Genomic DNA, 57,188 nt, shown 5'->3' on the forward strand with positions numbered 1-57,188 from the left:
GCCTACTTTGCCTACAAAGACCAGGACCGCTGGTTCGTGACGGCGGTAAAAAACGCCGCTGTGTTCGTCGGCGTCATGTTGCTGACCAAATTTGGCTTCAGCTACCTGGTCGCCGGCAAGGCAGGCCTGACGCTGTTCGGCAACTTCTACGCCACCACCCTTGAGTCCAGCGCCTCCAGCCTCGACCGGTACCTGGCCATCCTTAAAGCGGCGCCGACCATTGCGGCCGGGCACCTGCTGGGCAATGCCGTGATGTTCGGCTGCGCCTTGGCGATCATCATCACCACCAGCATCGCCACAGTGCGAACTCGCGCCATCGGCGAGGACGGGAAGTTTGCCTTCTTCACCCTGTTCCTGCTGCTGAACCTGATCGCCGTGGTGGCGTTGTTCTCGGCATCCGTGGCCGGCACCAACGCCGTCGAAACCGCGTTGCGCCTGCACATGCGCTACTACGACTTCCTGTTCCCGTTGCTGTTCATCGCCGCCGGTGCCGAACTGGCGGGGGCCAGGCTCACGGCGCACCGTTACGTGCGCTGGGGCGTGGCGATCGTGGTGATGGGCGCTGTGGTGTATGCCGGCATCACGCGCATGTACCCGTTTACCCTGAGCTTTATCGATAACCCTGAGCTGCGCGGCTTTACCGCTGGCAATCGGGCTTTCTTCGTACTCGCAGGGCTCTCGCTGATCAGCTTGATGCTGTGGTGTGCAAAACCGCGCAAGGGCTTGCAGCTGTTCGTATTCGTCTTCCTGCCGCTTTCCATTCTGGTCAGTACGGTATACGCCAGCATGTCGCTGCTCGAACGCAGGCATGCAGATGTGTATGACAAGGCCGGGATGTTCGCGCGTCAATACCTGCCCGTCAGCGAGCGTCCACATCTGCTGGTGGTAGGGGATAACCCGGCCTCGATTCTGCGGGCACTGTACTGGGTGGAAGATTTGAACGCAGGCCCGGACTTGTCGTATAAGCCAGGCGAAATCTACACCGCCGACCAGTCGCCGGCTGACAAGAGATGGATCCTGGTAGTAGGGGATGTCGAGTTTGCCAAAGGCGACTTCAAGGTCCTCAAGCTCAATGGCTTCTCGTTGGCCAGAAAGCTGCCCAAGGACAACCCGCTGCTGCTCGATTTCCGCTCAAACATCCACACCGAGTCGGTAGACACGTTGCGCGGCCTGTCCCATGCCGAAAGCTGGGGCGCCTGGTCCGAAGGTGACACCGTGACGTTGCAGTTCTCACGGCCGCTGCCCAAAACCTTCACGCTGGAAATCAACGCCAAGGCGTTTGGCCCCAACCAGGGCCGCACCTTTGAAGTGAAGGTAGATGATCGCCGCTATCCGCTGAAGCTGAGCGGTGAAGTGGAACCGTATAGCTTGAAGATCGACAACCCCGACGAAGTCAGCAAGCTGACCATCAAGGTACCCCAGGCCACTTCGCCCGAGCAGCTGGGTATCAGTGGCGACAAGCGCATGTTGGGGATTGGGCTTCGGCAGATTGTGATTCGGGAAGACAAATAGCAGTGCTGTGACGGTACCTATGCGCCTGAATCGATAGGTACCGTCAGGGCAGGGCAGTGAGCACCTTGCCGAATCAACAACCCGCCGCTCAGTTCGCCATGCCAGCGTCAGCATCGTCCATCAACGTCTTGGCCAGTGCACCCAGGTAGTACGCGGCCCATACCAATTTCGGGTTTTCGTCCATCAAGCCGCTGATGGTCAGCTTCGACGAGGCCGACACCTAGTGCTGTCAAACAAATGGGTGGCAGCTGTACGTGGGTTGACAGACCGGTCGACAGAGGAACTTACCCGGCGCACGCGAACGTGCCCCACGCACAGCCACCATAAGGGTGACACTACCTTTTTGTCGAACAGCCTGCCAAAGCCGGTCGTTGATGAGCAACGACGGGGTGAGACTAGGGCTGCGCCTGAACAACGGCAATCGAAAAAAGGCGATGGGATTGTGTTTGGGAAATGGGCTACAGGAAAGGCGTAAATTCCGATCAATAGGCCGGCTGCGGCGGTACCCACTCCCTCGGAAAAATACAAAACCGGCAGTTAAGCGTGGTGCAGGCGAATCGAACGGTGCGATGAAACGCTGATCTGCTCCAGAAGGGGACCGGTTGGGTTAGTTAGGTGTTAATGCAGAAACCTGCCGCTCTCGCTGTCGCAGCCAAGCTTGGGCGGGGCGCTCCAAGTACCGATGGGTGGCAAGGCTCAGGGGTATGAGTACAGCAAAGAACAGCACCATCACCCACCCTTGATAGAACACTGCTCGTGAAAGCGCCAATGCGTCGAAGGCCATGGCGAATATGATCTGCAATGGGAAATGAGTGAGGTAGGACGAGTAACTAATGTCGCCCAGCCACGCCCAGCGCCGCGCCAGACCGGGCCAGCGCGAGCCCGCGGCCGCCAGTGCGGCAATAAGTAATGGGTAGCACACGTAAAGCAGCAACGGGTTGTTCAGCCCGGCAGGTGTTTTCAAAAGCCAGATCCAGGCCACCAGACACAGTGGGCCTGTGATGAGCAGCGCACCCCCATCGCCCAGATACCGGCGCACCCACGTCAGCACGCCATAGGTCATGCCACCGACGAAAAAGCACACCAGACCACTACCCAGTTTGTAGATGTCTGGATAAAGGAAGCTGCCAATCGCGATGGCCGCCAGGGTCAATGGCCATTTCCAGCGCTTGGTCAGGCAGATGATGAAGAAGATCGCGTAGAGCAACACTTCCACCGACACCGACCACACAGGCGCGTTGAAGGACCAACCCTTTTCCAAGCCCCAGGCCGGCACCATCAAAATATTCAGCACCGCGTGATAGACGTCATTGAACGGATAGACGAAATAGGTGCCGTGGCTGCTGAGATAGGCCCATTGCAGGGCCACGACAGCCATGAACGTGACGATGTGCAAAGGGTAGAGCCTGCTAAACCTGTCCTGGGCAAAACGTGACACCGTCAACGAGCGACAGCTGATGCCGTTTGCGAACAACCAGTAGAAAACGAACCCCGATAATGTGAAGAACAGCTGCACAGCCAAGTTGCCATGCCGATACAGCAGTTCAAACGTGCTGAAGAACGGTTGCTGTGCCGGGTCGAAGTCATGGGCTGCGCTACCCACATAGAAGAAGTGCTGCCAATGCCAGAACACGACACACAGGGCAGCAACGCCACGCAGCACATCCAACGTATAGAGCCGATTACTGGGGTTAGGAAGAGTCATGTGTGCTGCTTGATAAAGGAGGTAAGGAAGGTAAATGTTGATCCAGCCAAAAATGAGTCCGGCATTGCGGTCACTGGCGCTTTCAAATTGTGTACTAACGCTGAACGCTGCCACCTGGGCCTATGACCATGATCATGAGCCCTCCCTGCCGGGGGCGGAGTATACGCTGGCTTGGGATACAGCACCCACTGAGCTTGTGTGCGGAGATGTCCCACACAGCGCGATTGGGTGCTGCGGTTATAGCCTGTGTCAGGGTTCGTGAGCAGGTCTTTTCGATGGCTTAGGAATCTCCAAAACTTACTGCCGCATGAACCCGCCGCTCAGCTCCCCATGCCAGCCTCAGCATCGTCCATCAGCGTTTTAGCCAGCGCACCCAGATAGTATGCAGCCCACACCAACTTCGGGTTTTCCTCCATCAAGCCACTGATGGTCAGCTCCTGCGCGTACCCCATCAGTTCAGAGGCTTGAGCACGGGCGTGCTCACACGGTATGCCGGGTTCGATGCAGAACAGCGGCTCGGTTTGCTGTTTGCCTTGGTAGAACTTGGTTTTGCCGGCGGTAACGCCGGTGTGATGTGCGGTCATTGATTGATCTCCCTGCCTGTTTGCTGCCAGGGCTGCAATGCGGGCGACCTTGCTTGGCAATGGTCAGCCCACCACAGCCCCAGCTGACTTCAATGCATTGCTCGAGGTTCTCTGGGCCTTTGCACCTGCAGAAGCGCTGACTCCAGCAATGCCCGCAGCGCCTCGAGTTCGTGCAGAGACGTCATGATCAGAATCGATGTCGGGGATTTGGGCTGTAGCAGCAAGGCCTGATGGGCGACGGTTGCGGCGCATAGCGCGTGATCCGAGGCTTGAATCAGGGTGTCTTCCAGGGAGTGGATGTGGTGCGGTGGGTCGGGGACGATCTTGAGCATCGCGTATGTCCTTTGATCAGTGCGGCCGCCTCTTGCTGTCAAACAAGTGGGTGGCAGCTGTACGTGGGTTGACAGACCGGCGGACATAGCAAGTTCCGGCGCACGCAAGCGTGCCCGCACGTACAGCCGCCATCAAGGACGAGCTGATTTCTATGTACCGTGACGGCCTGTCAAAGCCGTGCCGTTGATAGCCAACGACAGGGCGAGACTAGGTCGCTTCCAGAATGGCCGCAACGGAAAATAGGGAGGAAGAGTATCTTTGGGAAATGGACTACAAGGAAGGGGTAGATTCTGATCTTTTTACTTTTTGAAGACTAGGCCTGCGTGCTCAACACCAGACTCAGTCGTTTACCGGGAAAAGCGGCACCGCTCTAATCGTCGAAGCGGGTAAAGCGCTCGCAAGCGTTTCTTATTATGGCTAGCCCAGGTGCCGGGCAATCAGAACTGCTTAGGCTGCAGGTGCTGACAAGGCCAAGCCTTACGCGGCTTGGCCCCGTTGCAGGATTACTCGAACACTTCAGCGTTAGCCAACGCCACGCCGAGTTGATCCTTGCCAGACAAGCTCGGGCTGAAATCAATCGGCCACTCGATAGCGATTTCCGGGTCATCCCACGCGATGCACCGCTCACTGGCAGGCGAGTAGAAATCGGTGGTCTTGTACAAGAATTCAGCGGTTTCACTCAGGGTGACAAAACCGTGCGCGAACCCTGGCGGGACCCACAGCTGATTCTTGTTTTCCGCAGAAAGCACCGCACCGACCCATTTGCCGAAAGTGGGGGAGGAGCGACGGATATCAACGGCTAGGTCAAAGACTTCGCCTTGGACCACGCGAACAAGCTTGCCTTGAGCGTGAGGCGCAAGCTGGTAGTGCAAACCCCGAAGCACCCCCTTGACCGATTTCGAGTGGTTATCTTGGACGAAGTCAGGCTGTAGTCCGGTGACTTCCTTGAAGACGTTAGCGTTGAAGCTCTCATAGAAGAAGCCACGCTCGTCGCCGAACACCTTCGGGGTAAACAGGAAGACTTCCGGAATTGCCAAGGATGTAGCGTGCATCAGAACACCTTTTCGTTAAGCAGGTTGCGCAAGTATTGGCCGTAACCGTTTTTTAGCAACGGCTGAGCCAGGCGCTCGAGTTGCTCGGCGTTGATCCAGCCAGCGCGGAAGCAGATCTCTTCTGGGCAAGCAACCTTGAGACCCTGACGGCGTTCCATGGTCGCGATGTACTGGCTGGCATCAAGCAAGCTGTCATGCGTGCCGGTGTCCAGCCATGCATAGCCGCGGCCCATGATCTCTACATGCAGCTGTTCTTGCTGGAGGTAAAGGTTGTTGAGGTCGGTGATTTCAAGCTCGCCTCGGGGTGAAGGCTTCAGGTTGCGCGCCAAGTCCACTACCTGATTGTCGTAGAAATAGAGGCCAGTTACTGCATAGCTGGACTTCGGTGCGGACGGCTTTTCCTCTAATGAGAGCACGCGACCGGTATCATCAAATTCGGCTACACCGTAACGCTCAGGATCGTGCACATGATAGGCGAAGACGGATGCGCCAGCATCGCGAGTGTTTGCGTTGAGTAGCAGCGACTGGAAGTCATGACCGTAAAAAATATTGTCGCCAAGTACCAGTGCAGAGGGGTTATCACCGATGAAATCGGCACCAATGGTAAATGCCTGAGCTAAACCGTCTGGGCTCGGTTGCACTGCGTAGCTTAAGTTGATACCCCATTGGCTACCATCTCCGAGGAGCTGCTCGAAGCGCGGCGTGTCCTGAGGAGTGGAGATGACCAGTATGTCTTGGATGCCGGCCAGCAATAACGTCCCCAGCGGGTAGTAGATCATCGGCTTATCATAAACAGGCAGTAGCTGTTTGGAGACAGAAAGCGTTGCTGGGTGGAGGCGCGTTCCGGAACCACCAGCCAGAATGATCCCTTTGCGATTGGTTTTGTTCATTTATTAATAGCTTCCATGAGCATGCGAGCGACACCACTCTGCCAATCAGGCAGATGCAGCTTGAAGGAGTTGCGAATCTTGGCTGTATCTAAGCGTGAATTCAACGGACGGCGTGCCGGTGTCGGATACTCGGTTGTGGCGATCGGGTTGATACATTCGACAGCCAAGCACTCGCCTTGACTCCGTGCAAATTCAATAACAAAGCTTGCGTAGGCATGCCACGTGGTTTCGCCGGACGGAGCTAGGTGGTAGATACCACCCAGCTCCGGTCTACGCCAAGCTTGCTGTATTGCAGCGACTGCTACATCGGCAAGCAGGTCCGCACCGGTGGGTACACCAACCTGGTCAGCGATGACGTGGAGTGTAGAGCGATCCTTAGCTAGCCGCAGCATAGTTTTGGCGAAGTTATTGCCACGTGCAGCATACACCCAACTGGTACGGAAAATCAGATGGTTGCAACCCGTCGCCCGTATAAAACGCTCGGCCTGGAGCTTAGTCTCGCCATAGTAATTGACAGGTGCAACACTATCGGTTTCTTTCCAAAGGGTATTGCCGGAGCCGTCGAAAACATAATCAGTAGAGTAATGCACCAACCATGCATTCATGCGTTTGACTTCTTCGGCGATGACCTGGCTGGCAAGAGCATTGACGGTGTAAGCTAGATCGCGATCACTTTCGGCCATGTCAACGGCTGTGTAGGCGGCTGCGTTGACGATGAGCTGTGGCGCGACTCTTCTGATAGCCTCGCGCAAGCTTGACAAATCAGACAGGTCGCCCTTTAGATCGCCATAATTCGTTTTTGCCAAATGTCGGTCAAGAGCGGTAACTTCGCCCAAAATGCCAAGAGCTCTCTGTAATTCCCAGCCCACCTGACCGTTTTTTCCTAACAATAGGATTTTCATGTTTTACTCGTGCGGACAGAGTAGTTTTTTTCGATCCATTGCTGGTAACTGCCGCTTTTGACGTGCTCAACCCAACTAGGATTTTCAAGGTACCACATTACTGTTTTCCGAATACCAGACTCAAATGTTTCTTGCGGCTGCCAGCCTAATTCGCGTTGGATTTTACTAGCATCAATTGCATACCGAAGATCGTGACCCGGGCGGTCGTGTACATAAGTGATGAGGTCGGCATGAGGACAGTGCCCGGATTCTGGGCGCAACTCATCGAGCAGTGCGCAAACAGTTCGGACTACCTCAATGTTTTGTTTTTCATTGTGGCCGCCGATATTATAAGTCTCTCCGACTTCACCCTCGGTGACAACCTTATAAAGAGCTCGAGCATGATCCTCCACATATAACCAGTCGCGGATTTGATCGCCTTTGCCATAGATTGGCAGAGGTTTGCCTTCAAGCGCGTTCAGGATGACTAACGGAATGAGTTTTTCCGGAAAATGGTAAGGCCCATAATTGTTAGAACAGTTAGTAACAAGTGTGGGAAGGCCAAATGTGCGAGCCCAGGCACGGACCAAATGGTCTGAGCTCGCTTTGCTGGCCGAATACGGAGAGCTAGGCTGATAAGGCGTCGTTTCTGTGAAAAGATCCTCTGGCCTTTCTAGATCTCCGTAAACTTCATCGGTAGAAATATGATGGAAGCGGAAATTCGCTTTTTTTGCGCCATCTAGTTCAGACCAATATGTTCGAGAAGCTTCTAATAGGTTGTATGTGCCGAGTATATTGGTGTGAATGAATTCTGATGGTCCGGTAATCGATCGGTCGACGTGGGACTCTGCGGCTAAATGCATCACTGCATCCGGTTGATGATCGCGGAATACTCGGTCTAGCTCGCCACGATTACAAATATCAACATGCTCGAACTCGTATCGCGAATTCGCAGCAACAGGTTCTAAAGATTCAAGGTTTCCAGCGTACGTAAGCTTGTCGAGATTGACTACTGAGTCTTTACTGTTGCTGATAATATGCCGAATCACTGCAGAACCGATGAAGCCTGCTCCACCAGTGACCAACAGCTTCCTACGAGTAACGGGCATATCAGTATCAGTCATTTTATCTTCTCGATCGGATATGGAAGTCACACCAGCGGTCCTTATTCTGGGAAAAGTGTATTTCTGAGCTTCATGCTGGCAGTCTCCCAGCAATAGGCTTTAGCAGTGGTCTCGGCTGCACGTACCATCTTAGCAGCGCGAGCGGAATTCTGATTTGCTCTGATGAATTTCAGATGCTCTACTAAGGTATCTAGGTCGTCTGGTGCGTAGATCAATGAATTCGCATTCGTTAAATACTCTGTCGGGGCGGTATTATAGCTATGGATGACGGGAATTCTCAGCGACATAGCCTCCATTGTAGGCATACTCCATCCCTCAACTGAGTTTTTTAAGAAGGCGTGGGAGGTCATATACAGCTGAACCATTTGACTTTCAGAAAGTTGAGGGTCGGCAATTATACGCATAGCGATTTTCGAAGAGGGCACGTAGCCCGGAGGTAGTTCATTGGTTTTGACTAACCATTCAACTGATGGATCGTGCTCAAACGCGATTTCCAAAGCTTGTTGCAACAATTTCCAGTTTTCTCTCGATGAGTTGTTGCCTAAGCCGTTAAACACGGATAAAAACGTGAACTTTGCACTCCGCTCAGAGGAACAGGTTTTGGAGTGTGTTAAAAGTTTATCACGATCGACGCCACATGGTGATACATAGATAGGGTTAGTAACCCCTCCTGCAATCCAAATAGACCTGTTCCACTGGGTCGGTGTGATTATGTTGAGGTTTGGTGAGTTAAGTTTCTCGAGCCAGTTCTTATTTGAGTATCTATCTGCCCAGTTATTTCTTTCGGTCATTGTGTAGAGGTACTCAATTCCTCCTACCGATTCGAATACATGAGGCACAGATATCTGTAAGCTCGTGATGATTGACAGATCATCGGGCTTAGAGCGAATTTCTTCCCATATGCTTGATTCTTCGGCGGTCAATTGTAAACCGGAGCGGGCTGCAAACCTGGAATAATCGGTATTAGGAATTCGAACATCAACTCCTAATCGAACTAGGCCTCCTATCAATCCCCGGGTAACAGCGCCATATCCATTGGCTTCAAAATATCGAAATGGAAAAGGTAGTCTTAAAGAATGATCAGCTTTCATGGATAGCCCTAGCTCCGCTGCTTAATAATAATGTCGCGATGCAGTGAAGCAGGTTCACTATCGCTAAAAGCTTTGTTCACTAGCGAATTATCAGCATAGCCTCCACTCGAAAGCTGATTGGTCAGCACCCACTCGCGGTTTCGGTTGCCGAGTACTTCTAGCTCAGTTCGCTTAGATATACATTCAGTTATGGCCTGCGCCCATGAGGCAGTGTCATTAGGGATCGTATAAATAGCCGGCGCCGTTCGGCTGATAGGTTCATAAATGCCGCATTGGGAGGCGATGACGGGGAGAGCCAGTGCAGCGTATTCTAACGCCTTAAGGTTAGACTTATATGCATTGAATGGTGTGTGCTCAAGTGGGGCGATCCCAATATCTGCAGTCTTGGCTATATCCTTTAGCCATTCGACAAAGTCTGGGTACTTTCTATTGGGTAAAGGGACTGTGAAGTTCTCGATCCAATCCGGTAAATCATACCCATCCTCAAGAATGTCGATTAATAAAACTTTCAGTTCAGGAAATGCGGACTTAACGTTCTTTAATGCAGGGTAGATCATCTCAAAATCTTGTTTGTGAGACTTTGTTCCAAAGTAAAGTACTGTGAAGTCAGTGCTTTTAGCTTTGATCAACGGTCGTCGCCATAGACGCCGGCTGAGAGTATTGGGGATAATTTCTACTGAGCTATGATGTTTTGATAGCTCATGCAGTAAAGGTGCGGTGGAAACGGTGACAACTGCCGCATTATTGATGACTTTATTTAGTGTGTTAGCATATTTTTTATACTTTCCGTTTCTATCAATATGGTCCGGAACGGCTAGCAAATTATCGTCTAAGTCAAACGTATAACTAAAATCACCAGATTTTACAAACGGTATCAATGCATTGATGTGTTTTTCGCTGAGCGCAGTCCTTTGAATAATCGCTTTAGAAACCTCCTTTGATTGCACCGCCACTACAAGTTGGTCCGGGGTCATTTTGCAATGAACGAAGGAACTGTCTGGAGTATTATGTGCGTGCTCCCAGATACGCACGTAAGTGGAGCCTGGGGCATCTGTTTGGGCCTGGTTACTAGGGCATACAACCGCGAGCATTCTTGTATTGGGTTTAGAACTATAAAGCGCCGGTGCTGAATCCGAATAGCGGGGTGTCGTATAAATATCGTGGTAACGCGCTGCCATCCAGCGAGTATTTCTGAATAAGCCTTCAGTTTTTTGCCAAGTGGAAACGTGGGATAGGACAGTTGCATACTCAGCGACGACATCGCTAACGATGTATTTGCAAGCGAAGGCCGCGTCGCCTCTAGGTAAAACCCAACCTGCTTGGGATTTCCTCACGCGCTCAGCAACTGTTGGGAAATCTAGCACCAAAGCGGGTATGCCTGAAGCCCATAGCTCAGTGAGAGTATGGCACCAAGTTTCGTCCCAAATTGAGAAGATGCCACCGACGTGTGGGGCTATTGAAGCCACATGCTTTGCAAAGTCATCCCGCTGATAGGCTCCGTGGCAAATTATCCTATCTTGCCAGTGAGTAGAGAATTGATTGGTCATTGCGCCGTCAACAGCGCCAAGGATATGGAATTCTATCTTTTGGTCTACGTCATGACGGAGAATTTCTTGAATGAAGTCCCCCCCCTTAGCGCTATTTATATTGCCAGGAATCAGGACTCGAATTTTATCCCCATCAGCGAGGGGTTTCAAAACCGGGCTCGCAAAACCATCAAAATTGCGCCCGTGATTGATCACGTGAAAACGAGAAGTTGGGACTGTTGGAAGATAATTTAAGATGGTATTCTTCGCGTGTTCAGATGTTGTAATAAATTGATCTACATCCGCTAAAGCGTTTTGGAATCGTTCTCTCCAAGTATTAATCCATCCAGACTTAAGTGCCGGTTGCTCTTGTTTCCAAAGAGGGTTAGAGCAATTACGTGTCGACGTCGATTTAGTGCAGTCGCCGCCGCAGTAGTAGTCGTCACCATCTAATAGTTTGACAGTAGGGCAGAGTGAATAAAAATCGTGGAACGAATTAATCACGCGTGCGCCAGATCGCTTCGCTAAACTGGGTAAAGAGAGTGAATGCCAAGCTAAATGTCTAATGTGAACAATCTCGAAGTCAGTTTCCAGCAGCCAACGACTTACTACTCTGTCATATTCAAAAGATGTGTGTGTGAGTAAATCTACAGGTTCGTTCAAATGATGACGGTACACTACCTCATCATCCTCATTTATGTGAACTCTATAAAGGGTAAGAGTATTGGAGTCGCAGTGTAGTAGCCAAGGCTCCCATGAGTCGTATAACGCAAGCATCAGGTCGCGATTTGTCTGCGGTGTTCCACCAGTACTGGTAGCTACAACGAATAGCGCACGAGGCTTGATACCATCAAAGGATAGGCAATCATTAACTGCTTGCCTGGCTGCAAAGCGAGCTAGTGCGATGAGTGGGCTCTCACTGAAGACCTTAATGGCATGTTTGTAATCGGGATATCGACGATCTACCTCTTTGCGTCCAGCTTGAATTAGTACTGTCTTCTCGCCGCCAAAGCTTTTGGATCTATCATGAAATACGTAAGTCGCATCATCGATGATGTTTATCCAGCCGCGCGATCTAGCGCGCATGCAAAAATCGTTCTCTTCTCCATAACCGCGCGGAAAAGCCGTTTCATCTAGGTTGCCAATTTCATCAATTGCTTCCCGACGAATGTACATACAGAACCCATTACCTGTTGGCACTACAGGGTAGATCCGCCGCGACCGTCTTCTAAATGCGACGGCATAATCGGATTCAGAAACCCCTTGGGGTAAGTCGTTTGAATTACCGATGTTGGGAGCCGAGAAGGCGCCTGCACGATCAGACATCGCTGTTACTGTTGCAATACGATGATCGCGGACTAATGCATACTGCAAACCTTGAATCCATCTTGGTGTAACGCGGGCATCTGAGTTCAACAGAATAACATCGTTGCTTTTAGCTAGCTCTATTCCTTTGTTTACAGTTCGAGTGAAACCAAGATTCTCATCGTTGTGCACCACTATGAATCGCTGTTGCACTAGTTTAGTGGACAAAAGATTGGAGATCTCGGGGTCCGAACTGAAGTCATTGATAAGAATGATATCAACAGACGGGTCCGTATAGGAAGTCAAACGCTCAATACACACCCTCACGTCATCGATAGCATTATATATAGGCACGATGACGGTAACGCGTCGCTTGCTAGGCGAGCCATGAATGTCATATGACAAGGTAGGCTGATTTATGTCAAACGATTTTATAGGGAAAACTTTACCGTTAGGCATCTTCGCCGTAAGCGAATGATGACCTTTATCAAATAAAGCAGGAGGGAATCGAAATGCGATCCCACCTTTTCCCGTTGATTTTTTGTGCCGCTTAAGATCAGGTCGGTTTCCGTCATTGCGAATGGTTATATAAGGTAGACCATTGATCAGAATATCAATATCAAAAATATCCTCAGCTACCTTGGTGTTTACTGCCCAACCCTTCAAACTACTCTCATCAACTGCTTCAACTCGGAATTGATATTCATAAACAGGTCGTGGCTTCTCACTAGACTTATCATTGGCCGGAGGGGTTGCCCTGAGCTTGATTATTTCACTAGGATCAATAAAGCGCTGAGCGTATGCGATATTGAAGTTAATGTGCTCAGCCAGCTTAGGATTAGCAGATTTGGCTAACTCGAAGAGTTCGATAGCATCAGCGTACCGCTTTTGCCGTAGCGCTTCGTTGCCTCGTGCTAAAACGGACGGTTTGGAGTCGATAGACGGCTTGGTCATGATTTATTCCGAAGTTTTAAATCTAGTACTCTAATGCTGCTAAGTGTTTCAGCTTTAGGTTCGTCATGGTTAGGCTGTTGGCATCTTTGAATCAGCATGCTCAGTATGCCTTCGGCACTCCACCTAGAGCGATCTATTATCGGTTCAGATCGTCCCAGTGGTTCTGGATCTATCAAGGCAAGTCTAGAGCTTTTATAATTGTAATCGGGAGATTCCAACGATAGGATTGCCATCCTATCCCCTGTCAAATCGCCTCTAAATATGACATGCGCATCGTTATTGTCACTTATTATAATGTCTGGTCTGCTGATGGGTATCTCAAGCGTTCCGCCTCCCTGTAAACTGAAGCTTTCGAGGCGACTAGATATTATCTGCGTATGCCAACTTATCCCGTCGAACCAAAGGTGTTGGTACTGCGGGATGTTATCTTTATCGTTAGCATAGAAAACGATGTGAGGGCGATTGTTGCTGTCGAGTGCCATACCGCATTGGTTGATTAAGTTAGAACCTGGGGATATCGCGCAAATTACTTCTGAATTAACGGGAGTAATAGGGGTTTGATATTGAATTCCTTTGCTCGTGAACCATGTTAAGCCATTATCCATTGACTTTGCATAACAAACATTGATGTTATTGATCAATTGATTCGGCGGTAGGCTGTGAGTGCGCCACACATATGAGACATGAAGTGAGCCGTCATGACCGACGCATGGATGGTTCCAGTAAGCATTGGCCGTCCAAGGACGTAAGTCTGCGCCCGACAGCACTGGCTCCTTTAAATCAGACCATGAATCTGTCTGTTCATCAAAGTATTTAAGACGAGCTTTGCCCTTGTTCCATGAGCCATCTCTATATAGAAATGTCAGAGGAAAATCCATTCTAGGGAGTATAAATGACGGGTAAGTTACATTCTCTTCATGTGCATCCGTCATAGACCGGCTTTCAGTCCAGTCATGAATGGTATGCGGCTCGCGAGAAATGCGATATTGGAGCCGGGATGCGTGATGATCGTACGTTATATGAATCCTGCCTTTTCTGTCGTGACCCAAGCTGATTCCATTATGGGCATCATGCAGGTTGAAAGTACCTGATATGTCGTGACTTTCTAGGCAGTCTGTCGCAAGGTCTCTCTTAATAATCCGTAGCGTGGTGGTATTTACATAGAAAGCTGTGTACTGCGCACCATTCATCGTGAGAATCGCATGATGCCGAAATATGGTCGTATTAATTGTGTTCGATGCCCATCCCTCGCCAATTTTCAATTCAGCGATACGTAATGCTGGCATTTCATGGTATGGCTTTTCTGTTTCCGTATCTTCTACGCTAGCCTGATTTGAAACTTTGCTTTTTCTGAGGAACTTCTTGAATGTGTTGAGCATTGTTTAATACTTGCATTCGGCTAGGATTTAGTGTTGATGCGCAGTAGTGACCATTGCATGATCTTAACTGTCTGCGTTTCGGAATCATCAAGTCCGGTGAACATTTCTTATTCGACTATGCAGGGTATAGTCTCCTAACGCTTTTCGCATAGTTCTTGCGACCTCGTGCCATGCTGCGGTGTCCAATTTGCTCAGTTCAGGCGTAATTTCAAGCTCGGACAGTTGCCGCTCTGCTCCACTGAGTATGGTTGCCAATAGGATTTGATCCCTCTGACTGAGTTTATGCCATACCTCGATATCCATAGCATTAGGATAAGCAAATCTAAGTTCGAGTCGAGCACCACGATCATCTTGTGTTTCAGCATACCAGTTCTCGATTAAGTGCTGACATAGTTCCGAAAACTCTAGCCGCGGATGCTCTTGGGTCAGCTCTTCGCTAGTATAGGTAGTAGCCATCGTGTATGGGAATCTTTCAATAACTTTGTCGCCTATCAATGCATTGTGCAAACAAATATTTAATGCGTTGTAGTTGTCGAAGTCAGTAGAGTCTTCAAGTGATACTTGATCATAACGCAATATCTTCGGCCAATTATCAAGAATAGTGTTAGTGTTCTTGAGCGCCCGCGATATTTGAATGGCAATTTCATCGCTGAATGGGATCGTGTCTAAGCTATTCTCGAAGAAGTATCCGAGTTTTTTGAATAGATCTTTAACCCTAAGCCAGTCAGTAGTGCCTAGACTCATTAACGTAGCGTTGGCATTTTCAAAGCTGGATCCTTGGGCCGGCATGCAACATAGCTCTTGCGCGCTTAGTTGCTCACGTGACCATTTTTTAATCATCGTAGGCTCGCCAGGCTTAGCGGCTTGGAAAATCAATCCGGCAGTGCCGTTGTCGATGACCAATCTAAATTTCGTTTCGTCGAATCGCTCGTCATTGATATACGTATCTTTAAGGTATATGTCGATTTCGAGCCTTGACTTGCTTGGAGCCAGCTCTACTGAGATTTTTTTGTAGAGCCAAAAATTTGAGTTCTTTGATAGTGTGTAGAAGAAAAGCTCTTTAAATTGATCGCGCTCACTATTTGCACGTTCATGCTCATTCCAAATAGCTTCAAGTTGCTCCTGCGTGCTATGTAATTGAGAGAGCAGAGAATGGCATATTTCGTCAAATTTTATGCGTTCTTCGACTGCAAGATGTTCCATTTTCTTCACTTGGAGCTTCAGCCGATGTACATCGGTTTCAAGTTTTGCTTCCTCGGTTATCGAAGATTCACTTGCTGTTGACTGCGTCGAAACCTGAGTGGTATTCGCAGTCTGGCTCGCAGAACGCTTTGTTGAATGCGGCTTAGGTTGCGTTTTCTTCGTGACTCTGGGCATGTCAGTTATCCGAAATCTTCATAAAGTTAATTGGTTTGAGGAAAGATTGAGATCCCATCTCATCGTCTTTAGTCGTTTCCAAAAAGATCTCGCGTGTAAACTTTTTCGAGCGCACCTTCAAGTCTACTGTCCAGTCTGTTGGCAAGTATTATTTCAGAGCGCAACTTGAATTCTTCCAGGTCCTTGATTACATGATTCCCTTCGAACTCGGCGTGGTTCAAGTTGGGTTCGTATATATAAAGTTTGATTCCGCTGGAAGCTAGTCTTTTCATTATCCCTTGAATCGAGGAAGAACGGAAATTGTCGGACCCTGATTTCATTATAAGACGATATATGCCAACAGCTGTCGGCTTTTTCTTGATTATCTCATCTGCAATTATATTTTTTCTTGTCCGGTTAGATGATACAATTGCTCCAATTAAATCATTTGGAACGCTGGAGAAATTTGCGAGCAACTGCTTGGTGTCCTTGGGTAAGCAATAGCCTCCGTAACCAAAAGACGGATTATTATAATGCTGCCCAATGCGCGGATCCAAGCTTACTCCATCAATGATCTGGCGGGCATTCAAATTGTGGTATATAGCATAGCTGTCCAGTTCGTTGAAATACGCAATGCGCATTGCCAAATATGTATTTGAAAAAAGCTTGATAGCTTCAGCTTCTGTAGAGTTGGTAAGTATTAACTTCGCATCGGGTTTGTGAGCGGCGTCTAAAAATAGCTGGCCGATTGATTTGCCCATTTCTGAGTCGTCGCCGATGATCACTCTTGACGGGTAGAGATTGTCATACAGTGCTCGGCCTTCTCGGAGAAATTCGGGAGAAAAAAAGATGTTGGGATGTTGGAATTTCTTTCTTGCCTCTGCGGTGAATCCTACGGGGATGGTGGACTTAATCAAAAAAACAGCATTGGAGTTTATTTCTAGTGCGTCCGCTATAACTGCTTCTACCGAGCCTGTGTCGAATTTATTTGTGTGGCTGTCATAATCGGTGGGCGTAGCGATGATGATTAGTTCAGCCTCTGAATAAGCCTCGCGCTTGTCAGTGGTCCCGCGAAGCCTGAGCTCCTCATTTGCCAGGAAATGCTCCAGCTCAACATCAGCTACCGTAGATAATTTCTTGTTAATCCTTTCGACTTTTTCAGGAAGGATGTCAATTGCCAGAACGTCATTATGCTGCGCTAATAGAACTGCGTTTGACAGCCCGACGTATCCAGTACCCGCCACAGTAATTTTCATAATTCTTTTACTCGTTCCCGTGAGTCAATGCTGTCAATTGGAGTATCGGGTCGCTACGTCTCTGGGGGGAAAGGCCAAGCCCCCGTATGGCCCAGATAGATAGTCAATACTCAGGTTTGGATGATAATAAGGATCAGACTTCTCAGGACTAGACCAAGTGCTCCTGAAGTGATTCTGCTCACGAGTAGCTCTTGCCATTTTTTCTGGGCTGAGATCTTTTCCTCGGCTTGCTGATTCTGCATGAATCAACCGGGCGGACGCACACCAGAGTACATGCAATCCTTGTTGCTGAATCTTCAAACATAAATCAACGTCATTGAACGCGACTGGATATGCACGTTCGTTCAACCCGCCTACGGAGTCGAACACCGATTTCCGTAACAGTAAACATGCCGCTGTGACCGCGCTTTGTCGACGTGTGATTTGATTAGTGCCCAAGTAACCAGCATCCCGCTGTTCTAATGAGTTGCCTGTATGGGCGGCAAGTCCATTAACTCCAACAACTACACCACCGTGTTGCACCATCATGTTCGGCCACAATAGCTTAGCGCCCACTGCGCCCACACCAGGTCGGAGAGCTTGAGCGACCATTTCGTTTAGCCAGTTGGGCTCTATGATTTCAATATCGTTATTTACTAGGCCAATCAACTCACCTGTCGCGAAGCTTGCAGCGCGATTGTTGATCGTCGCGTAGTTGAAAGGATAGGGATGGGATACCACTTTTACACCGCGTGTACTCAGTTTGCGGAGATAGTCTAGTGTTAATCGATCACTGGATTGGTTATCGACAACAATAATCTCTAGATTGGGGTAATCGGTTTCGTTAAGCAGTCCTTCGACACAAGCATGCAGCAGCTTGTAGTTATCTCTCGTTGGGACGATAAGACTCACGCGGGGCAGTTCCAATGGTAACGGCCAGTGTGCTCTGAGCAGTGCTGGGTAATCCACCAATTGGCTCACCGTCGCACCAGGTGCTAGATTCTCGCACAACCATCTCATTGCTTGCAGTCGCTGCGGACACGGCTGTGTCTGCTCTGGGCTTGCTGGTCTTTGAACAGAGCGGTGGTATAGCACACGGGGCAGATGAGCTACCCTAGCTCGGGCGTGTTGCGTAGCTAGTGCGACGCCAGCGGTAAGGTCATCGACGTTTACTTCAGCGTTATTTTTGTCGCTAATAAGCAGGGACAATGCGTTCTTAATGATGTTGGCGCTGTAAATCGCTCCAGGGGAAAAAATATCGGCGCCAATGAACAGGTCTAGATCCCACACTGGCTTCAACCAGGGCAGGCTGCGTTCGCCTTGTGGACCATCCCGGTCGCAGTCCGCGTATGCCCACGCGCTACCATCATCAAGTAATGCACTTAGGTGCGGTAGCGCCCTAGGGGCGAGGCGGTCTCCTGATGTAATCGGTAGAATCCGATCACAACCGGCTTCAAGCAGCTCAGCCAAAGCTGGCAACACGTTGCTAGGTGCTGCGATAGACACTGGATGTGCGGAAACATGGCTTCCCCCCAAACTGTTAAGGCTGATTTTTTCATGAAGGGTATTCCCGTCGCTCAGCATCAACACGCCCAGCTTACCTTGCAGTTGCGGTGTCTGCTGCTCATCCATCCGTTGGAACGCTTCGAACCAACGCGGGTAGTGCTCCCATCCAGCGCTTTTGGGCAAACGCAAACTTTGCTCTTTAGCAACTTCGGTCAATAAAGCTAATTCTGCTCCGTTGTGCGCAGAGTCCAGCTGCCGGAGCAGCCCTTCAATTCCCTCAGGCAGACAGCACAAACGAATAGGGCTGCCTGCCAAAGCTTGGCCTAGATCATTTACGATCTCTAGAACATGCAATTTGCCATCAGCCAATTCCCAAGGTAGATCAATACCAAACCCATGGTCACTTGTAGCGCGGTAGACCAATGCTTGATGGTGTTCATTACATGTGGTTTGCCCGATTATTCGGTCGCCTTCCCGTACCGTTACATCTACGTGTCGATTGGGTGCTTTCGGATCCCAACACCAACCCCCCACACGCAGGCCGCCCGTGTGCCAAACCTGGGACGCGACCGAAGCGCTCTCTTCACTGGATACAGTGGGTACTGTTGGGAGCGCCAATTGGCCGCCCAACACAAACGATTGATTAGCTATCCGAGCAGTGATCAACCGGGCCTCATCAAGCCAGCGCTGGCGTAATTGCACTGCAAAACCGTGAAACCGGTCGCCTGCAGGTACACTTGGCTCGTACTGGTCAGCCCTTACGATTGCCACGCTGGCGCCATCAATGAGTACTTCTACAACCGGACGGTATTCTTGCTGCGTGTTGTCCATTGCCCAGCCGTGCAGCACATCGCCTTGAAGACCGAGTATGGCCCCGCTGAAATTATGTTGAATGGCGGACACTTCCGTCTGCGGTTGTTCCATAACGTGTTCGGTCATTGGGCCAGGCTCAAGGTCAAAGGCAAATTGATAAGGTCGATTGCCCCTTTGTCGCTTCTCAGCGGGGTAGGGCGGGCAAACATTGGTACGCCCAGTTGGGTCGCCAAGCCATGCGCCATCCAGCCATTGCCAGAATTCTTGGTCAGGCTCAGCACACCCTCACAGCCAGCGGCTTGGGCACGCTCGGCCAGACTGAAGCCTTCCACTTCAGGTAAAAGCTGGACACTCCCGGTGGCCTGCAACTGATTCAGCCAAGGGCTATCGGTGTGCGCAAGCAAACGGATGGATAGCCCGGCCTGGCTTATGTGACGAGCGGCATCCAGCCAGGCAATGGCAGTTCCCTGATCGCGCAGGCTGTCACCGATCATCAGCGACTGCGGCGCATACTTGGGAGCCTCGTTATCAACCGGGGTTGCTTCGACCACTAGCTTGGTGTCTGGCAACGCTTCACTATAGATGGGCTTTAGCGCCGGCCACGGCAACACGACGTTTGCAGCCTCACGGGCAAACCGTTGCCAGTCGTAATCACCCTGTTGATCGAGCAAGCGGTCATCACGGCATTGGATGCTATACGGAATGTCCAGCATTGCCGGCAGGTCACATAAGCCCACCGGGCACCGTGCCAAGTGCTCATACGAGATTGCCTGCAATGGTAGATTGCGCAGGCACTCGACCAAACGGGCGAAATCGTTCGGCAGTTCGAATTCAAGATTCAGCGGTAGATGGCTCAATGGAGCAGTCAACAGCACCCAGGTGCTGTGGCTGCTCCGGTGATAACTCAAACCGAAGTCCGCTTCTGTCATGGAGCCATCGTGAATGCGGAGCGTATGGTCAGTACCCGATTGCCAGTATGCATTCCGCTGACTTACCGGCATACGTGCCAATTGGTCAAGGCGAGCTTGCTGCAGAGCCTGGCGTGCAGGTTTGATGGGGTCGCGCAGGCAAAATGCTTTATAGCGCGCCGATGCGTCGGGGTAGCGTTTGCGCAATATGGCGTTGTTCATCGCCACACGCAGTACCTTCTCGGCCCCGAACGAAATACCGCCCTGGTGCGCCACAAACACATTGGGCGCGCCCATATGGCGCCAACCATGGTTGCGGGCGCGCAGGCACCAGTCGGTTTCTTCACCATAACCGCGTGCCAGGTGCACCTCATCGAGGTAGCCCACCTCGTCGAGCGCCGCCCGCTTGATGTACAGGCAAAAGCCGCAGCCCGTCTCGATTTCCACCGGCGGGCTGGCGACTTGGCGGGCCAGGTCATCCAGTTCGGCCTGCGCCTTGGCGCTGGGCATGTCGTGGCAAATCTGGCTGCGTGGGAAGCTCATCAACTCGCCGTTGTTGGTGAACGGCGTCACCGATGCAATGCGTTCGTCGCTATAGGCCACTTCACGCAAGCGATCCAGCCAGGCACCGTGCACGCGGGTATCGGCATTTAGCCACACCACGTCCTTGTTCGGGCTCAGGGCCATGGCGCGGTTCATCGTGCGGATGAACCCAAGGTTCACGGCGTTTTGTATCAGCGTGATCTTGCCTTTGGCAGCCAGCACTTTAAGTGCCTTGGCCAGCGCTGGGACGGGCGTCTTGTCTTCGATGACCACCAGGCGATGCGCAGTGCGGTTCAATTTGCGGGCGTCCAGCGCGCTGTTGATGCACTCCAGTGTTTCTTCGAGCCCGTTATAAACCGGGATCAACACATCCACCGGGTTATTTTCGCTACCACCCGCACTAGCAGGGGGGACGAAGACTGGCATGGCGTAAACCGGGCTGCCGAGTAGGGGGGTGCCATTGGCGAACTGCAGCGTAACCGCAGGCGTTGGGTTAGGCACGCTCACCCGTAACCCGCCATGGCTTGCCGGCAGGCCTGCTGCGCTGAGCAGCGGATGGCTGACAGTTGCGGTCGCGTTGATTCGCCCGCCATTGGCTTCGATTTGAATAGAGGCGGGTACTTGCAGGTTCTGCAAATCGACTGCCCAGCCCTGGATTTCCTTCTGATCCGGCAGATAACGCACAACCCCGACAGTACCGGGAGCATCGCTTTGTGCGGCCAGCAGCTTCAGCACAACCGCCAGCTCTTTGCCTGTATGGATATCGGGCAGGTGGGCCAGAATCATCCGGCGCACGTCCGCAGGTGTTTCCGAAAGGCTGCGGGCCTCCCAGAGGGTCAGGCGCAGGCCAAGGTCATTGGGCTGAAGTTTCCAGGCGTCGGTCAGGTAGCGCGTGGCCAATGAGGGTTGGTCTTGCGCCAGCAAGCTACGCCCCACCAGGGCGTGGATATCTGCCCGCTCGGGCAGGGCCTTTGCGGCCTCGGCAAAAAATAAAAAAGCCAGCTTGGGCGTCTGCGGCAGGGCCGCGATGCCTTTCCATACGAGTGCTTCGGCCCGGTACTCGGGGATCTGCAACGCACGTTCGAGTGCAGTTGCCGCCGCGTCTTGCTCGTTGGCCTGACGGTGGCGGTGGAAGATGTCCATGAGCGTTTCTCGCCCATGGTCGAGTTGTCTGGACATAAGCTTGGCTTGGCTACAAAAAATAAAAAGAAGGGCGACTCGAAAGCCGCCCCCTTTGGCATACGCCCGGCCTTGCGGCCGGGTGTACGTTTCGCTACGACAGGGCTAGTTACACTTGGCCGTGCAGTACAACGACGTTGTCGATGTTTGCGATGGCTTCGTTGGAACCAACGATGCCCAGGGCCACGTCGGCGTGAGTGCCGCCGTTGTCCAGGACAGCTTCCCAAGCAGCTTTGCCAGTTGCATCGGCTTCGCGGCCCAGTGCGGACTGGTACAGGGAGTCGATGAAGTCGCTGTTGGACTTCTGAGCAGCTTCAGCCGAGCCAACGATGCCAGCGGCCACTTCGGCGCGGCTGGTGCCGTTGAACAGCTGGGATACCCAAGCGTCCAGGCCTTCTTGCTCAACTTCGCGGCCCAGTACGTTTTCGTACAGTTCGCGGACGAAGTCACCGTTCGACTGATCCAGCTGGATGGCTTCGTTCGACAGAGCGATACCAGCAGCTACGTCGTTCAGGTTGCCACCGTTGGCCAGCACGGCTTGCCATGCAGTCGAGCCTTCTTCATCAGCGGCGCGGCCCAGGATAGCCTGGTACAGCTCGTTGATGTCTTGGGCCGAAGCAGCGCCAGCGAACTCAGCCGAGTTCAGGAACTGGTTGGCGATGTCGGTCAGCGAAGTGCCTTCGCTTACCAGGGCGGTGAAGTCCTTGGCGCCGGATGCATCAGCGTCACGACCCAGGATGCCTTGGTACAGGCGCAGGGCAGCTGCTTCTTCGTCGCTGTGAGCCAGGGCTACAGTTTCGGTGGTGTCACCGTTAACGAAGGTCAGGAACTCAGCGTCAGTGATGGCGGCAGTTTGGTTGCCGGTCAGGTTGACGTTGAAGTTGTTGCCGACGGTGAAGGTGTAGTCGTCGCGCGAACCGTCCAGCTGAACGATGTCGAAGCCAGCGCCAGCGTTGACGATGTCAGCGTGGTCGCTGCCGCTCAGGATGATGGTGTCATCGCCCGAACCGGTGGTCACGTTGTTGTTGCCCAGGCCAGCGATAACGGTGTTATTGCCGTTGCCGGTCACGATGGTGTCGTTGCCGTCGCCAGCATCGATCAGGGTGTTCTGGTCGCCTTTGACAGTGATGACGTCGTCACCGTTGCCAGTTGCAACTACCAGCTCGATGGCCGAAGTATCAACGGCTGGAGCCAGGGCAGCAGCGAACAGTTGAACGTCGCCAGCAGCTGCTTGACCTTGCAGGTCAACAACCAGGTTGGCATCGCTTTGCAGCACGTAGGCGTTAACGCCAGCGGCTTCAGCAGCTGCCAGGTCGACAACAACTTGGTCGCCTTGGGCGCCTTCGACTTCGCCGAGAACGATGTCAGCTTGGCCGGAAGTTGGCAGCTGAACAACGTTGCCTTCGATGCCGGCGATGTTGACGTTTTCAACGGTGTCCAGGTTCAGCAGGCTGCTGATGGCAGCGATGGTGTTTTCGGACAGGTTGGCGCTATCGGCGTTCAGAGTGTCTTGCAGAGCGCTGCTCGACTGAGGGCTATCGTATTGCATGATGTATTCCTGTTACTTCAGGCCATGTGGCCCGCTGCAATCGTATTCTGCTCGGACGCAGAGTTTTCCCACGGAGACTTAAGGCGGGCAGCGTTCATCTTCGTTACGGGTGTTAAAGCGAGGTGCAAGGCCACCAGCGGCTCGTTGCCGGTGGGGCCGTGCATCATCTGATTCGCGACCAGGCGTTGTGGTTCCGTATCTTTGAAAACAACAAGGCCGGTTAATTCGTAATGCTTGCGCAGTGGGCCTACCAGGCTGAAACCAACACAGATCAGCGGCAGCCCCTGGCCACGGGCGCCGACTGTGGTGCCTGTCGAGACATTGCGGCATGGGCCGGAGCCGGCCACCATGCAGGTATAAAGAAGGTCGACACCGACAGGCTTCTCGGCCCAGTCGATGGCGAAAGAATCGATAAATTCATCGGCGCCCGGCTCGCCAACCCAGCCTTCACCGGACACGACTTCGCCGCTTTGGCTCAGGTGGGCGGTTAAGGTAATCGGCAGCGGCTTGGTGCTGGCGGCGATGGCTTGCGAAGGGTCGGTGCTCGCCACTACTGCGAAGGTACGCATGATGGCGGGGGAGGTGTCGATGCGATCAATCCGCAAATCCACAGGCTCGATCACTTCGTCGAACATGTGGTACTCGGTGATCAGCACGGTGGTGACACCGCCTTTGACCCTGGCGACGATGGTGTCGCCAAGCTTGGTCAGCATATTTTTGCTGACGCCTTCGGCGGGGAAGAAATCGATGGAGCCTTTACCTAGCGGCGCTTGTTGCAACGCGATGCAGACAGGCTTGTCTGCCGGAGGCTGTGAGGCGAATCTGAAGATATACATGCCCGGTTCGAGCAGGGTGACCCGGGAGCTGATTTTCAGGCCGTCCAGGGTTTGCGAAGGCATAGACATGGCGTTGTTAAGCTCCTTTTAAGCAATAACACTGGTAGCTAACGTGCTCAAACCCGTGCATACACTGAACTGCCATTGAAGGCTCCTTGCGAGTGGCGAAGATGCCGCCGGAGGGGCAAGATGTCAACCAAGAAATCTAAAAAAAAATTCATATCAGTGGGGAACTTAGCTATAAGAGGGACGATCTTTCGCCGCTTTTTGTTCATAACTGAGTACCAGGGTAGGACGTTACGGAATTCGAAAAATTCGCTTGAAATCAAAGATTTAGGATATTGAAATGCGCATATGACTACTTTCGATGGTTTTCTGGCGTCTAGTTTTCGTCGGTTTAAAGGTGTCTAGCCGTTGGTCACTCTGACCACTCAAGCAACTGCCTGTTTCCGTTCTGCTCAAACATTTCATGAAATTCTACTGTTCGTCGCTGAACAAAGCGGCTCAAGGAGCAATCTGACACGCTGCCTTCTCTGGTGGGTGTTACACTGCCCGCCGCTTTCGCCACTCTCCAGTACGGACACCATGAGTTATCAATCCGAAAACACTCTGCAAGCCGCCCTCAGAGCCTGCAAAAGCAGCTTCCTTTCGGTAGGCTTCTTCAGTTTCTTCGTCAACGCACTGATGCTGGTGCCTACGTTCTTCATGATTCAGATCTCGGGCCGTGTGGTGCCTTCCAGTAGCACCTCTACCTTACTCATGCTCACGCTGATTATGACCGTGTTGATCGCCACTATGGGTGCCCTGGAGTGGGTACGCTCGCGCATCATGGTGCGTATCAGTAACCGTCTGGATGTAATGCTCAGCCGCGATGTGTACAGGGCAAGCTTCAAGCGTGCATTGAATAGCGGCGGCTCCGATGCAACGGCGCAGTCCCTTAACGACCTCACCTCGCTGCGCCAGTTCTTTACAGGGCCAGGGCTTTTCGCATTTTTCGATGCCCCGTGGTTCCCCATTTACACCATCGTGATGTTCCTGTTCCACCCATGGTTCGGCTGGATGACACTGTTCTGCGGCGCGGTGTTGACAGTGTTGGCAGTCGTCAATCATAGGTCGACTGGCGGTGCGTTGGCTGAAGCGAACAAGGAGAACGTCGCTTCCAACGTGGTAACGAACCGTACCTTGCGTAATGCCGAGGTTATCGAGTCGATGGGTATGCTTGATACCCTAATGAACCGGTGGGCCAAGCGTCAGCGGCACATCATGTTGTTGCAGTCTAATGCCAGCGATAAGGGAGGTGCTATCAGCTCCACCTCCAAAACATTCCGAATCTGGTCCCAGTCCATCATGCTCGCCATTGGTGCGTATCTTGTAGTCACGCACGAAATCAACCCCGGCCTTCTGATGGCAGGTTCGCTGCTGCTGGGCCGCGCGCTGTCTCCCATCGACCAGATGATCGGCAGCTGGAAAGGCTTCGTCGCCGCCAAAGTCCAATACGACCGCCTCAGCAAAGTGATGGACGACCTGAAAAACGAACCTGAGCGCATGCCGCTTCCAGCCCCAGAAGGCCACATTCAGGTCGAAAACCTGATCGTCGCCCCGCCTGGCGCCAAGGCCCCGGTCATCCGCAGCATCAGCTTCGTGGCCCCGGCCGGCTCCATCGTCGGCATCGTTGGCCCAAGTGCCGCCGGTAAATCCACGCTGGTGCGTGCCCTGATGGGCATCTGGCCCCCACAGCACGGCGTGGTCCGCCTCGACGGCGCTGATATCGCCAGCTGGGACAAGCAGGCCCTTGGCCCATACGTCGGCTACCTGCCGCAAGACATCGAGCTGTTCGAAGGCAGCATAAGCGAGAACATCGCCCGCTTCGACAAGATCGACCCGGAAAAGGTAGTGGAAGCGGCCCAGATGGCCGGCGTTCACGAGATGATCCTCATGCTGCCCGATGGCTACGACACGGTAATCGGCAGCGACGGCGTCAACCTGTCCGGCGGTCAGCGTCAGCGTATTGGTCTGGCCCGTGCCATTTATGGCAACCCGCGCCTGGTAGTGCTCGACGAACCTAACTCCAACCTAGACGACGTGGGTGAACGCGCCTTGGGCGTGGCCCTGCAAAAGCTCAAGGCAACCGGTGCCACGGTCTTCATCGTCTCGCACCGCCCCAACATCCTCACCCGCCTGGACCGTATTCTAGTCATGTCGGGCGGTACCATTTCGCTGTACGGCGAACGCGACCGCGTGATCGCCGAGCTGGCAGCGCAACAGGCTAAAGGCCAGCAGCGGGTCGCTCAGCCCGCGCCTGGCCAGCCCCCGGCCGCGCCGCCTGCTGCACCCAATGCCACGCCACCGGCCACCCCGCCCGCTGCACCCAATGCCGCGCCGCCCGCAGCCCCCGCTGCCGCGCCTGCCACCACCACCAGCACCGGCGTGTGAAAGGATTTCTAGATGAGCAGTAAAGCGATCACTACCTTCGATCACAATTTCGACGACATGCCCACGTCCGACCGCGGCATTCGCCGCATCGGCCTGACCATCGTCTTCGTTACATTCGGTATTTTCGGCAGCTGGGCGGCCTTCGCGCCACTCAGCAACGCTGTGCATGGTTCCGGTGTGGTCACCGTGCAGAACTACCGCAAGACCGTGCAGCACCTTGAGGGCGGCATCGTCAAGGAACTGCTGGCCCGTGACGGCGACCTGGTCAAGAAGGGCGACCCGCTGATCGTGCTGGATGAATCCCAGCTCAGCGCCGAATACGAGTCCACCCGCAACCAGCTGATCGTGGCGCGCTATAAAGAAGCACGCCTGCGGGCAGAGCGCGACGGCCTGAACGAAATCCCGCCGGTCAAAATGGATGGCACCGACTCGGTCCGTGCTCAAGAGGCCATGGCGGGTGAGTTGCAGGTGTTCAACGCACGGCGCAACTCGTTGCAGGGTGAGATCTCGGTCAACCGCGAGCGCATCCAGCAGATGAAACAGCAGATCGCTGGTTTGAACGACATGATCGGGACCAAGAGCGGGCTGGAGAAGTCGTACACCGGTGAAATCAAGCAGCTCAAGGAGTTGCTGGCCGAAGGCTTCGTGGACAATCAGCGCCTGCTCGAGCAGGAGCGCAAGCTGGACATGCTCAAGACCGAAGTGGCGGACCATCGGTCCAACATCACCAAGACCAATCTGCAGATTGGTGAAACCGAATTGCAGATCGTGCAGTTGAAGAAGAAATTCGATTCCGACGTGGCCAACGAGCTTTCTGACGTTCAGGCTCAGGTTTTCGACCTTCAGGAAAAAGAAGCAGCCCTGCGTGACCGCCTGTCGCGTGTGGTGATACGCGCACCCGAAAGCGGCATGGTGCTGGACATGAAGGTGCACACCATTGGTGGTGTGATCAGCGCGGCTACGCCGATTCTGGATATCGTGCCTGCACAGTCCGAGCTGGTGGTGGAGGCCAAGGTGGCCACGCGGGACATCGACCGTCTGGAGTTGGGTAAAACCGCAGACATTCGTTTCACCGCCTTCAACCAGGCCACCACGCCGGTCATCGAGGGCAAGCTGGTGCGCATTTCGGCGGACAGCCTGACCGACGAGCGCAGCGGCGACACTTACTACCTGGTGCGTGTGCAGGTGACCGAAGATGGCATGAAGAAGCTCGGCAGTCGCAAGCTGCACCCCGGCATGCCTGCCGAAGTGCTGATCAACGCCGGCGACCGCACCATGCTGCAGTACCTGCTCAAACCGGCCCGCAACATGTTCGCCGAATCGCTGATCGAGGAATGATTGTGCTGCGTTTGCTACCTGGAATGCTGATGTGCATGGTCGCCTGCCAGGCGGTGGCCGTGGAAGGGAAGGGCGCGCCGGCTGACGTGCCCAAAGCGGTGTCGGCGTCGACCTACACGCTGGACCTGGCCGGCCTGTACCGTGAGGCCAGGCTGGAAGACCCTCGGGTGCTGGCCGCCTATGCCCGCGCGCGCTCGGCCGAAGCCCAGCAGCGCGAAGCCTTGGGCGGCCTGCTGCCGCAGGTGTCGGCCAACGCCAACACCAGCCGCGTGCTGCGCAAGAACGAGATCGACCGCGACATCTATAACAACGAAAGCTATTCGTTGAGCCTGACCCAGTACCTGTACAACAAGCCGGCCTGGGAGCGGTACCAGAAGTCCAAGAGCGTCAAGGACCAGAAGGGCCAGCAGGCCGAAGATACCCTGGCCGAAGCCACGGTCGACCTGGCCAAACGCTACTTCGTAGCCCTGGCCGCCGACGACGAGCTGGCGCTGGTGCAGGCCGAGCGTCGCGCCACTCAGAAAAACCTGGACCGTGTCACCAGCATGTTCGACCGGCAGATGGCCAAGATCACCGACAAGCTGGACATGCAGGCGCGCGTCGACTTCCTGGCCGCCCAGGAGGTGGAAGCCCGCAACCAGGTGCAGGTCAGCCGTGAGGCGCTGGCCGAGATCGTCGGTCGGCCCATCACCGAGCCGCTGAGCCGGGTGCGTAACGATGTCGCGCTGCAGGCGCCCACCCGCCCTTTGCAGGAGTGGTTGACCCAGGCCGTGGAAACCAACCCGCAGCTCAAGGCCTCGCGCAGCGGTGCCGAGGCGGCCATGGCGGCCGTGCGTGAAGGCAAGGGCGAGCACTATCCGCAGCTGTCCCTGAGCCTGAGCGCCCAGCAGAGTGACCAGGGTTACGACAACACCCAGGCGCCGCGCAGCGACAGCTATGTGGCAAGCCTTGGGGTGAAGATCCCGATCTACAGCGGTGGCTCCACCTCGGCCCGTGTGCGTGGCTTGTATGACGAGCAGTTGGCGGCCGAAGAACAGCTCGAAGGCATTCGCCGCCAGGTGGTGAAGGAAACCACCACGGCCTTCCTCACGGCCCAGGCGGCGGTGGACAAGATCCGCGCCAACCGCAACGCCCTGTCCTCGGCCCAGCAGTCCAGCGTAGCGGCGCAGAAGGCGTTCAGTTACGGGGTGGTCAACGCGGTGGATGTGCTGACCAGCGTGCAGAACGAGTTCAAGGCGCGTCGTGATTTGCTCAAGACGCAGTATGACTTCATCACCAATCTGTTCCTGCTCAATCGTTGGGCGGGTCAGCTCAACCAGGACAGCGTGGACAACGTCAATGTGTGGTTGAGCCCTGTGCCAGAGCCGACCCTGCCGGGCGGTGACGTGGCGCGGCTGGATGCGCGCCGCTGATTGGACGGGTGGGGTGGGCTTGGGCGGTAGCCTAGGCTGTTAAAGAGATCGCTCGGCACACGCCTCCTGGCGTTCCGCCTACGCGGCCCCCCCTGTGGGAGCGGCCTCGTGCCGCGATGGGCCGCGCAGCGGCCCCCGGGATATCCGCTGCGAAGCTGCAATCCTGGGGCCGCTTTGCGGCCCATCGCGGCGCAAGGCCGCTCCCACACGACCAGCCTTTAGAACCCACCCAAATTCAGACCATTCCTACACCCCAAGCACTGGCCATTCTCCCCCCTGGAACTTATTCTCCCGCGCCGGTTCCTAACCCCTTCAATAAGGCCTGACCAGCGGCTGGCGCCGCGCCAGTACTTTGTGAGTCGAGTACTCCCACCGACCTATGTATACTGCCGCATGCAAGCGAGTACGCGCGGCTCGGAGCTGCCGCGTCAAGCCCCAATAATCACACATGCCCGCACGGCACTATCGGAGTTGGTTAAGTCGCATGAAAGCAATCGTTACTGGGATCACTGGTCAAGATGGCGCCTACCTGGCGGAACTGCTGCTGGAAAAGGGCTATACGGTCTACGGCACCTACCGTCGTACCAGCTCGGTTAACTTCTGGCGTATCGAGGAGTTGGGCATCCACACCAACCCTAACCTGCACCTGGTCGAGTACGACCTCACCGACCTGTCGGCCAGCATCCGCCTGCTGCAAACCACCGAAGCCACCGAGGTGTACAACCTCGCCGCACAAAGCTTCGTGGGTGTGTCCTTCGAGCAACCCCTGACCACCGCCGAAATCACCGGCCTGGGCGCTGTCAACCTGCTCGAAGCCATCCGTATCGTCAACCCGAAGGTACGCTTCTACCAGGCCTCCACCTCCGAAATGTTCGGCAAGGTGCAGGAAATCCCGCAGGTCGAAACTACCCCGTTCTACCCGCGTAGCCCCTACGGTGTGGCCAAGCTGTACGCCCACTGGATGACCATCAACTACCGCGAGTCGTACAACCTCTTCGCCACCAGCGGCATCCTGTTCAACCACGAGTCGCCCCTGCGCGGGCGTGAGTTCGTGACCCGCAAGATCACCGACTCGGTCGCCAAGATCAAACTGGGCCTGCTGGACAAGCTGGAACTGGGCAACCTCGACGCCAAGCGCGACTGGGGCTTTGCCAAGGAATACGTCGAAGGCATGTGGCGCATGCTGCAGGCTGACGAGCCAGACACCTTCGTACTGGCCACCAACCGCACCGAAACCGTGCGCGACTTCGTCACCATGGCCTTCAAGGCCGCTGGCATCGAAATCAACTGGAGCGGCAAGGACGAAGCCGAGCAAGGCACCTGCGCTGCATCCGGCAAGGTACTGGTCGTCATCAACCCGAAATTCTACCGCCCAGCCGAAGTCGAGCTGCTCATCGGCAACCCGGCCAAAGCCAAGCAGGTACTGGGCTGGGAGCCTAAAACCAGCCTTGAAGAGCTGTGCCGCATGATGGTCGAAGCCGACCTGCGTCGTAACGAAAAAGGGTTCTCGTTCTGATGCAAATGGCCAGCAAACGCGCACTCGTCACCGGGATCAACGGCTTCACCGGTCGCTACATGGCGGCCGAATTGCAGGCCAATGGTTATGAAGTGATCGGTACCGGGAGCCAGCCTTCGGCGGCGCCCGATTACCACCAGGTCGATCTGGCCGATGGGCCGGGCCTGCGTGCGTTGCTGGCCGAACTGCAGCCGGATGTGATCGTGCATCTGGCTGCCATTGCGTTTGTCGGGCACGGCGCTGCCGATGCCTTCTATCAGGTCAACCTGATCGGCACGCGCAACCTGCTCGAAGCCATTGCGGCCTGCGGCAAAACGCCAGAGTGCGTACTCATTGCCAGCAGTGCCAATGTCTACGGCAATGTTTCCGAAGGGATGCTGGACGAGCACACCCCGCCTGCACCTGCCAACGACTACGCCGTCAGCAAGCTGGCGATGGAGTACATGGCAAAGCTGTGGTGCGACCGGCTGCCGATCGTCATCACGCGTCCGTTCAACTACACAGGTGTTGGGCAGGCCGAGAACTTCCTGCTGCCCAAGATCGTTTCGCACTTCCAGCGCAAGGCCCCAGCCATCGAACTGGGCAACCTGGATGTGTGGCGTGACTTCAGCGACGTGCGCGCCGTGGTGCGTGCCTACCGTGGCCTGATTGAGGCGCGGGCAGTGGGCCAGACCGTGAACGTGAGTTCCGGCATCACCCATTCGCTGCGCGAAGTCATCGCCAAGTGCTCGGCCATCACCGGGCACACGCTTGACGTGCAGGTAAACCCTGCGTTCGTGCGCGCCAACGAGGTCAAGACCTTGTGCGGCGACAACGCCCGCCTGCGGGCGCTGGTGCCGGGTTGGGAAACACCCGCTCTGGACGAAACGCTGGGTTGGATGCTCGCCGGTCAATGAAGGTCATTCTTTCCGTCGAGTCGGTTCGCTTCCCGCTGACCGGTATCGGGCGTTACACCTACGAGCTGGCCTCGCGGCTGCAGCAGTGCGATGACATCGACGACCTGCGGCTGTTTGCCGGGCGCAGCTTCGTGCCAGCGCTTCTCAAGCCAGCAGACCAGTCCGATGCCGTGCATGGGCTCAAGCGTTTCGTCCAGAAAAACGCCTTGGCCGTCGAAGCCTACCGGCGGCTGATGCCGTTTCTGCGTAAGCGCGCATTGCGTGGGCATGATGACTTCATCTACCACAGCACCAATTTTTACCTGCCGCCCTTCGCAGGCCGCAGCGTCGCCACGTTCCACGACTTGTCGCCTTTCACCTGGGCCCATTGCCATACCCCGCAGATCGCCCGGTACTTGCAAAAAGAGCTCCTGCTGACGCTAGAGCGGGCCGATGCGCTGATCACGGTGTCCCATTACATTCGCCAGGAGCTGGCCGATTACTTCAACTGGCCGCTTGAGCGCATTCATGCGGTTCCCCTGGCCAGCTCGCCGCAGTTCCACCCCCGTAGCCCGCAGGCGCTCACACAAACGCTGGCGCGTCATGGTCTCGAACCTGGTGGCTACAGCCTGTTCGTGGGCACCATCGAGCCGCGCAAGAACATCGAAAACCTGCTGGACGCTTATGGCCGCCTACCGCTTGCCCTGCGCCAACGCTGGCCGCTGATCCTCACCGGCTACCAAGGCTGGCGCAGCGAGGCCATCCATGCCCGCATCGCCCAGGCGCAGCAGCAGGGCTGGGCCCGCTACCTGGGCTTCGCCCCCAGCGAAGACTTGCCGTTGCTGTTCGCCGGCGCCCGGCTGTTCACCTTCCCGTCCCACTACGAAGGCTTTGGCCTGCCCGTGCTCGAAGCCATGAGCTCCGGTGTGCCGGTGGTGTGCTCCAACAGCTCTTCGCTGCCTGAGGTCGCAGGCCATGCAGCGCTCATGTGCGCGCCCGATGACGTGGACGGCTTGACCGCACTGCTGCAACGGGGCCTGGAAGACGAAGCTTGGCGCGCCACGGCCATTGCCCAGGGCTTGCAACATGCCGGTGGTTTCTCGTGGGAACGGTGTGCCCAAGGCACCCTTGAGGTGTATCAAGCGGTCAAGCAACGATGATCAAGGTTCTGCATTTTTTCAAAACCTACTACCCCGATTCCATGGGCGGTATCGAGCAGGTGATCTTCCAGATCGCCGAAGGCACCCAGGCCCACGGTATCGAACCTGAGGTGCTGTACCTGAGCTCACGTGGCGCTGCCCGCAACGAACCGGTGGCCAACCACCTCACGCACCGTGCCAAGCTGGACCTGCATGTCGCCTCCACCGGCTTTTCGTTGTCGGCCTTCAAGGACTTTGCCGAACTGGCCCGCAAGGCCGATATCGTGCATTTCCACTTCCCTTGGCCGTACATGGACCTGGTGCACTTCGCCACCCGGCTGAACAAGCCGACCGTGGTCAGCTACCACTCCGACATCGTCAAGCAGAAGTGGCTGCTCAAGCTGTACCAGCCGCTGATGAACCGCTTTTTTTCTAGCGTCGACCGCATTGTGGCGTCTTCACCCAACTATGCGGCGCATAGCCCGGTATTGACCCAGTTCAAGGACAAGGTGTCGATCATCCCCTATGGTCTGGACCGGTCCACGTACCCCAAAGCCAGCGCCGAAAAGCTGGCGTACTGGCGGCAACGGTTGGGCGAACGGTTCTTCCTGTTCGTCGGGGCGCTGCGTTATTACAAGGGGCTGGACTACCTGCTGGAGGCCGCGCGTATCAGCGGCTTGCCCGTGGTCATCATGGGCGGCGGCTTCCTGGAGCAGCAGCTGCGCCAGCAGGCCAGCGACGCGGGCCTGAGCCAGGTACAGTTCCTGGGTGGCTTGCCGGACGAAGACAAGGTGGCGCTGCTGGAACTGTGCTATGCCTTTACCTTCCCGTCGCACCTGCGTTCGGAGTCCTTTGGCATCTCGCTGCTGGAAGCGGCCATGTACGGCAAGCCGCTGATCTCCTGCGAAATGGGCTCCGGCACCACCTTCATCAACCTGGCCGACCAGACCGGGCTGGTGGTACCGCCGCGCGATGCACCGGCGCTGGCCCAGGCCATGCAGCAGCTGTGGGACGACCCGGCCCAGGCCCAGGCCATGGGTGCCGCCGCCCAGCAACGCTTCGAGAACGTCTTTACCGCATCGGCCATGGCCAATGCCTACGCCGAGCTGTATCGCAGCCTGTTGTAGCCCGGTCAGTCAGGCACAACGGGCGCGAAGATCGCCGCATGCCGGCCTTGCCGGTGTGAACCGAGAACGGATTTCATGGAACGACGCACGTTATTGATCACTGGGGCCTCGGGCTTTGTCGGCAGCGCCCTGTGCCAGCGCCTGGCGACGGTCGAAGGCCTTACGCCCCGCGCCGCCTTGCGCCACGGCAGCCAATCGCCCCTGGCAGGCATTGACGCGGTCACCGTTGCGGGCCTGAGCGCCGAGACCGACTGGCAGGCGGCCCTTGTCGATGTAGACGTCGTGGTGCACGCGGCGGCGCGTGTGCATGTGATGAAGGAAACCGCCACCGACAGCCTGGCCGAGTTTCGCCGTGTGAACGTGCAGGGCACGCTCAACCTGGCCCGCCAGGCGGCGGCTGCGGGCGTGCGGCGCTTCATTTTCATCAGCTCGATCAAGGTCAATGGCGAAACCAGCCAGCCGGGCCGGCCCCTGCATGCCGATGATACCCCCGCGCCCCAGGACGCCTATGGCGTTTCCAAGCACGAGGCCGAGCAGGGGCTGCGGGCGGTAGCCGCCGAAACGGGCATGGAGGTCGTCGTGATCCGGCCGGTGTTGGTCTACGGCCCGGGCGTCAAGGCCAACTTCCTGAGCATGATGCGCTGGCTGGAGCGTGGCGTGCCCCTGCCGCTGGGGGCGGTACACAATCGCCGCAGCCTGGTCTCGCTGGGCAACCTGGTCGATCTGATCATCACCTGCGTGGATCACCCTGCGGCAGCAGGCCAGACGTTCCTGGCCAGTGACGGCGAGGCTGTATCCTTGAGCGAGCTGCTGCGGGCCCTCGGCCGGGCGCTGGGCCGTCCAGCCCGCCTAGTGCCGGTGCCCGCCGCGCTGTTGCAAACGGGCGCCGCGCTGCTGGGGCGCCGTGATCTGGCCCAGCGCCTGCTGGGCTCGCTGCAAGTGGACATCACCAAGAACCACCAGCTGCTGGGCTGGCGACCGCCCTACACGCTGGAGCAAGGCCTGGCCGACACCGCGCACGCCTTCAAGGAGAACCACCGCCCATGACCGCCATCCTCATCGTGGCAGGCATCGCCACCTGGCTGATGACGGCCGCACTGCGCCGCTACGCGCTGTCGCGCAGCCTGCTGGACATCCCTAATGCCCGCAGTTCGCATACCTTGCCCACGCCCCGGGGCGGGGGGGTGGCCTTCGTCGTGGCCTTCATGGTCGGTGTGCTGGTGCTGGGCTGGGCCGGGTACGTGGCGCCGTCGGTGCTGGTGGGCATCCTCGGGGCAGGGGGCCTGGTGGCCGTGATCGGGTTCATGGACGACCACGGGCACATTGCCGCGCGCTGGCGCCTGCTGGGCCATTTCGCCGCAGCCGCCTGGGGGCTGGCCTGGCTGGGTGGTCTGCCGCCAATCAGCGTGTTCGGCTGGCCGTTGCATGCTCTGTGGCTAGCCGCGCCGCTGGGGCTGCTGTACCTGGTCTGGCTGCTGAACCTCTACAACTTCATGGACGGCATCGATGGCATTGCCAGCATCGAAGCCATTTGCGTGTGCCTGGGCGGCACCGTGCTGTTCTGGCTGGCGGGTGCGCCGGGTGCTGCGTGGTTGCCGCTGCTGCTGGCCGCCACCGTCACCGGTTTCCTGATCTGGAACTTCCCGCCTGCCCGCATCTTCATGGGCGATGCGGGCAGTGGTTTTCTTGGCATCGTGCTGGGTTTGCTGACAATCGTGGCAGGTTGGATAGATCCGCTACTCTTCTGGGGGTGGTTAATACTTTTGGGTGTATTCGTGGTAGACGCTACCTTCACCTTGGCGCGCCGTTTGCTACGCGGTGAAAGGGTCTACGAAGCACATCGCAGCCATGCCTACCAGTACGCCTCGCGGCGCCACGGTCGTCACCGGCCGGTGAGCCTGGCGGTGGCGGCTATCAACCTGGGCTGGCTGCTGCCCGTCGCGTTGGTCGTCGTGGTGCTCAAACTTGATGGGGCAACCGGAACCTTGGTGGCCTATGCCCCTCTGATACTGTTGGCAGTTGCCTACCGGGCAGGGGAGAAGGAATAGCATGCTCCAGCAAGGCGGGCGCAATCAGGGTTGTACAGGGCTGTATGTTCGGCAGTCGCTCTGGTCATTTTCACAAGATGGCGTAGCCATGAGGAAAACCCGATGAGCAATGCGAAGAACGACAGGCTGCGGCAGTTTCTGGTCACCCTGTCACGTCGGCAGAAACGCCTGATCCAGGTGTGTGCCGACATTGCCCTCATCTGGTTCGCGCTGTGGCTGTCGTTCATCGTGCGGCTGGGCGTGGAGGAGATGTACAACCCCATCGTCGAGCACACCTGGCTGTTCATGGCCGCGCCGTGCGTGGCCATCCCCTTGTTCATCCGCTTCGGCATGTACCGGGCGGTGATGCGCTACTTCGGCAACGATGCGCTGGTGGCGATCATCAAGGCGGTGACCCTGTCTTCGCTGATCCTGGCGGTGGTGGTGTACTGGTACAGCAACCACGAGGTGGTGGTACCGCGCTCGATCATCTTCAACTACTGGTGGTTGAGCATGGTGATCATCGGCGGCTTGCGCCTGATCATGCGCCAGTATTTTCTGGGCGACTGGTTCACTGGCGCCCATCAGATCCCTTTCGCCAACCGCGACGACGGGCAGATCAAGGTAGCCATCTATGGCGCAGGTACCGCCGGCAACCAGCTGCTGGCGGCGTTGCGCATGGGCCGGGTGATGCGCCCGGTGGCCTTCCTCGACGATGACGGCGACCTGGCCAACCGGGTCATTTCCGGGCTGCAGGTCTACAAGCCCAAGCACTTGCAGCAGATGCTCAAGGAAACCGGCGCCCAGGAGGTGTTGCTGGCACTGCCGTCGGCCACCCGCGCGCGGCGCCGGGAGATTCTCGCCCTGCTCGAACCGTACCCCCTGCACGTGCGAAGCGTGCCGGCCTTTGCCGACCTGGCCACTGGCCGGGTAAAGGTGGACGATATTCAGGACGTGGACATTGCCGACCTGCTCGGGCGTGACCCGGTGCCCGCGCAGGAAGGCTTGCTGGAGCGCTGCATTCACAAGCAGGTGGTGCTGGTGACCGGTGCCGGCGGCTCCATTGGCGCCGAGCTGTGCCGGCAGATCATCGGCCTCGGGCCCAAGACCTTGCTGCTGCTGGACCATGCCGAATTCAACCTGTACAGCATCCTCAGCGAGCTGGAGCAGCGCGTGGCCCGCGAATCGCTGTCGGTGCAGTTGCTGCCGATCCTGGGCTCGGTGCGCAACCAGCAACACTTGGTCGATGTGATGAGCACATGGCGCGTGGACACCGTCTACCATGCAGCCGCCTACAAGCATGTGCCGATGGTCGAGCACAACATCGCCGAAGGCATTCTCAACAACGTCTACGGCACCTTGTGCACGGCCCAGGCGGCATTGCAGACCGGGGTGGCCAACTTCGTGCTGATCTCCACCGACAAGGCCGTGCGCCCGACCAATGTGATGGGCAGCACCAAGCGACTGTCCGAGTTGATCCTGCAGGCGCTCAGCCGGGAAGCGGCGCCGGTGCTGTATGGCGATTGCAACAAGATCGCGCGGGTGAACAAGACCCGCTTCACCATGGTGCGTTTCGGCAACGTGCTGGGTTCGTCCGGTTCGGTGATTCCGCTGTTCCACCAGCAGATCAAGACAGGTGGCCCGCTGACGGTTACCCACCCCAAGATCACCCGTTACTTCATGACCATCCCGGAGGCGGCGCAACTGGTGGTGCAGGCCGGGGCCATGGGGCAGGGCGGGGATGTGTTCGTGCTGGACATGGGCGAGCCGGTGCGCATCGTCGAGCTGGCGGAGAAGATGATTCACCTGTCGGGCTTGAGCGTGCGCAGCTCGTCCAATCCTCAGGGCGACATCGCCATCGAGTTCACGGGTTTGCGGCCGGGTGAGAAGTTGTACGAGGAGCTGCTGATCGGCGACGACGTATCCCCCACCGCGCACCCGATGATCATGGCGGCCAACGAGGACTACCTGGCGTGGGAACGGTTGCGCGAAGGGCTGACGCTGTTGCTGGCGGCGGTGGCCGAGGACGACTTCACCCGCGTGCGGCAGTTGCTGCGCGAGATGGTGAACGGGTATTCGCCGCAGGGCGATATCGTGGACTGGGTTTACCTGCAGCGTCGCCAGGGGCCAGTGGAGCGGTAAGTGCTTGAGCCGTCGATTGGGCTCGGTGCCCCGGGGCCGCTTTGCGGCCCATCGCGGCACGAGGCCGCTCCCACCCCGGGAGGCGTTAGCCTTCAGATGCGGTGCTAGGCAGGCGATGACACGGCGTGAAGCACAGGCCTACCCGGACCTGTGGGAGCGGCCTCGCGCCGCGATGGGCCGCAAAGCGGCCCCAAGATCTAAAGCGCGCCCACCATCTCCGCGGCTCTTACCCCGTAGGGCACCCAGCACCCCCGCATTCAGCACCACATCACACACCCTAACCCCCAAGCGACTACCCCGACACGCTTGTCAGACTCAAGACCCCCACCACGTCAGCCCCATTCTCCATCGGTCATCCCCCCGCCCATAAACCCTGCACGCCCCGGCCAACCCAGGCAGAACCACCTCTCCAACCACCCCCCACCCTAAGCCCACTCCCGACCAATCCGGTAACCATTACCCCATCCCCAACCCTGTCCCACCCCCACCTCCAGCGCTAGGGTTAACCCCGCAGCCCAAGGAACAGGCTGCCAGAAACGACCAACCCTAGGAGTCTTCATCATGCGTAAAAACCTGCTCACCGCGCTGCTGCTCCCACTCATCGCCAGCCTTTCGTTCACCGTAAACGCATCACCGACCAATGCCACGACCATGGTCGAACCCATGGCGATGGTCGCCCAGGCAAGCCAGTCAGCAACCCCGCTGGTCGATCTCAACAGCGCAGATGCCCTGACGCTCCAGAAAGAACTCAACGGCATCGGCAAGGCAAAGGCCGAGGCAATCGTCGCCTACCGCGAAGCCCACGGGCCATTCGCGTCGGTCGATGAATTGCTCGAGATAAAAGGCATCGGCAATGCGCTGCTAGAACGCAACCGCGACAAGCTGAAAGTGCAATAAGCACAGGGGGGCGGGCCTTCGACAGGCCCGCTCATTGAAAGGCCATCAACCGCATTCAGCGGTCTTGAGCATCCCGGGCATCGGCCTCGGCGTTGCGTTCATGAACCTTGCGCAACTGCTCGTCAGTCAACGGCAGCTTCTTGGCCGTGTCGCGCAGCATCATCAAACCGCCGACGATCGAGCCAATGGCAACGATGAGTATCAGCCAGGCATACCAAGGCATTTTCCTTCTCCTGTTGCGAATGTAAGCGGCTTGCTCACCTGTTTTGAGCCAGGCGCCGCTTCGTTGGTTCAATGGTACGGCGCCTCACGCAGGCCCAGCACCCACCGGCCCACATCCTGGCCCACCGTCCGACCAATTCCTGGGCCAGCGGCCCCCCCAGCCTGCGTCACATCGTTTACAATGCGCGCCGTTTCCGACTTGCCAAGAGACCCTGCCATGCCTGCTTGCCAGACGCCCCTTATCGTCGCCCTGGACTTCCCTACCCGCGAAGCCGCCCTGAAGCTGGCTGACCAGCTGGACCCTGCGCTGTGCCGCGTCAAGGTGGGCAAGGAGCTGTTCACCAGCAGCGCGTCGGGCATTGTCGAAACCCTGTGTGACAAAGGCTTCGAAGTGTTCCTGGACCTGAAATTCCACGACATCCCCAACACCACGGCCATGGCCGTCAAGGCCGCTGCCGAGATGGGCGTGTGGATGGTGAACGTGCATTGCTCCGGCGGCTTGCGCATGATGGCTGCTTGCCGTGAAGAACTGGCCAAGCGCAGCGGCCCGCAACCTCTGCTGATCGGCGTGACCGTGCTCACCAGCATGGAGCGCGAAGACCTGGCCGGTATCGGCCTGGATGTAGACCCGCAAGAACAGGTACTGCGCCTGGCGGCGCTGGCCGAAAAGGCCGGTATGGACGGGCTGGTGTGCTCGGCGCTGGAGGCCCCGGCGCTCAAGGCCGCTCACCCTGGCCTGCAGCTCGTCACCCCCGGCATTCGCCCGGCAGGCAGCGCCCAGGATGACCAGCGTCGCATCCTCACGCCGCGCCAGGCCCTGGACGCCGGCTCGGACTACCTGGTAATCGGCCGCCCCATCAGCCAGGCCGCCGACCCGGCCCAAGCGTTGGCAGCGGTAGTGGCCGAGATTCGCGGCTGAGCCTGAGCCGCACGCCTTTCAGGCACCGTCATCGGATCGGGACCTGAAAGGCGTGCGTCCAGTCAGTCATTACACCTTCAACACCAGCTTGCCGAAGTTCTGCCCGTTGAACAGTTTCAACAGGGTGTCTGGGAAGGTTTCCAGGCCGTCCGCCACGTCTTCCTTGCTCTTGACCTGCCCATTGGCCAGCCAGCCGGCCATTTCCTTGGCCGCTTTGCCGTAGTCCTTGGCGTGGTCCATCACCACGAAGCCCTCCATGCGCGCACGGTTCACCAGCAGCGCCAGGTAGTTGGCCGGGCCTTTGACCGCTTCCTTGTTGTTGTACTGGCTGATCGCACCGCAGATCACGATGCGCGCCTTGAAGTTGATGCGCGTCAGCACCGCATCCAGAATCTCGCCCCCGACGTTGTCGAAGTACACGTCCACGCCTTTCGGGCATTCGCGCTTAAGGCCTGCCTGTACGTCCTCGGCCTTGTAGTCGATGACGCCGTCAAAGCCCAGTTCATCCTTGAGGTACTGGCATTTCTCGGCACCGCCCGCGATACCCACGACGCGGCAGCCCTTGATCTTGGCGATCTGCCCCGCAATGCTGCCCACCGCACCCGCGGCGCCGGAAATCACCACGGTGTCGCCGGCTTTAGGCTGGCCCACTTCCAGCAAGGCAAAGTACGCCGTCATGCCGGTCATGCCCAAGGCCGACAGGTAGCGGGGCAGGGGCGCAAGGCTCGGGTCGATTTTCTGCAGGTTCTGGGGCTCGCCGGTGAAGTAATCCTGCACGCCCAATGCGCCGTTCACATGGTCGCCAGGCTTGAAGTCCGGGTGGTTGGACGCAACCACTTCGCCCACGCCCAGGGCGCGCATCACCTGCCCCAAGGCAACCGGCGGGATGTAGGACTTGCCCTCGTTCATCCAGCCGCGCATGGCCGGGTCCAGGGAAAGGTACAGGTTGCGCACCATCACTTGCCCTTCACCGGGTTGTTCGGCTGGCAGGGTCTCGAACGTGAAGTCTTCACGCGTTACCGCCCCGACCGGGCGTTTGACGAGCAGGAAGCGGCGATTGGTCTGGGTCATGACGGGTCCTTGAAGAATGGAATGGGCACAAGAGGATAAATCTACCTTGTTGATGAAAGCAGGTCCTCAACATCACTGACAAGCATGGTCCTATAAATGTCCATGTGATGATGCTGCGGCCTTACCAGCGGCTGGCTATGCTCGTGTGCCTCACAGGCCCTGACAGGAGCGCGGCATGAGCATGAGTTTTTCGGGCCAGGTAGCACTGGTCACCGGGGGCGGGGCGGGCATCGGCCGGGCAACGGCGCTGGCCTTTGCCGGCGAGGGCCTGAAGGTGGTGGTCGCCGACCTGGACGCCGTGGGCGGCGAGGAAACGGTCGGGCAGATTCGGGCCGCAGGTGGCGAGGCGTTGTTCATCGCCTGCGACGTGACCCGCGAAGACCAGGTCCGCCAGCTGCACGAGCACCTGGTCGCCGCCTATGGCCGGCTGGACTATGCCTTCAATAATGCGGGCATCGAGATCGAGCAGGGCAAGCTGGCCGACGGCAGCGAGGCGCAGTTTGACGCCATCATGGGCGTGAACGTCAAAGGTGTGTGGCTGTGCATGAAATACCAGCTGCCGCTACTGCTGGCCCAGGGCGGCGGCGCTATCGTCAATACCGCCTCGGTGGCGGGGTTGGGCGCAGCGCCGAAGATGAGCATCTACAGTGCGTCCAAGCATGCCGTGATCGGGCTGACCAAGTCTGCCGCCATCGAATATGCCCGCAAGGGCATCAGGGTCAATGCCGTGTGCCCGGCCGTGATCGATACGGACATGTTCCGCCGTGCCTATGAAGCCGACCCCCGCAAAGCCGAGTTCGCCGCCGCCATGCACCCGGTAGGGCGCATCGGCACCGTGGCCGAAATCGCCAGTGCGGTGTTGTACCTGTGCAGCGATGGTGCGGCGTTTACCACTGGGCATTGTCTGACGGTGGATGGAGGGGCCACGGCAATTTGAATCGGTGAGGTTGTGGTGGATGAAGCCCAAAGGCTGCCAGGGGTTGAGCGCTGGTCCTGAAGATGCATTATCACGCTGACATCCTGGGGCCGCTGCGCGCCCCATCGCGGCCGGTCCGGCGCCCCGGCAAGGCCGCTCCCACACGGGGCTCAGTAGCCTGTAGATTGCACTTTTGTGGGAGCGGTCCTTGTGCCGCGATGGGCTGCGCAGCGGCCCCAAGTTCTCCGCCCCGAGCCGCAAATCTTCATCCCTCGCGCACCCCAGCCTGCCTTCGCCAACCACCGTCGTTGCCAGACAACATCCGGCCACCCATCCCTGCCTTTCATACGTAGGACGACTCCTACAAACCCATTACCGACATACTCATAGCTATTTGACACTATTCTGACGTCAGGCCCTTGTTCAGGGGTTGGCAACGTTGCCACCCTTGGCGTTCGGGATAACCTGACACTCACAAGGGGAATCGGCATGGGCGCGAGCAAGCACGGTGTGTTGGCCAACCTGGGCATGGCGCGCAAACTCGCGCTGGGCTTCACCCTGGTGTTGCTGCTGACCCTGGCGGTGGCTGCCATCGGTATCGCGGCGTTGCACAGTGTCGGACAGCGCTTTGACAGCCTGCGCGCGCTGGCACAATTCAATACCGACCTGTTGCGTCTGCGCCAGCACGAACAGGCATTTGCACTGCGCTCCGACATCAAGCAAGCCGAAGCCTTGCGCGCCGGGTTGCAAGGGTTGGTCGAGCGCGCTCGTGCACTGCCGGCCCTGGCCGCAGCCGAGCCCGAGCTGGCCGCCTATGGCCAGGCATTCGAAGCGTTCGTCGGCGCGGTGCAGGCCAAGGAACTGGCGCTCGATACTGCCAGCTGGTCGGTCTCAAGCGTTGCCAACAACCTCGATGTGCTGCAGTCCGGCCTGGCTGATGACGGGGTGTATACCCTCAAGCAATCACAAGGCCAGCAGGGCGGTGAGTTCCTGGAGCAGGCCGCGCAAGTGGCCCAGGTCTCGCGGTTGATGCTCCAGGCCATGGATGAAGCCCGAGTGCGCCTTGAGAAAAGCCGCAAGGGCGAAGACGACGTCAGCCAGGCGCGCATCGCGCAAACGGTCGAGGCCGCCAGCCTTGTGGGCCAGTTACAAGCGGCTGTCACCGACAGTGGCTACCAGAGCGTACTCAACGAGGTGGCGGGGCACATTGGCAGCTTCTCCGAAAAACTCAACGAATACACCGACCAACTGGCCAGCGAACAAGGCCTCAAAGCGCAGTTGCAGGCCTCGGCCGAGCACGTCACAAGTCGCGTCGATCAGGCCTACCTCACCGAAGAGCGCGTGCTGCAAGGCGACTTGCAGCGCAACACGGTGGCCATCGCCATCGCCACCGCGCTGGCCTTGCTGGTGGGCGTGCTGGCCGCCTGGCTGATCACCCGCGCCGTAGTTGGCCCGCTCAAACATGTGATTGCCCGTGCGCAACGCATTGCCGACGGCGAACTGGCGTTCGAGCCCGTCGCCCCGCGCCGCGATGAAGTGGGGCAACTGATGCAGGCCATGCAGCAGATGGCCGCCGGCCTGTCAGGCATCGTCAGCGGTTTGCAGCAAGGCATCGAGCAGTTGGCCGGCAACGCCCAGGCGCTGTCGGCCGTGACCGAGCAGACCAACCGCGAAGTCGGCAGCCAGAAGGAAGAGACCGAACAAGTGGCCACGGCGATGCAACAGATGACGGCTACCGTGCACGATGTGGCGCGCAACGCCGAGCAAGCCGCGCAAGCGGCGCAGGCTGCGGACGAGAAGGTCGATTCGGGGCAGCATGTGGTGCGCCAGAGCATGCAGCGCATTGAGCAGTTGGCCGCCGCAGCCGAAACCGCCAGCGCGGGCATCGAGAGCCTCAGCTCTGAAATCCATACCATTGGCGATGTGCTCGAAGTCATCAAGAGCGTGGCCGAGCAAACCAACCTGCTGGCCCTCAACGCGGCCATCGAAGCGGCCCGGGCCGGCGAGCAGGGGCGCGGCTTTGCAGTGGTGGCCGACGAGGTGCGTGCACTGGCCAGGCGCACGCGCCAGTCCACCGAGCAGATCGAAACCCTGGTGGCCAGCCTGCGCGGCAATGCGCAGCAGTCCGTCGCGCAGATTCGCGGCAGCACGGAGCTGGTGCGCCTGGCCGTGGCCGATGCCCTGCACACCGAAAGCGCATTGGGCAGTATTGCCGCAGCGGTGTCGTTGATTCAGCAGATGAACCAGCAGATCGCCGCCGCCGCCGAACAGCAAAGCTCGGTCGCCGAAGAAATCAGCCGCAGCGTCACGCAAATTCGTGGCAGTGCCGACCAGGCTGCGTTGGCCATGCAGGACAGCGCCCGGTCCAGCGTCGAGCTAGCGCAGCTCGGCACCGACCTCAAGGGCATGGTGGGGCACTTCAGGCTGTGATGGCGCCGGCCTGGCAGGGCTCCGCCGGCGGGGAGCCTGCCATGGGCGGGTGTCTTACGCCTTGCGTGGGTTCAGGATCAACAGGGCCAGTACACCGGCCACGATGCCCCAGAAGGCCGAACCGATGGAGAACAGCGTAAGCCCCGAGGCCGTGACCATGAAGGTGATGACGGCCGCTTCACGCTCGCGCGCTTCACTCATGGCTACCGTCAGGCCATTCATGATCGAGCCAAACAGGGCCAGCGCCGCAATCGACAGCACCAGTTCCTTGGGCAAGGCCGCGAACAGCGCTGCCAGGGTCGCTCCGAACACGCCGGCTACACCGTAGAACACGCCGCACCACACGGCCGCGGTGTAGCGCTTGCTCGGGTCTTCATGGGCATGCGGCCCGGTGCAGATGGCCGCGCTGATGGCGGCCAGGTTCACCCCGTGCGAGCCGAACGGGGCCAGCAGCAACGAAGCCAGGCCGGTGGTTGAAATCAACGCAGAGGCCGGCACCTGATAACCGTCTGCCCGCAGCACGGCAATGCCCGGCATGTTCTGCGAGGTCATTGCCACCACGAAGAGCGGAATGCCGATGCTGATGGTGGCTGCCAGCGAAAAGTGCGGCGTGGTCCATACCGGCGTTGCCATTTCCAGGGCGAAGCCGCTGAAGTCCAGCAGCCCCAAGGCACCGGACAGGGCCGTGCCCACCAGTAGAGCTGCCAGTACGCAGTAGCGCGGGGACAGGCGCTTGACCAACAGGTAGCTGAAGAACATGCCCAGCACCAGCAAGGTGCGGTGCTGGGCGGCGACGAAGATTTCGCTGCCGATCTTGAACAGGATGCCTGCCAGCAGCGCCGATGCCAGCGAGGCAGGAATCCGCTTGACCAGGCGCTCGAAGCTGCCGGTCAGCCCACAGATCAGCACCAGCGCAGCACAGGTGATGTAGGCCCCGATCGCCTCCCCGTAGCTCACCCCGCCCAGGCTGGTGATCAGCAGCGCCGCGCCGGGCGTGGACCAGGCCACGGTCACGGGCGTGCGGTAGCGCAGGGACAGGCCGATGCTGCAGACCGCCATGCCGATCGAGAGCGCCCAGATCCACGATGATATCTGCGCGGTGGTCAGGCCAGCCGCTTGCCCGGCCTGAAACATCAGCACCAGCGAGGAGGTGTAGCCGGTGAGCATGGCGATGAAGCCTGCGACCACCGCCGAGGGCGAGGTATCTGCCAGGGGGCGAAGGCGAGCGGAAGTGGCATCGGTCATGAAAAATCCTTGTAAGGGTGTACGCCGTGGTTTTCAGACTAACGCCAGGCGAGGTGACAGCAGCGATACAGCGATCATTGCTTTTAACCGTACAGTCGTTAACTATCAGGCGCTCTGGTATGACGGCATTGCAGGGGTAGGGGTGATGTACAAGGTTTACGGCGATTATCAATCGGGTAACTGCTACAAGGTCAAGTTGATGCTCAGCCTGTTGGGGCGGCCCTACGAGTGGCACGCCGTGGACATTCTCAAGGGCGAGACCGAGACGCCCGAGTTCCTGGCCATGAACCCCAACGGCAAGGTGCCGGTGTTGCAACTTGAGGACGGTAGTTACTTGTGGGAATCCAATGCCATCCTCAACTACCTGGCCGACGGCAGCGAGTTCCTGCCCGCCGAGCCGCGCCTGCGCACCCAGGTCTTGCAGTGGCAGTTCTTCGAGCAATACAGCCATGAGCCGTATATCGCTGTGGCCCGCTTCATCCAGTTCTACCTGGGGCTGCCGGATGATCGCGTGGAGGAGTACCGCAAGTTGCACAAGGGCGGGTACAAGGCGCTGCGTGTGATGGAGCGGCAGTTGCAGGTGACGCCGTACCTGGTAGGTGACCAGTATTCCATCGCCGATGTGGCGTTGTATGCCTACACCCATGTGGCACAGCAAGGCGGTTTCGACCTGGCGGACTACCCGGCCGTGCGTGCCTGGCTGGAGAGGGTGAGCAGCCATCCGCGGCATGTGCCGATGGTGGGCTGATTCACGAGCAACATGTAGGAGCGACCTGGCTCGCTGGCGGGTGCCAAGGCTGCACCCGCCACCGCTGAATCAACCCTTGCCAAACCGCTCATCCAGGTAGGCAATGATGGTCTTGGACTCATACATCCAGGTCACCTTGCCCGCTTCCTCGATGCGCAGGCAGGGCACCTTTATCCGGCCACCGCCTTGTTCCAAGGCCTGGCGGTGCACAGGGTCGTTCTTGGCATCGCGCAACGCCACCGGCACGTTCAGGCGGTGCAAGGTGCGGCGGGTCTTGACGCAGAACGGACAGGCATGGAACTGGTAGAGCGCCAGGCCCTCGGCCGCCTCGTCCACGCGGGCCTGGGCCGCCGGGTCGCGCTTGCGCTTGGCCGGGCGGCTGGCCCAGTCGCCGAATACGATAAGCTGGCCGAGGCCAACCCGCAGGGCTTTGACGATCATGTACAAACTCCTGAAATGAAAAAGGCCGACCGGCAGGGGTCGGCCTGGGTGACGCAGCCGGTTACTTGATCAGGCTGAGGAACTCGCTGCGGGTGGCCGCGTTGGCGCGGAACTCACCCAGCATCACCGACGTGATCATGCTCGAATTCTGCTTCTCCACACCGCGCATCATCATGCACATGTGCTTGGCCTCGATGACCACGGCAACGCCGGCGGCACCGGTCACCTGCTGCACGGCATCGGCGATCTGGCGGCTGAGGTTTTCCTGGATCTGCAGGCGGCGGGCGTACATGTCGACGATACGCGCCACTTTCGACAGGCCCAGCACTTTGCCCTTGGGCAGGTAGGCCACGTGGGCCTTGCCGATGAAGGGCAACATGTGGTGCTCGCACATCGAATACAGCTCGATGTCCCGGACCAGCACCATTTCGCTGTTGTCGGAACTGAACAACGCGTTGTTGGTCACTTCTTCCAGTGTTTGCTCATAACCGCGGCAAAGATACTTCATCGCCTTTGCAGCCCGCTTGGGCGTGTCGAGCAGGCCCTCACGGGAGACGTCCTCGCCAATCTGGCTGAGGATCTCGGTGTAGTTCTGTTCCAGGGACATGGATCTACCTGTGGGAAAAATCGCAAAAACGAAGGTTACGGCGGCAAGGGCGGCGCTGCAAGCGCGGCGTTACTCGTCGCGGCCTTCGAGCATGGTTCGTTTGAGCATCACATAGACCGCGCCGGTGCCACCGTGGCGGGCACTGCAGGAGGCAAAGCCGAGCACTTGCGGGTGCTGGCGCAGCCAGGTGTTGACGTGGCTCTTGATCATGGGGCGCTTGCCGTCCAGGCGTGCCGCCTTGCCATGGGTGACCCGCACGCAGCGTACTTCAAGGCGCGTCGCCTCGGCGATGAAATCCCAAAGCGTCTCGCGCGCCTTTTCCACGGTCATGCCGTGTAGGTCCAGGCTGCCTTCGAACGGTATCTGCCCAAGCTTGAGCTTGCGCAGCTGGGTTTCCTGAACACCGTCACGGCGCCACATCAGTTCGTCTTCGGCGCCCACGTCGATGACGAACTGGTCGGACATGCCATCGATGACCAATGCCTTGTCGCTGGACACGGTCGCCGACTGGCGCAGGCCGGCCAGTTTCTGGCGATCGGCCTTGGGCTTGCCGACCTCGGCACGGTCGTGCGTGATCGGCTTGACGCCGCGCACTTCGGCCTTGAACAGGGAAAAATCGTCGTCTTGCATGATGCCTCCGCGTGGGCGGCATAGTTTACGCGAGTGCGCGGCGGTGTGCAGCCATGGTGGTCGGGTGGGGAAGGGCGACGGTGGGCTACTAAGGGGGACGGTGAGCTAATGTAGGAGCGGCCTAGTGCCGCGATGGGACGCGCAGCGGCCCCGGCGATCTAGGCGGCCAAGCTGAAATCCTGGGGCCGCTGCGCGCCCCATCGCGGCACTAGGCCGCTCCTACAGGGGGGCTGCGGTTGCAGGAACCTCACTCATGCTTCTTCATCAAGTGGGGCGACATGTTCAGCTCCCGAGCACGGCGCATGCGAATGCGGCTCAGGCGCCAGAAGCGTACGCCAAGCCACAGCATCAGCAGCCCCACCACCGTCAAGGTGGCGGCAAGCGGCTTGTTGGCGTTGAGTTCGGCCAGGGCAGGGTAGTTGCCCAGCAGCCCGGCCACGCCGGCCATGGCCAGTAACACACCAAGGGTGGCCAGCAGCGCGGCAAGCGCAGCACCCAGGCGTGCGCCCCAGCTGCGCGGTTGGCGCGGGCGCAGGCGCTTGGCGTCGATACTGCCTTTAAGCTTCATCCTGCTCTCCTGTAGGGGTCTGGGCCCTTGGACCCACAAACACCCCTCGGGTTCCTGCCTGCCGCCACCCTCCTGATCGGATCAGATCAGGCTGGCCGTCGGCGCCACGCAGGCGAAGTTGTCGGCCATCACGGCCATTTCACACCGGTGGATCTGCGCCGCTGGAATCACCTCATTGTTGAAAGCCAGGTCGCGGGTGGCCGACGCGTCTTCCACCAGGGTGCACCGGTAACCATAGTCCTTGGCACGGCGCACGGTGGTGCTGACGCTGGAGTGGCTCATGAAGCCGCAGACGATCAGGTCGAGATGGCCGAGTGCTTGCAACGTCTCGTGCAGCTTGGTGTTCTTGAAGGCATTGGGCATGCGTTTTTCGATCACGGTCTCGACTTCCAGCGGTTCGAGCCCCGGGATGAACTGACCTGCAGGGCCCTGGGGGTCGAAGCGCCCGCCAACGGTGCCCAGATGGCGAACATGGATGATCGGACGGCCGCCCTTGCGCGCGGCGTCGAGCAACCTGGCGATGTTGGCCACGGCCTCATCCATGCCCGACAGCGCCAGGGGCCCGGTCAGGTACTCCTTCTGCGCATCAATGATGATCAGGCTGGCTTGGCTCAGCTTGGCCGGCGGGTAATCGCGGCCAGTGAGGCGGAACATCGTGGTTGGAACGGACATCAAGGGCTCCTTGGTATAGGGCTTTTGTACGCCTATTCTCCCCTGCCTTGGCGACAATGGGAATGGTTGACAACGCAAGCGGCGTGGTTGCTGGCCTGTGGCTACCGTACAGGCGATTGCAGGGAACAAATCCAGGGCCTGGGCTGTTAGACTTTCGGCCAGTCTGAATTAGGAGTTTCCCGTGATCACATCCCGTCTGCGCACGCTGCGCGACTACATCCGTTGGGCGGTCAGCCGCTTCCATGAGCACGACCTGTTCTTCGGCCACGGTGCCGACAACGCCTGGGATGAAGCCCGGTTGCTGGTGCTGGGGGCAGTCCACCTGCCGTGGGAGGTGGCCGACAGCTACCTGGACTGCATGCTCGAGGATGCCGAGCGTGTACAGCTGCAGCACCTGCTCAAGCGCCGCATCGAAGAACGGGTGCCCACCGCCTACCTGTTGGGCGAGGCCTGGTTCTGTGGCATGTCGTTCATCGTCGACGAGCGCGTGCTGGTGCCGCGCTCACCCATTGGCGAGCTGCTGGAAAAGCGTGTTGAGCCGTGGCTGGGCGCTGAGCCAGCCCGCATTCTGGACCTGTGCACCGGCTCCGGCTGCATCGGGATCGTCGCCGCCGACGTCTTCCCGCAGGCCGAGGTGGTGCTGGCCGACCTGTCGTTCGAAGCGCTCGAAGTGGCCAACCAGAACATCGAGCGCCATGGCCTCGATGGCCGGGTGTACACCGTGCAGGGCGATGGTTTCGAGGGGTTGCCGGGCCAGCGCTTCGACCTCATCCTGTCCAACCCGCCCTATGTGGACGCCGAAGACTTCGGCGACATGCCGGCCGAATACCACCACGAACCGGAGCTGGGCCTGGCCTGCGGTGCCGATGGTCTGGACCTGGTACGGCGCATGCTGGCCGAAGCGGCCGATCACCTGACCGAAAAGGGCTTGCTGATCGTGGAGGTGGGCAATAGCCAGGTTCATGTCGAGGCGCTGTACCCGGAAGTCGACTTCGCCTGGCTCGAATTCGAGCGCGGCGGGCATGGGGTATTCATGCTCACCGCCGAGCAGTGCCGTCAGCATCAGGCGTTGTTCAAAGGCCGCGTCTGAGGCCGAGTGGGGGGCACGGGTGCCAGGCGCCCGTTCCGCCCAAGCCGTCTTCACACCACCTGAGGCTCGCACAACGCCGGCCCCAGGCTTTCAACGCGTGGCGATCCAGATCAGCAGCCCGGCCTGAAACAGTGCAAAGGCCACCAGGCAGGTGATGGTGAACCGCAAGCCGCTGTCTTCGCGCTGGTACTTGGCCACACGCTCGTCGCGCTCGCGCAAGCGGGCTTCGCCTTCCTGCAACTGCTGGTCTGCCTGCTGCAGCAACTGCGCTGCATCCAGAAGGCCCAGGCGCTGCACGCGCTCGCTGTTCCAGCCTACCTCCAACTGGTCTACCCGGGTCTCGGCCGTTCGGCCCTTGAGCACCTGCCCGTCTTCGTATTGCACCTCAAGGCCTACCCCACGCAGGCACTGGTCCCGGCGCAGGCGCGAGTCCTCCTCCAGCGCATCCTTGCTCGGCAGCGCAAAAGCCTCTACTCGGTAATTCGGCCATTTGCGCTGCAGCCACTGGGCAGCCTGGGCCAGCAAAAAGCGGCCCAGGCCGCGATTGACCGGCTCCAGTTGCAGGCCATGTTCATCCCCCAGGTACACGCGCTTCGTCTGGTGATCTACGCGTATGTCCACCTGGTTATGGCCCTTGTGCACCTTCTGGCCGGGCAACCCAATCTGCATGCGCAGCAGGCTGTGGGCCGGGTCGTGGCGCTCGGCATAGCCGAACTGCACGAAACGCAGGGGGCGGGCGCCGGTTGCGCGGTCGCCAGGCAGGGGCGCCAGGCGCAGCAACTGGTGATGTTCGACGGCCAGATCCGCCCAGGGCAGGGCGGGGGTGTGTTGGGGCTCTTCAGCCGGCTCTGTGGCAGCAGGTGGTGTGGTCATCAGGGCATGTCCTTGGCTATGCACGCTGTATCGGCCGCCTGCGCGCAGACCTGAGCCCGTCGATCAGGCCGGTGGCAACTGGCGAATGAACGCGACGATCTGCTCGCCCAGCTCCCGTGCCAGCGGCAACTGGGGGTTCTGGTAACTCTCGCGCTGTTCGCTCATGTCCTTGGGGCTGATGCGCAGCATATGGTTCATGCCCTCGATCAGCACCAGGTGGGCATCGGGTTTGGCGTCCTTGAGCTTCTGCGCATCCGCCACGTCCACCTGCACGTCGTTGCGCCCCTGCACGATCAGCGCCGGCATGGACAGCCGCGCAAACGCGGCTGCCGGGTCCTGCCGGAACAAGGTGATCAGGTAGGGCTGCACGCTGGGGCGAAACACTTGGCGCAGTGGTGCGGGCACGTCCAGGCTGGTCTGGCCAGCTTCCAGGCGGTCGAGCAGGGCGCTGCCACGGGCCAGCTGCGCAGGCGGCAGGCGCTCGGCCAGCTGCTCACGCACCACCTCGGCCATGGGCCTGCCGCTGCCGGCCAGGCTGATCACTGCGCTGGCCCCGGCCTGCTCGGCGGCCAGGCTGGCGATCAGCGCACCTTCGCTGTGGCCGATCAGGATCAAGGGGCCGAAGCGGGGGTCGGCCTTGAGCTTGTGGCCCCAAGCCACCACATCGGCAACGTAGCGTTCCACGCTCAGGTCGCGCTCATCGGGCGTGGCCGGTTGGCTGGCGGCCACCCCGCGCTTGTCGTAGCGCACGCTGGCGATGTTTGCATTGGCCAGCAGCAGGGCCAGGCGCTTCAGGTTGTCCACGCGCCCGCCGGCCGGGTTGTTGCCGTCGCGGTCGGTGGGCCCGGAGCCTGCGATGATCAGCACCACCGGCGGCGGCGTGTCCTGCTGGGGTAACAGCAGGCTGCCGTGCAGTACCCCCTGACCGGTGTCCAGGTCGATGGGGCGGTGCAGGACGGTGGGGGTGGCGGCATGGCAAAGGCTGGTCAACAGCAGGCAAAACAGGGCAATGAAACGCGGCATCGTGCGCAACTACACAGGGGGAGATAGCACTTTGACCCACAATGGCCAATGAAGGTTCTAGGGCCAGGTCCAAGGCCCTGTATCGTCCGTAACGATGCGCTTGCCAACCGGCCCGCACAGGCAGGCAATCCATCTGTATACTGCCGCTTTCGTTCACTTCAGGCAGATCTCGCGGAGCGTCCATGTCCGGCAATACCTACGGCAAGCTGTTCACTGTCACCACCGCTGGCGAAAGCCATGGCCCGGCGTTGGTCGCCATTGTCGATGGGTGCCCGCCAGGCCTTGAGATCTCTCTCGCCGACCTGCAGCGTGACCTGGACCGGCGCAAGCCCGGCACCAGCCGCCATACCACCCAGCGCCAGGAGCCCGATGAGGTGGAAATCCTCTCGGGCGTGTTCGAAGGGCGCACGACCGGTTGCTCCATTGGCCTGCTGATCCGCAACACCGACCAGAAGTCCAAGGACTATTCGGCCATCAAGGACCTGTTCCGCCCGGCCCATGCCGACTACACCTACCACCACAAATACGGCACCCGCGACTACCGTGGCGGCGGGCGTAGTTCGGCCCGCGAAACGGCCATGCGCGTGGCTGCCGGCGCCATCGCCAAGAAGTACCTGGCCACCCAGGGCATCACCGTGCGTGGCTACATGAGCCAGCTGGGCCCGATCGAAATCCCTTTCAAGACCTGGGACTCGGTGGAGCAGAACGCTTTCTTCAGCCCCGACCCGAGCAAGGTGCCGGAGCTTGAGGCGTACATGGACCAGCTGCGCCGCGATCAGGATTCGGTAGGCGCCAAGATCACCGTGGTGGCCGAGGGCGTGATGCCGGGCCTGGGCGAGCCGATTTTCGATCGCCTGGACGCCGAGCTGGCCCACGCGTTGATGAGCATCAATGCTGTGAAGGGTGTGGAAATCGGCACAGGCTTTGCCAGCGTCGCGCAGCGCGGCACCGAACACCGCGACGAGATGACCCCGCAGGGTTTTCTCAGCAACAACGCGGGCGGCATCCTGGGTGGTATCTCCTCGGGCCAGCCGATCGTTGCCCACCTGGCACTCAAGCCCACCTCCAGCATCACCGTGCCGGGCCGCTCGGTGGACGTCGACGGCAACCCTGTGGACGTGATCACCAAAGGCCGGCATGACCCCTGTGTAGGCATTCGCGCCACCCCGATCGCCGAGGCGATGATGGCCATCGCGCTGATGGATCACCTGTTGCGCCACCGTGCCCAGAACGCCGAGGTGAAGGTGAGCACGCCGGTGCTGGGCCAGCTCTGACCCACCTGGGCCTGTTTTCTCGCGGCGGTGACTCAAGCGGCTGAGTCACCGCCAGCAGGCCCTGCTTTCCAAGGCAACCCCATGCAGCCAATACCCTACTGGCGATTGTCCAGTTTCTACCTCTTCTATTTCGCCTTGCTGGGGTCCACGGCGCCGTTCCTGGCGCTGTACTTCGACCACCTGGGCTTTTCGCCCGCGCGGATCGGCGAACTGGTGGCCATTCCCATGCTGATGCGCTGCATAGCGCCCAACCTGTGGGGCTGGCTAGGGGACCGGACCGGCCAGCGCCTGCTGATCGTGCGGCTTGGGGCGCTGTGCACGCTGGCAACGTTCAGCCTGATCTTCTTCGGCAAGAGCTACGCTTGGCTGGCGATGGTCATGGCCTTGCATGCGTTCTTCTGGCACGCGGTGCTGCCGCAGTTCGAGGTCATTACGCTGGCGCACCTGCACGGCCAGACGTCGCGCTACAGCCAGGTAAGGCTGTGGGGGTCGATCGGGTTCATCCTCACCGTGGTGGGGCTTGGGCGCCTGTTCGAGTGGCTGAGCCTGGACATCTACCCTGTGGCCCTGGTTCTGATCATGGCGGGTATCGTGGCCGCCAGCCTCTGGGTACCCAATGCCCAGCCCGTCGAGCACGGTGAGCGGCAGGCGGCCGGCGGTTTCCTCATGCAGCTGCGTGCGCCTGGGGTCCTGGCGTTCTATGCCTGTGTGGCACTCATGCAACTGAGCCATGGGCCGTACTACACCTTCCTTACGCTGCACTTGGAGCACCTGGGTTACAGCCGAACGGCCATTGGCCTGCTGTGGGCGCTCGGGGTGGTGGCGGAGGTGGTGATGTTCATGCTAATGAGCCGGCTGTTCGCGCGGTTCAGCGTGCGCCGGGTGCTGCTAGCAAGCTTCATACTGGCCGCGGTGCGCTGGCTGTTGCTGGGTAACCTGGCGGCGGAGCCCAGCGTACTGGTGGGCGCGCAGGTCCTGCATGCGGCCACCTTCGGCTGCTTTCACGCCGCCAGCATCGCCTTCGTACAGGCCAGTTTCGGCGCCAGGCAGCAGGGGCAGGGCCAGGCCCTGTATGCCGCGCTGTCGGGTACCGGCGGCGCCCTGGGCGCGTTGTACGCCGGCTACAGCTGGAACATGCTGGGCCCTGGGCTCACCTTTGGTATGGCCAGCGCCGCAGCACTGGCAGCAGCCGTTATCATGGCCTTTCATTCGCAACCGAACAGGACCTTACGATGAGCATCCTCTGCGTATTCGATCCCTCCACCCCGCAGTTGCCCAACAAGGTGCTGACCCACGCCGAAGACATCACGGCCGCGCTCGCCGAGCATGGGGTGACGCTGACCCAGGCTGAGCACGGGCTGCGGGTGCGTCCGGGCACTTTGCACGATGAGATGATGGAAGCTTGCCAAGCCCATCTGGATCACCTGATGACTACGCACGCCTGCCGGGCATATGCGGTGATCAACCGTGACGGCATCGAGGCGCAAGGCCCTGATCTGCGCGATGAGCATGTGCTCGAGACCAACGAAGTGATCGCTGTGGTGAGCGGACGCGTGCAGGTCGGCTTGCGCCTGGGCGCTGGGGTGTATTCGGTGATGTGTGAGAAGGGCGACCAGTTGCGCGTGCCTGCGGGAACGCGGCGCTGGCTTGAGCTGGGTGAGGCGCCGTTTTGCCTGGCGTTCAGGCTATTTGCAGCGCAAGCAGGGAGTCAGCCGATCTTCACCGGCGATGCGAGCGCGCGAGCGTTTTTGGGGATAGACGAGCTGTAGCCTTGCGCCCAAGACATGTGATGCCCGGGTAGGAGCGGCCTTGTGCCGCGATGGGTCGCGTAGCGGCCCCGGCGGTATTAGCTTTTACGCCGAAATCGTGGGGCCGCAGTGCGGCCCATCGCGGCACGAGGCCGCTCCTACCTGAAATGGTCGCTTTCGGGCAGTGAAAGAATCAGCGATACGTCGGCAACGCAAAACGCTGTTGGCTCTGCAGCATCGAGATCACCGGCAGCTCGCTGGCTTGCTCGGCCAGGTCACGGCGGATGGCGCTGATGGCCCAGGACAATTGCTCGGCGCTGTGCAGTTGGGTGTAGGTCAGTACACGGCGGGTAACCTTGCCGTCGGCCGCACGCAGAGTCAGCAAGATGCCGCCGTCAGGACGTGGTTGAGTCGCTACTTGGTAAGCAGGGAACACCGAGACGAATTTTTCCTGGATAAGGTTCATGACTACTCCTGACAAGGTGTGTGGCAATCGATGTCTAGATAGATTGCAGCGACCGTGCCAGAAACAGCGTGTAGGAAAAATCCAATAAAATCAGGGGCTTGGGCTACTTTTGGAGAATGCTTTCCATGCAAGCTGCAAGGTCATGCATTTTGCACAGTGCATTTTGCACGGCGAGCCGATCAACACTATGGGCTCGATAGAAACGGAACCTTTGACGCGCAGGAAGGGCCTGACAAACACTTGGGCAACGATTTCTACCAGGAGGTTCCTTATGTCCACCCAGACTGCGCCCGCTCAGCCTGCTCAAATGTCTACCGATGAAGCGGCGGCCTTCGCCGCACAAGTATTCGACAAGGCCCGTCAAGGCGATGCCCCGATGCTGGAGCGCCTGCTGCAAAGCGGTCTGCCGGTGAACCTGCGTAATCACAAGGGCGACACCCTGCTGATGCTGGCCAGTTACCACGGCCACCATGACGCCGTTCAGGTGCTGCTCAGCCACGGGGCCGATCCGCTGATCGCCAACGACAATGGTCAGTTGCCCATTGCCGGTGCCGCCTTCAAAGGGGACATGGCCATGATCCGCCTGTTGCTGGAAAACGGTGTACCGGTCGATGCCGCTGCCCAGGATGGACGCACGGCACTGATGTTGGCCGCCATGTTCAACCGTGTCGAGATCCTCGAGTACCTGCTGGCCCAGGGTGCCAACCCCGCCTTGCAAGATGCCCGTGGTGCCAACGCACTGATGGCAGCCCAGACCATGGGCGCAGTGGACGCCACCGCACGCCTGCAAGCGCTGGCAGGCTAACGGGCAGGGGGCGTTTGCGGCTATCCTTGGCGACTTTGCCATCGCCACAGGCCCCCCCCTCATGAAAACTCAGCTGCTCGAATTCATCCGCCTCATCGGTGCAGGCTGCCTGCGCGAAGAAGACATCGAGCGCATTGCCGACGAGGCTGCCCAGGCCTACGCCGACCCCGACGCCTTCCTGGCCGCCAACCCCGACATCAACTACGACGACAGCTTTCCCATCCCACTGGGCGAATGGATAGTGCTCGGCAGCCTGCCCGATACCGTGGTATT

Annotated in this window: 50 protein-coding genes and 1 pseudogene (2 of these 51 running past the window's edge); 23 read left to right on the forward strand and 28 right to left on the reverse strand. The window is 58.5% G+C overall.

The window, feature by feature from the left end:
* Positions 1-1,512 carry the 3' portion of an ArnT family glycosyltransferase gene (locus B2Y33_RS17520; RefSeq protein WP_206405694.1) on the forward strand. The gene continues 555 nt to the left of window position 1, outside the view, so only the last 1,512 of its 2,067 coding nucleotides appear in the window; its start codon lies beyond the left edge, outside the window; the stop codon is at positions 1,510-1,512.
* An 88-nt stretch (positions 1,513-1,600) separates the two neighbouring features.
* On the opposite strand, the gene B2Y33_RS17525 is transcribed toward B2Y33_RS17520, so the two are convergent.
* From B2Y33_RS17525 to B2Y33_RS17605, 17 genes are all read right to left on the reverse strand, one after another.
* On the reverse strand, positions 1,601-1,732 hold the full coding sequence (locus B2Y33_RS17525) for a DUF3077 domain-containing protein (RefSeq protein WP_308811858.1): 132 nt from the start codon (positions 1,730-1,732) through the stop codon (positions 1,601-1,603).
* Positions 1,733-2,119: 387 nt separating this feature from the next.
* Complete coding sequence (locus B2Y33_RS17530; RefSeq protein WP_312026695.1) at positions 2,120-3,331, reverse strand: acyltransferase; 1,212 nt, start codon at positions 3,329-3,331, stop codon at positions 2,120-2,122.
* A gap of 206 nt (positions 3,332-3,537) precedes the next feature.
* On the reverse strand, positions 3,538-3,801 hold the full coding sequence (locus B2Y33_RS17535; protein ID WP_206405693.1) for a DUF3077 domain-containing protein: 264 nt from the start codon (positions 3,799-3,801) through the stop codon (positions 3,538-3,540).
* Between the two features lie 89 nt (positions 3,802-3,890).
* A complete protein-coding gene (locus tag B2Y33_RS17540; protein WP_110607172.1) occupies positions 3,891-4,133 on the reverse strand; it encodes a hypothetical protein in 243 nt (80 codons plus the stop codon).
* A 504-nt stretch (positions 4,134-4,637) separates the two neighbouring features.
* Positions 4,638-5,186: a dTDP-4-dehydrorhamnose 3,5-epimerase gene (gene rfbC / locus B2Y33_RS17545; RefSeq protein ID WP_206405692.1), complete on the reverse strand. Its 549-nt coding sequence runs from the start codon at positions 5,184-5,186 to the stop codon at positions 4,638-4,640.
* Positions 5,186-6,076, reverse strand: a complete 891-nt coding sequence (rfbA, locus tag B2Y33_RS17550; protein WP_104925918.1) for a glucose-1-phosphate thymidylyltransferase RfbA — start codon at positions 6,074-6,076, stop codon at positions 5,186-5,188. Before rfbA ends, rfbC begins: the two co-directional genes overlap by 1 nt.
* Complete coding sequence (gene rfbD, locus B2Y33_RS17555) at positions 6,073-6,978, reverse strand: dTDP-4-dehydrorhamnose reductase (protein ID WP_104925919.1); 906 nt, start codon at positions 6,976-6,978, stop codon at positions 6,073-6,075. The genes rfbA and rfbD overlap by 4 nt, the downstream gene beginning before the upstream one ends.
* Complete coding sequence (rfbB, locus tag B2Y33_RS17560; protein ID WP_225806676.1) at positions 6,975-8,081, reverse strand: dTDP-glucose 4,6-dehydratase; 1,107 nt, start codon at positions 8,079-8,081, stop codon at positions 6,975-6,977. Before rfbB ends, rfbD begins: the two co-directional genes overlap by 4 nt.
* A gap of 41 nt (positions 8,082-8,122) precedes the next feature.
* The gene (locus tag B2Y33_RS17565) at positions 8,123-9,172 is read right to left on the reverse strand and encodes a glycosyltransferase (RefSeq protein ID WP_104925920.1); all 1,050 of its coding nucleotides are present in this window, start codon (positions 9,170-9,172) and stop codon (positions 8,123-8,125) included.
* Positions 9,173-9,180: 8 nt separating this feature from the next.
* Positions 9,181-12,957, reverse strand: a complete 3,777-nt coding sequence (locus tag B2Y33_RS17570; protein WP_104925921.1) for a glycosyltransferase — start codon at positions 12,955-12,957, stop codon at positions 9,181-9,183.
* Positions 12,954-14,336, reverse strand: coding sequence for a BNR repeat-containing protein (locus tag B2Y33_RS17575; protein ID WP_104925922.1), 1,383 nt, complete (start codon positions 14,334-14,336; stop codon positions 12,954-12,956). The genes B2Y33_RS17570 and B2Y33_RS17575 overlap by 4 nt, the downstream gene beginning before the upstream one ends.
* A gap of 87 nt (positions 14,337-14,423) precedes the next feature.
* Entirely contained in the window at positions 14,424-15,713 is a 1,290-nt protein-coding gene (locus B2Y33_RS17580; RefSeq protein WP_132579062.1) for a hypothetical protein, read from the reverse strand.
* Positions 15,714-15,781: 68 nt separating this feature from the next.
* Positions 15,782-16,948: a nucleotide sugar dehydrogenase gene (locus B2Y33_RS17585; RefSeq protein WP_104925924.1), complete on the reverse strand. Its 1,167-nt coding sequence runs from the start codon at positions 16,946-16,948 to the stop codon at positions 15,782-15,784.
* A gap of 33 nt (positions 16,949-16,981) precedes the next feature.
* Positions 16,982-19,372 carry a glycosyltransferase family 2 protein gene (locus B2Y33_RS17590; RefSeq protein ID WP_104925925.1) on the reverse strand — a complete coding sequence of 797 codons (2,391 nt, stop codon included), beginning with the start codon at positions 19,370-19,372 and terminating at the stop codon, positions 16,982-16,984.
* Positions 19,369-21,840 carry a glycosyltransferase family 2 protein gene (locus B2Y33_RS17595; protein WP_104925926.1) on the reverse strand — a complete coding sequence of 824 codons (2,472 nt, stop codon included), beginning with the start codon at positions 21,838-21,840 and terminating at the stop codon, positions 19,369-19,371. Before B2Y33_RS17595 ends, B2Y33_RS17590 begins: the two co-directional genes overlap by 4 nt.
* A gap of 145 nt (positions 21,841-21,985) precedes the next feature.
* On the reverse strand, positions 21,986-23,425 hold the full coding sequence (locus B2Y33_RS17600) for a DUF4214 domain-containing protein (protein WP_104925927.1): 1,440 nt from the start codon (positions 23,423-23,425) through the stop codon (positions 21,986-21,988).
* Positions 23,426-23,442: 17 nt separating this feature from the next.
* The gene (locus B2Y33_RS17605; protein WP_104925928.1) at positions 23,443-24,324 is read right to left on the reverse strand and encodes a hypothetical protein; all 882 of its coding nucleotides are present in this window, start codon (positions 24,322-24,324) and stop codon (positions 23,443-23,445) included.
* 522 nt (positions 24,325-24,846) lie between these two features.
* Between B2Y33_RS17605 and B2Y33_RS17610 the strand changes: the two genes are divergently transcribed.
* The 11 genes from B2Y33_RS17610 (at position 24,847) to B2Y33_RS17660 (ending at position 39,167) form a co-directional block, all read left to right on the forward strand.
* Positions 24,847-26,694 carry a type I secretion system permease/ATPase gene (locus B2Y33_RS17610; RefSeq protein WP_104925929.1) on the forward strand — a complete coding sequence of 616 codons (1,848 nt, stop codon included), beginning with the start codon at positions 24,847-24,849 and terminating at the stop codon, positions 26,692-26,694.
* A gap of 12 nt (positions 26,695-26,706) precedes the next feature.
* A complete protein-coding gene (locus B2Y33_RS17615) occupies positions 26,707-28,032 on the forward strand; it encodes an HlyD family type I secretion periplasmic adaptor subunit (protein ID WP_028687424.1) in 1,326 nt (441 codons plus the stop codon).
* Entirely contained in the window at positions 28,029-29,444 is a 1,416-nt protein-coding gene (locus tag B2Y33_RS17620) for a TolC family outer membrane protein (RefSeq protein ID WP_027914282.1), read from the forward strand. The genes B2Y33_RS17615 and B2Y33_RS17620 overlap by 4 nt, the downstream gene beginning before the upstream one ends.
* A gap of 484 nt (positions 29,445-29,928) precedes the next feature.
* Positions 29,929-30,960 (forward strand): GDP-mannose 4,6-dehydratase, encoded by a 1,032-nt coding sequence (gene gmd / locus B2Y33_RS17625; RefSeq protein WP_023535337.1) that lies wholly within the window; start codon positions 29,929-29,931, stop codon positions 30,958-30,960.
* Positions 30,960-31,856 carry a GDP-mannose 4,6-dehydratase gene (locus B2Y33_RS17630; protein WP_059183226.1) on the forward strand — a complete coding sequence of 299 codons (897 nt, stop codon included), beginning with the start codon at positions 30,960-30,962 and terminating at the stop codon, positions 31,854-31,856. The genes gmd and B2Y33_RS17630 overlap by 1 nt, the downstream gene beginning before the upstream one ends.
* On the forward strand, positions 31,853-32,995 hold the full coding sequence (locus tag B2Y33_RS17635) for a glycosyltransferase family 4 protein (protein WP_049696400.1): 1,143 nt from the start codon (positions 31,853-31,855) through the stop codon (positions 32,993-32,995). Before B2Y33_RS17630 ends, B2Y33_RS17635 begins: the two co-directional genes overlap by 4 nt.
* Positions 32,992-34,101 carry a glycosyltransferase family 4 protein gene (locus tag B2Y33_RS17640; protein WP_027914286.1) on the forward strand — a complete coding sequence of 370 codons (1,110 nt, stop codon included), beginning with the start codon at positions 32,992-32,994 and terminating at the stop codon, positions 34,099-34,101. The genes B2Y33_RS17635 and B2Y33_RS17640 overlap by 4 nt, the downstream gene beginning before the upstream one ends.
* 75 nt (positions 34,102-34,176) lie before the next feature.
* Positions 34,177-35,148: a UDP-glucose 4-epimerase family protein gene (locus B2Y33_RS17645; protein WP_206405691.1), complete on the forward strand. Its 972-nt coding sequence runs from the start codon at positions 34,177-34,179 to the stop codon at positions 35,146-35,148.
* On the forward strand, positions 35,145-36,149 hold the full coding sequence (locus B2Y33_RS17650; RefSeq protein WP_206405690.1) for an MraY family glycosyltransferase: 1,005 nt from the start codon (positions 35,145-35,147) through the stop codon (positions 36,147-36,149). Before B2Y33_RS17645 ends, B2Y33_RS17650 begins: the two co-directional genes overlap by 4 nt.
* A 102-nt stretch (positions 36,150-36,251) precedes the next feature.
* Positions 36,252-38,270 (forward strand): polysaccharide biosynthesis protein, encoded by a 2,019-nt coding sequence (locus B2Y33_RS17655; protein WP_023535319.1) that lies wholly within the window; start codon positions 36,252-36,254, stop codon positions 38,268-38,270.
* Between the two features lie 561 nt (positions 38,271-38,831).
* Entirely contained in the window at positions 38,832-39,167 is a 336-nt protein-coding gene (locus B2Y33_RS17660; protein WP_206405689.1) for a ComEA family DNA-binding protein, read from the forward strand.
* Between the two features lie 55 nt (positions 39,168-39,222).
* Here B2Y33_RS17660 and B2Y33_RS17665 read toward each other — a convergent pair whose 3' ends face one another.
* Positions 39,223-39,390, reverse strand: a complete 168-nt coding sequence (locus B2Y33_RS17665) for a DUF2897 family protein (RefSeq protein WP_023535343.1) — start codon at positions 39,388-39,390, stop codon at positions 39,223-39,225.
* 216 nt (positions 39,391-39,606) lie between these two features.
* Between B2Y33_RS17665 and pyrF the strand changes: the two genes are divergently transcribed.
* Positions 39,607-40,308 (forward strand): orotidine-5'-phosphate decarboxylase, encoded by a 702-nt coding sequence (gene pyrF / locus B2Y33_RS17670; protein ID WP_027914290.1) that lies wholly within the window; start codon positions 39,607-39,609, stop codon positions 40,306-40,308.
* A 69-nt stretch (positions 40,309-40,377) separates the two neighbouring features.
* Here pyrF and B2Y33_RS17675 read toward each other — a convergent pair whose 3' ends face one another.
* A complete protein-coding gene (locus B2Y33_RS17675) occupies positions 40,378-41,379 on the reverse strand; it encodes an NADP-dependent oxidoreductase (protein WP_206405688.1) in 1,002 nt (333 codons plus the stop codon).
* A 175-nt stretch (positions 41,380-41,554) separates the two neighbouring features.
* Between B2Y33_RS17675 and B2Y33_RS17680 the strand changes: the two genes are divergently transcribed.
* From B2Y33_RS17680 to B2Y33_RS23300, 3 genes and pseudogenes are all read left to right on the forward strand, one after another.
* Positions 41,555-42,316 (forward strand): SDR family oxidoreductase, encoded by a 762-nt coding sequence (locus B2Y33_RS17680; RefSeq protein WP_027914292.1) that lies wholly within the window; start codon positions 41,555-41,557, stop codon positions 42,314-42,316.
* Positions 42,317-43,336: 1,020 nt separating this feature from the next.
* A pseudogene (locus B2Y33_RS23295) lies at positions 43,337-43,816 on the forward strand (methyl-accepting chemotaxis protein); the annotation flags it as partial.
* Positions 43,817-44,020: 204 nt separating this feature from the next.
* Positions 44,021-44,725 (forward strand): methyl-accepting chemotaxis protein, encoded by a 705-nt coding sequence (locus B2Y33_RS23300; RefSeq protein ID WP_376744700.1) that lies wholly within the window; start codon positions 44,021-44,023, stop codon positions 44,723-44,725.
* 54 nt (positions 44,726-44,779) lie between these two features.
* Here B2Y33_RS23300 and B2Y33_RS17690 read toward each other — a convergent pair whose 3' ends face one another.
* Entirely contained in the window at positions 44,780-45,970 is a 1,191-nt protein-coding gene (locus B2Y33_RS17690; protein ID WP_027914294.1) for a benzoate/H(+) symporter BenE family transporter, read from the reverse strand.
* A gap of 145 nt (positions 45,971-46,115) precedes the next feature.
* Here B2Y33_RS17690 and B2Y33_RS17695 point away from each other — a divergent pair, with 145 nt between their 5' ends.
* Positions 46,116-46,718 carry a glutathione S-transferase family protein gene (locus tag B2Y33_RS17695; protein ID WP_028687830.1) on the forward strand — a complete coding sequence of 201 codons (603 nt, stop codon included), beginning with the start codon at positions 46,116-46,118 and terminating at the stop codon, positions 46,716-46,718.
* A 69-nt stretch (positions 46,719-46,787) separates the two neighbouring features.
* Here B2Y33_RS17695 and B2Y33_RS17700 read toward each other — a convergent pair whose 3' ends face one another.
* The 5 genes from B2Y33_RS17700 to B2Y33_RS17720 form a co-directional block, all read right to left on the reverse strand.
* Positions 46,788-47,159 (reverse strand): glutaredoxin family protein, encoded by a 372-nt coding sequence (locus B2Y33_RS17700; RefSeq protein WP_104925936.1) that lies wholly within the window; start codon positions 47,157-47,159, stop codon positions 46,788-46,790.
* Positions 47,160-47,220: 61 nt separating this feature from the next.
* The gene (folE, locus tag B2Y33_RS17705) at positions 47,221-47,766 is read right to left on the reverse strand and encodes a GTP cyclohydrolase I FolE (protein WP_023535356.1); all 546 of its coding nucleotides are present in this window, start codon (positions 47,764-47,766) and stop codon (positions 47,221-47,223) included.
* A gap of 69 nt (positions 47,767-47,835) precedes the next feature.
* Entirely contained in the window at positions 47,836-48,396 is a 561-nt protein-coding gene (locus B2Y33_RS17710; protein WP_023535332.1) for a Smr/MutS family protein, read from the reverse strand.
* Between the two features lie 247 nt (positions 48,397-48,643).
* Complete coding sequence (locus tag B2Y33_RS17715; RefSeq protein ID WP_027914296.1) at positions 48,644-48,964, reverse strand: hypothetical protein; 321 nt, start codon at positions 48,962-48,964, stop codon at positions 48,644-48,646.
* Positions 48,965-49,045: 81 nt separating this feature from the next.
* Positions 49,046-49,636, reverse strand: coding sequence for a cysteine hydrolase family protein (locus B2Y33_RS17720; RefSeq protein ID WP_104925937.1), 591 nt, complete (start codon positions 49,634-49,636; stop codon positions 49,046-49,048).
* Positions 49,637-49,817: 181 nt separating this feature from the next.
* Between B2Y33_RS17720 and prmB the strand changes: the two genes are divergently transcribed.
* The gene (prmB, locus tag B2Y33_RS17725; protein ID WP_027914298.1) at positions 49,818-50,726 is read left to right on the forward strand and encodes a 50S ribosomal protein L3 N(5)-glutamine methyltransferase; all 909 of its coding nucleotides are present in this window, start codon (positions 49,818-49,820) and stop codon (positions 50,724-50,726) included.
* 90 nt (positions 50,727-50,816) lie between these two features.
* Here the strand turns inward: prmB and B2Y33_RS17730 are convergent, their stop codons facing one another.
* Positions 50,817-51,599: a hypothetical protein gene (locus B2Y33_RS17730; RefSeq protein WP_104925938.1), complete on the reverse strand. Its 783-nt coding sequence runs from the start codon at positions 51,597-51,599 to the stop codon at positions 50,817-50,819.
* 63 nt (positions 51,600-51,662) lie between these two features.
* The gene (locus tag B2Y33_RS17735; protein ID WP_027914300.1) at positions 51,663-52,622 is read right to left on the reverse strand and encodes an alpha/beta hydrolase; all 960 of its coding nucleotides are present in this window, start codon (positions 52,620-52,622) and stop codon (positions 51,663-51,665) included.
* Between the two features lie 182 nt (positions 52,623-52,804).
* On the opposite strand from B2Y33_RS17735, the gene aroC reads away from it, so the two are divergent.
* The 3 genes from aroC to B2Y33_RS17750 all read left to right on the forward strand — a co-directional run bounded on the left by aroC (position 52,805) and on the right by B2Y33_RS17750 (position 55,665).
* On the forward strand, positions 52,805-53,896 hold the full coding sequence (gene aroC, locus B2Y33_RS17740) for a chorismate synthase (RefSeq protein WP_028687835.1): 1,092 nt from the start codon (positions 52,805-52,807) through the stop codon (positions 53,894-53,896).
* An 81-nt stretch (positions 53,897-53,977) separates the two neighbouring features.
* Complete coding sequence (locus B2Y33_RS17745) at positions 53,978-55,132, forward strand: MFS transporter (protein ID WP_206405687.1); 1,155 nt, start codon at positions 53,978-53,980, stop codon at positions 55,130-55,132.
* The gene (locus B2Y33_RS17750) at positions 55,129-55,665 is read left to right on the forward strand and encodes an oxidase (protein ID WP_028687837.1); all 537 of its coding nucleotides are present in this window, start codon (positions 55,129-55,131) and stop codon (positions 55,663-55,665) included. Before B2Y33_RS17745 ends, B2Y33_RS17750 begins: the two co-directional genes overlap by 4 nt.
* Before the next feature lie 172 nt (positions 55,666-55,837).
* Here the strand turns inward: B2Y33_RS17750 and B2Y33_RS17755 are convergent, their stop codons facing one another.
* Positions 55,838-56,110, reverse strand: coding sequence for a DUF3509 domain-containing protein (locus B2Y33_RS17755; protein ID WP_023535336.1), 273 nt, complete (start codon positions 56,108-56,110; stop codon positions 55,838-55,840).
* 271 nt (positions 56,111-56,381) lie between these two features.
* Here B2Y33_RS17755 and B2Y33_RS17760 point away from each other — a divergent pair, with 271 nt between their 5' ends.
* On the forward strand, positions 56,382-56,915 hold the full coding sequence (locus B2Y33_RS17760) for an ankyrin repeat domain-containing protein (RefSeq protein WP_028687838.1): 534 nt from the start codon (positions 56,382-56,384) through the stop codon (positions 56,913-56,915).
* 61 nt (positions 56,916-56,976) lie between these two features.
* Positions 56,977-57,188, forward strand: the 5' portion of a protein-coding gene (locus B2Y33_RS17765; protein ID WP_049696389.1) for a hypothetical protein. 319 nt of this gene lie beyond the right edge of the window; the window shows 212 of its 531 coding nt (coding positions 1-212); the start codon lies at positions 56,977-56,979; its stop codon lies beyond the right edge, outside the window.

It is taken from the genome of Pseudomonas sp. UBA5666 (genome assembly GCF_002420785.1).
GTDB classification, from domain to species: Bacteria; Pseudomonadota; Gammaproteobacteria; order Pseudomonadales; family Pseudomonadaceae; genus Aquipseudomonas; species Aquipseudomonas fulva.

What these genes read in the sequence shown, in the direction of transcription:
- folE (WP_023535356.1), bottom strand. Translation starts at nt 47,766, where the DNA reads ATGTCCCTGGAACAGAACTACACCGAGATCCTCAGCCAGATTGGCGAG.
- B2Y33_RS17640 (WP_027914286.1), top strand. Translation starts at nt 32,992, where the DNA reads ATGATCAAGGTTCTGCATTTTTTCAAAACCTACTACCCCGATTCCATG.
- B2Y33_RS17570 (WP_104925921.1), bottom strand. Translation starts at nt 12,957, where the DNA reads ATGACCAAGCCGTCTATCGACTCCAAACCGTCCGTTTTAGCACGAGGC.
- pyrF (WP_027914290.1), top strand. Translation starts at nt 39,607, where the DNA reads ATGCCTGCTTGCCAGACGCCCCTTATCGTCGCCCTGGACTTCCCTACC.
- B2Y33_RS17565 (WP_104925920.1), bottom strand. Translation starts at nt 9,172, where the DNA reads ATGAAAGCTGATCATTCTTTAAGACTACCTTTTCCATTTCGATATTTT.
- B2Y33_RS17760 (WP_028687838.1), top strand. Translation starts at nt 56,382, where the DNA reads ATGTCCACCCAGACTGCGCCCGCTCAGCCTGCTCAAATGTCTACCGAT.
- B2Y33_RS17540 (WP_110607172.1), bottom strand. Translation starts at nt 4,133, where the DNA reads ATGCTCAAGATCGTCCCCGACCCACCGCACCACATCCACTCCCTGGAA.
- B2Y33_RS17720 (WP_104925937.1), bottom strand. Translation starts at nt 49,636, where the DNA reads ATGTCCGTTCCAACCACGATGTTCCGCCTCACTGGCCGCGATTACCCG.
- B2Y33_RS17575 (WP_104925922.1), bottom strand. Translation starts at nt 14,336, where the DNA reads ATGCTCAACACATTCAAGAAGTTCCTCAGAAAAAGCAAAGTTTCAAAT.
- B2Y33_RS17645 (WP_206405691.1), top strand. Translation starts at nt 34,177, where the DNA reads ATGGAACGACGCACGTTATTGATCACTGGGGCCTCGGGCTTTGTCGGC.
- B2Y33_RS17710 (WP_023535332.1), bottom strand. Translation starts at nt 48,396, where the DNA reads ATGCAAGACGACGATTTTTCCCTGTTCAAGGCCGAAGTGCGCGGCGTC.
- aroC (WP_028687835.1), top strand. Translation starts at nt 52,805, where the DNA reads ATGTCCGGCAATACCTACGGCAAGCTGTTCACTGTCACCACCGCTGGC.
- B2Y33_RS17590 (WP_104925925.1), bottom strand. Translation starts at nt 19,372, where the DNA reads ATGACCGAACACGTTATGGAACAACCGCAGACGGAAGTGTCCGCCATT.
- B2Y33_RS17715 (WP_027914296.1), bottom strand. Translation starts at nt 48,964, where the DNA reads ATGAAGCTTAAAGGCAGTATCGACGCCAAGCGCCTGCGCCCGCGCCAA.
- B2Y33_RS17600 (WP_104925927.1), bottom strand. Translation starts at nt 23,425, where the DNA reads ATGCAATACGATAGCCCTCAGTCGAGCAGCGCTCTGCAAGACACTCTG.
- B2Y33_RS17610 (WP_104925929.1), top strand. Translation starts at nt 24,847, where the DNA reads ATGAGTTATCAATCCGAAAACACTCTGCAAGCCGCCCTCAGAGCCTGC.
- B2Y33_RS17690 (WP_027914294.1), bottom strand. Translation starts at nt 45,970, where the DNA reads ATGACCGATGCCACTTCCGCTCGCCTTCGCCCCCTGGCAGATACCTCG.
- B2Y33_RS17700 (WP_104925936.1), bottom strand. Translation starts at nt 47,159, where the DNA reads ATGATCGTCAAAGCCCTGCGGGTTGGCCTCGGCCAGCTTATCGTATTC.
- gmd (WP_023535337.1), top strand. Translation starts at nt 29,929, where the DNA reads ATGAAAGCAATCGTTACTGGGATCACTGGTCAAGATGGCGCCTACCTG.
- B2Y33_RS17655 (WP_023535319.1), top strand. Translation starts at nt 36,252, where the DNA reads ATGAGCAATGCGAAGAACGACAGGCTGCGGCAGTTTCTGGTCACCCTG.
- B2Y33_RS17665 (WP_023535343.1), bottom strand. Translation starts at nt 39,390, where the DNA reads ATGCCTTGGTATGCCTGGCTGATACTCATCGTTGCCATTGGCTCGATC.
- rfbD (WP_104925919.1), bottom strand. Translation starts at nt 6,978, where the DNA reads ATGAAAATCCTATTGTTAGGAAAAAACGGTCAGGTGGGCTGGGAATTA.
- B2Y33_RS17750 (WP_028687837.1), top strand. Translation starts at nt 55,129, where the DNA reads ATGAGCATCCTCTGCGTATTCGATCCCTCCACCCCGCAGTTGCCCAAC.
- B2Y33_RS17680 (WP_027914292.1), top strand. Translation starts at nt 41,555, where the DNA reads ATGAGCATGAGTTTTTCGGGCCAGGTAGCACTGGTCACCGGGGGCGGG.
- B2Y33_RS17615 (WP_028687424.1), top strand. Translation starts at nt 26,707, where the DNA reads ATGAGCAGTAAAGCGATCACTACCTTCGATCACAATTTCGACGACATG.
- B2Y33_RS17630 (WP_059183226.1), top strand. Translation starts at nt 30,960, where the DNA reads ATGCAAATGGCCAGCAAACGCGCACTCGTCACCGGGATCAACGGCTTC.
- B2Y33_RS17620 (WP_027914282.1), top strand. Translation starts at nt 28,029, where the DNA reads ATGATTGTGCTGCGTTTGCTACCTGGAATGCTGATGTGCATGGTCGCC.
- B2Y33_RS17635 (WP_049696400.1), top strand. Translation starts at nt 31,853, where the DNA reads ATGAAGGTCATTCTTTCCGTCGAGTCGGTTCGCTTCCCGCTGACCGGT.
- B2Y33_RS17535 (WP_206405693.1), bottom strand. Translation starts at nt 3,801, where the DNA reads ATGACCGCACATCACACCGGCGTTACCGCCGGCAAAACCAAGTTCTAC.
- B2Y33_RS17755 (WP_023535336.1), bottom strand. Translation starts at nt 56,110, where the DNA reads ATGAACCTTATCCAGGAAAAATTCGTCTCGGTGTTCCCTGCTTACCAA.
- rfbC (WP_206405692.1), bottom strand. Translation starts at nt 5,186, where the DNA reads ATGCACGCTACATCCTTGGCAATTCCGGAAGTCTTCCTGTTTACCCCG.
- B2Y33_RS23300 (WP_376744700.1), top strand. Translation starts at nt 44,021, where the DNA reads ATGACGGCTACCGTGCACGATGTGGCGCGCAACGCCGAGCAAGCCGCG.
- B2Y33_RS17605 (WP_104925928.1), bottom strand. Translation starts at nt 24,324, where the DNA reads ATGCCTTCGCAAACCCTGGACGGCCTGAAAATCAGCTCCCGGGTCACC.
- B2Y33_RS17695 (WP_028687830.1), top strand. Translation starts at nt 46,116, where the DNA reads ATGTACAAGGTTTACGGCGATTATCAATCGGGTAACTGCTACAAGGTC.
- B2Y33_RS17730 (WP_104925938.1), bottom strand. Translation starts at nt 51,599, where the DNA reads ATGACCACACCACCTGCTGCCACAGAGCCGGCTGAAGAGCCCCAACAC.
- B2Y33_RS17745 (WP_206405687.1), top strand. Translation starts at nt 53,978, where the DNA reads ATGCAGCCAATACCCTACTGGCGATTGTCCAGTTTCTACCTCTTCTAT.
- B2Y33_RS17595 (WP_104925926.1), bottom strand. Translation starts at nt 21,840, where the DNA reads ATGGACATCTTCCACCGCCACCGTCAGGCCAACGAGCAAGACGCGGCG.
- rfbB (WP_225806676.1), bottom strand. Translation starts at nt 8,081, where the DNA reads ATGACTGATACTGATATGCCCGTTACTCGTAGGAAGCTGTTGGTCACT.
- B2Y33_RS17650 (WP_206405690.1), top strand. Translation starts at nt 35,145, where the DNA reads ATGACCGCCATCCTCATCGTGGCAGGCATCGCCACCTGGCTGATGACG.
- B2Y33_RS17580 (WP_132579062.1), bottom strand. Translation starts at nt 15,713, where the DNA reads ATGCCCAGAGTCACGAAGAAAACGCAACCTAAGCCGCATTCAACAAAG.
- B2Y33_RS17735 (WP_027914300.1), bottom strand. Translation starts at nt 52,622, where the DNA reads ATGCCGCGTTTCATTGCCCTGTTTTGCCTGCTGTTGACCAGCCTTTGC.
- B2Y33_RS17585 (WP_104925924.1), bottom strand. Translation starts at nt 16,948, where the DNA reads ATGAAAATTACTGTGGCGGGTACTGGATACGTCGGGCTGTCAAACGCA.
- rfbA (WP_104925918.1), bottom strand. Translation starts at nt 6,076, where the DNA reads ATGAACAAAACCAATCGCAAAGGGATCATTCTGGCTGGTGGTTCCGGA.
- B2Y33_RS17660 (WP_206405689.1), top strand. Translation starts at nt 38,832, where the DNA reads ATGCGTAAAAACCTGCTCACCGCGCTGCTGCTCCCACTCATCGCCAGC.
- B2Y33_RS17675 (WP_206405688.1), bottom strand. Translation starts at nt 41,379, where the DNA reads ATGACCCAGACCAATCGCCGCTTCCTGCTCGTCAAACGCCCGGTCGGG.